The sequence below is a fragment of the Cupriavidus oxalaticus genome (genome assembly GCF_038900635.1).
GTDB classification, from domain to species: domain Bacteria; phylum Pseudomonadota; class Gammaproteobacteria; order Burkholderiales; family Burkholderiaceae; genus Cupriavidus; species Cupriavidus oxalaticus_B.
The window spans coordinates 57,672-114,234 of the sequence record NZ_JAYMRX010000019.1 but is presented as its reverse complement, the minus strand read 5'-3'; the positions used below and the strand labels follow the sequence as shown (position 1 = coordinate 114,234).

The following is a 56,563-nucleotide window of genomic DNA, read 5'->3' as shown; positions in this document are numbered from 1 at the left end:
GCGGGCTGGAAGCGGCACGCAACGAGGCCGCGCAGCTGCAGGCGCTGGCCGCGAATTTCCGGGGCGCGCTGGCGGGCGTCGACGATCAGGTCGCGCGCGCGCTGGTGACGCTGGCGCTGGACGTGGCACGCCAGCTGGTGCGCACCACGGTGGCCGGGGATCCCTCGGTGCTGCTGCCCGCCGTGCGCGAGCTGCTGGCCAGCGAGCCCGCGCTGCAGGGCTCGCCCAGCGTGCTGCTGCATCCCGACGACGTGGCGCTGGTCGAGACGCACCTGCAAGGCGAACTCGAAGCCGCGGGCTGGACCGTGCGTCCGGATCCGACGGTGGCGCGCGGCGGCTGCATCGCCAGCGCCGCCAGCGGCGAGCGCGACGCCACGCTGGCCACGCGCTGGACGCGCGTGGTCAAGGCGCTGGGCCGCGACGATCCGTGGGAGCCGCCGCATGACTGAGGCCGCCGCTCAAGCCGTGGCACAATCCGTCGCACCAGCCGCGCCGGCTGGCGCAGCGGGGCAGCATGCGCAACGCTGGATCGGCGCGCTCGAAACGGCATCGGCCGGTATTGCCGGACTCGACAGCAAACGCAGCTGCGGCCGCCTGACGCGCGCCGCGGGCCTCGTGCTCGAAGCCGTGGGCCTGCGCCTGCCGGTGGGCAGCGACTGCCTGATCGAGCTGCCTGCCGGGCAGTTCAGCGCCGACAGCAACGCACCCCGCACCGCCGAAGCGGAAGTGGTGGGCTTCGGCGCCGACCGCCTCTACCTGATGCCGCAATCCGACGTGGTCGGCCTGCTGCCGGGCGCGCGCGTCTATCCGCTGGAGCCGTCGCCGCAGCCGGCCGGCACCACCGCGCCGCGCGAGCCGGGCTCCAAGCGCCTGCCGGTAGGCGCGGGCCTGCTTGGCCGCGTGCTCGATGCCGCGGGACGTCCGCTCGATGGCCTCGGCCCGCTGACCGCGGCGATTGAAGTGCCGCTGGCCGGCGAGCAGATCAACCCGCTGATGCGCGCTCCGATCGAAACCGTGCTCGATACCGGCGTGCGTGCCATCAACGGCATGCTGACGGTGGGGCGCGGCCAGCGCATGGGCCTGTTCGCGGGCTCGGGCGTGGGCAAGAGCGTGCTGCTGGGCATGATGGCGCGCTACACCAGCGCCGACGTGATCGTGGTCGGCCTGATCGGCGAGCGCGGCCGCGAAGTGAAAGAGTTTATCGAGAACATCCTGGGCCCGGAGGGCCGCCGTCGCTCCGTGGTGGTGGCGGCGCCGGCCGATTGCTCGCCGCTGCTGCGCATGCAGGGCGCCGCCTATGCGACCCGGCTGGCCGAGTATTTCCGCGACCAGGGCCAGCATGTGCTGCTGATCATGGATTCGCTGACGCGCTACGCCATGGCGCAGCGCGAGATCGCGCTGGCGATCGGCGAACCGCCCGCGACCAAGGGCTATCCGCCATCGGTCTTCGCCAAGCTGCCGACGCTGGTCGAGCGCACCGGCAACGGCCCCGAGGGGGGCGGCTCGATCACCGCGTTCTACACCGTGCTGACCGAGGGCGACGACCAGCAGGACCCGATCGCAGATTCGGCGCGCGCGATCCTGGACGGCCATATCGTGCTGTCGCGCAGCCTGGCCGAGTCGGGGCACTACCCCGCCATCGATGTCGAGGCATCCATCAGCCGCGCCATGACCGCGCTGATCCCGAACGAGCAGTTCGCCTCGGTGCGCCGCTTCAAGCAGTTGATGTCGCGCTACCAGCGCAACCGCGACCTGATCAGCGTAGGCGCCTACGTGCCCGGCAACGATCCCGAGCTGGATCTCGCCATCCGCCTGCATCCGCGCATGGAAGCCTTCCTGCAGCAGGACATCCATCTGCGCGCCGGCTACGACGACGCCATCTCCCAGCTGCACAGCCTCTTCGACAGGAGTGAACATGGCCAAGCCTTCACCGCTTAATACCCTGGCGGACCTCGCCCAGAACGATACCGACGCCGCCGCGCGCGAACTCGGCCGGCTGCAGGGCTTGCGCACGCAGGCGGAGCAGCAGCTGAACCAGCTGACGCAATACCGCCAGGAGTACCGCGCCCGCATGCAGACCGTGGCGGCGGAGGGCATGACATCGAGCCGCTGGCAGGACTTCTCGCGCTTCCTCGACTCGCTCGACCACGCCATCCGCCAGCAGACCGCGGCGCTGGCCAAGGCCGAAGCCGACCTGCTGGCCGGGCGCAACCGCTGGCAGCACCAGAAGCGCCGCCTGAATTCCTTCGACACGCTGATCGCGCGTGCCGAGGCCAGGGAAGACCAGATCGCCGCGCGCCGCGAGCAGCGCGCCAATGACGAATACGCGGCCCGGCTGGCACGCACCACCGCCAGCCGGCTCGGCTAAGCCCGGACCGCAACCGGACATCCGCAGCAGGACGACATGATCGATATCAGCCAGATTGTCAGCACCACCGCCAATGCCGCCAGGGCGGCTGCCAGCACGGCCGACGCCGCCCGGCGCGCCGGCTCCGATACCGGCGGCTTCGGCGACGCGCTGACGCGCGCGCGGGAAAGCAGCCCGCAGCAAACCCCGGCAAGCAAGCCCCGGGACGCAGGTGCTGCGCAGGACCAGTCCGCGAACCAGAAGCAGGCAGCACCGGAGCCGGCGCGCGCCGACACCGGCAAGCCGCAGGCGGCGCCAGCGGACAAGCCGGCCGCCGCCGACAAGGTCAGGGAAGACGATGACAGCACCGTGGCAGCCGACGCCACGGCCGCAGCAGCCGCCGCGGCACTGGCGTTGCTGCTGCCGGCAACGGCCCCTGCGGCGGCAGCAACCGCCGCGGCCGGCACTGCCGCCGCAGCGGTCGGCTCAGCCGCCGACGCAGGCCGAAGCGCTGCCCTGCAAGCCGCGCTGGCCGCCGCCGCGCAGCCGGCGGCTGCCGACGCAGCCAGCACCCCGGCACCGGCGCTGCGCGGCGACGCCGCATTGCCCGCCACGCTGCAGGTCGTAGCCGCAGAAGTCGCGCCGGCCCAGCCTTCTGTCGCCGACACGCTCGCCACCATCGCCTCGCAACGTGCCGCGATGCAGGCCAGTACGCCGGCCGCCACCGACGCCAGGTCCGCCGCTGCCCTCGCGCAATCCGTGCCGGCCGCCGGCATGCCCGCGCAGCAGGGCCACGCCGGCGGGCAGTCCGACAGCGGCATCGGCCAGCATCGCGCCGATCCGCTTGCCGCCGCCAATGGCACCGGCGACGGGCGCCCGGCCACTGCATCGTTCGCCGCCGCGCAAGCCGCGGCACGCGCCACCGAGGCCACCACCCAGGCCACCACCGCGGCCAGCACCGACGACACGCCAGCCCTGGCCGCCACGCTCGCCAGCCAGCACACGGCACAGGCCCCGGCGGCTGCCGCGGCCGCGGCCGCTCGCCCGATGGTCGCCCCCGCGCTGTACGACAGCCAGTGGCCGCAGGCGCTCGGCCAGCAGATGATCCGCCTCAGCACGCAAGGCTCGCAGAGCGCCGAGCTGCAACTGAACCCGCCCGACCTCGGCCCGCTGAAGGTCGTGCTCAACGTGGTCAACGACCAGGCCCAGGCCCAGTTCGTCTCGCCCCACCAGGCGGTACGCGCCGCGGTGGAAGCAGCGCTGCCGCACCTGCGCACCGCGCTGTCAGAGAACGGTATCCAGCTGGGACAGACGTCGGTCGGCGCGGATGGTTTTGCCAACCAGGCCGGCAACGGGCAGCAACAACAGCAGGCATCGGGCAACGGACGCGGGCAACCGGCCTTCGGCACGGGGACGCTGGCTGGCACCGAGACCGCCGCATCGGCGGAACCGGTGGTCCGGCCTGCGCGAGTGCTGGCGCGCGGGGAGATCGATACGTTCGCCTGATCCGGGCAATCCGCACTTCCGCTGACAAAAAGGGCCGCCGTTTCAGGCGGCATTTTTGTTGATGGACAAGGGCGGTCGAGGGAGTCAAGCGGCCACCATATTAGGGTTCATCGCCGATTAGCCGGGGGCCTTGGTGGGGGCGTTTTGCCGGCCTCGACGCTACATTTTTCCGCCTGCTTTCTCCCCTCGCCCGCTTGCGGGAGAGGGGCCGGGGGAGAGGGCCGGAGCATCAACGAAGTGCAGCACTTCACTTCGTGGACATGCCGGCCCTCTCCCCAACCCTCTCCCGCAAGCGGGAGAGGGAGCGCGCATCAGCACGTTCGTGCCACGGCAGTGCCGAAAGCACAGTTCGTCACCGTTCCCCAAATCGGCGAAGCCCCGTATTTGACGCATTGCCGCTAGACTGGAACTGACGGTCGCCTGACGCGTCCGGTCCAAGCCATGACCTTCGACCTCTTCGACAACCTCGACGGCCCTGCCCCGGCCAACCCCGTGCCCGAGCCCCTGGCCGACGGCGCGGTGGTGCTGCGCGGCCTGGCGCGGGCGGATGCCGGGGCCCTGCTTGCCGACGTGCAGGCGGTCATTGCCGCCGCCCCGCTGCGCCACATGGTGACGCCCGGCGGCCTCACGATGTCGGTGGCGATGACGAACTGCGGCGATGCGGGCTGGGTCTCGGATGCCCGCGGCTACCGCTATGACCGCACCGATCCGCTGAGCGGCCAGCCATGGCCGGCGATGCCGCCGCGACTGCGCGCGCTGGCGGCTGAAGCGGCGGCGCAAGCCGGCTTTGCCGGCTTCGCGCCCGATGCCTGCCTGGTCAACCGCTATGTGCCCGGCACACGCCTGTCGCTGCACCAGGACCGCGATGAACGCGATTTCGGCGCGCCGATCGTATCGGTCTCGCTGGGCTTGCCAGCGGTGTTCCTGTTCGGCGGCATGCGCCGCGCGGAGCGGCCGCAGCGCGTGCGGCTGGCGCATGGCGACGTGGTGGTGTGGGGCGGTCCGTCGCGGCTGGCCTTTCACGGCGTGGCACCGCTGGCAGACGGCGACCATCCGCTGCTCGGACGCGCCCGCGTCAACCTGACTTTCCGCAAGGCGCTGTAGCGGGGGCCTGGCGCGGCTGGTTTTGCACTTTGTGCGGGATTTTCTACAGTCAAGGGACTGCAGGAAACACCAACGCGCAAAGGATCCCACCATGCATCTCGAAGGCTCCTGCCATTGCGGCGCCGTCCATTTCTCGCTCGAGTCGGACTCGCCCTGCCCGTACATGCACTGCCATTGCTCGATCTGCCGCAAGACCGCCGGCGGCGGCGGCTATGCCATCAATATCGGCGGCGATGCCGCCACGCTGCAGGTGCGCGGGCGCAAGAACCTGGGCATCTACCACGCGGTGATGCGCGAGCCGGGCAAGCGCGCGCGGCGTTCGCCCGCACAGCGGCATTTCTGCGTGAAGTGCGGCAGCGCGCTGTGGCTGTGGGATCCGCGCTGGCCGGAGCTGGTGTATCCGCATGCATCGGCCATCGACACGCCGTTGCCGCGCCCGCCCGAGGTAGTGGAAGCCTCGCTGGAATCCGCCGCGCCCTGGGTCGATGTGCCCAAGGGCAAAGGCCATGTGCACTGCGACACCTGGCCGGAGGAGTCGCTGGCCGACTGGCACAAGCGCCACGGCCTGTCCTCGCGCTGACGGCGCGCATCCCCCGAGCGTCTGGCGCGGCGTCGCCGCCTGTCAGCGGCCTCAGGCCGGCAGGAAGCCTTCCACCGTCAGGTAGCGTTCGCCGGTGTCGTAGTTGAAGCCCAGCACGCGCGCATTGGCCGGCAGCTCCGGCAGCTTCTGCGCGATCGCGGCCAGCGTCGCTCCGGACGAGATGCCGACCAGGATGCCTTCCTCGCGCGCGCAGCGGCGGGCCATCTCGCGCGCGGGTTCGGCATCGACCTGGATCACGCCGTCGAGCAGCGCGGTATCGAGGTTACCGGGGATAAAGCCCGCGCCGATGCCCTGGATCGGGTGCGGTGCCGGCGCGCCGCCGGAGATCACCGGCGAGGCCACCGGCTCGACGCCGAAGACCTTGAGCTGCGGCCACTTGTCCTTCAGCACCCGGGCGCAGCCGGTCAGGTGGCCGCCGGTGCCGACGCCGGTGATCAGCACATCGAGCCCTTCGGGGAAGTCGTTCAGGATCTCCTGCGCGGTGGTGCGCATGTGCACATCGACGTTGGCGGGGTTGTCGAACTGCTGCGGCATCCAGGCGCCGGGGGTGGCGGCGACCAGTTCCTCGGCACGCGCGATCGCGCCCTTCATGCCCTTCTCGCGCGGGGTCAGGTCGAAGCTGGCGCCATAGGCCAGCATCAGCCGGCGGCGCTCGATCGACATGCTGTCCGGCATCACCAGCACCAGCTTGTAGCCCTTGACCGCGGCCACCATTGCCAGGCCGATGCCGGTGTTGCCGGAGGTCGGCTCGATGATGGTGCCGCCCGGCTTGAGCACGCCGCGGCGCTCGGCGTCCTCGACCATCGACAGCGCGATGCGGTCCTTGATCGAGGCGCCCGGATTGCTGCGCTCGGACTTGATCCAGACTTCGTGCCCGCTGCCGAACAGGCGGTTGATGCGGATATGCGGGGTATTGCCGATCGTCTGCAGGATGTTCTGGACCTTCATCGTGTTCTCCGTGGCGGGCGCGGCGCGGCAACGCCCTGGCAGGCAGCCGGCGCCGCTGGATCGAAATGAATGACGATTTTAGTGCAAAGCACCCGCGGGCCCTGTCGCGTATGATGTCGCCCGCAGCGCATCCGGCTTTCCGCTTTCGCGCTTCCGGCTTTCCGCTCCGCCGCATTCACGTCCCGCATTGCCCCTGCCCTGCCTTAGCCTGCCCCTCCGATGCCTGACCATTCCCTGCTGTCCTCGCTCCTGATCTTTGGCCTTGGCGGTGTGCTCGGCGCGGTGGGTGGGCTGTTCGGCATCGGCGGCGGGCTGATCGCGATCCCGGCACTGGGCCTGATCTACGGCATGGGCCAGCAACTGGCGCAAGGCACCGCGCTGGTGATGATCGCACCCAATGTGCTGATCGGCTTCTGGCAATACCGCAAGCGTGCCGACATCGCCCTGCGCACAGCGCTGGTGCTGGGCTTGTCGGCGGTGCTGGCCACCTGGCTGTCGGCACGCGCGGCCACCGCAATGGACGCGCAGCTGCTGCGGCGCATTTTCGCGGTCTTCATGATCGGGCTGGCACTGTACTTCCTGTGGCGGCTGCTGCCGGGGCGCGCGGCCACGGTGCAGCAGGCGCGGGTGTCGCCGCGCTGGATGCCGCTGGTCGGCGTGGTCGGTGGCGCCTTTTCCGGTTTTTTCAGCGTGGGCGGCGGCGTGGTGGCGGCGCCGGCGCTGGTGGGGCTGTTCGGGCTACGCCAGGCCGCGGCGCAGGGACTCGCGCTTGCCCTGGTGACGCCCGGCGCGGTGGTGGCGCTGGGCACGTATGCCCACGCCGGGCATGTCGACTGGGGCAGCGGCATTCCGCTGTCGCTGGGCGGCATGCTGACGATCTCATGGGGCGTGGCGCTGGCGCACCGGCTGCCCGAGCGGCGCCTGCGCGCCCTGTTTGCCGTGTGCCTGATCGCCACGGCCATCGTGATGCTGGTGCGCGGCTGACAGCACCGCGCAATCCGGCTATTTGCGGAACACCAGGCTGAAGTTGTTCGCCGGCATCGGCACCGGCTCGTCGCAGCGCAATCCCTGCGCGGCGCCCAGCGCAACCACGTCTTCCATGTCGCGCACGCCCCAGTCGGCGTCCGCGGCGCGCAGCTGTGTGTCGAAGGCGGCATTGCTCGGCGCGGTATGCGCGCCGCCGCGGCGATAGGGACCATACAGGTAGAGCACGCCGCCCGGCTTCAGCAGCTTGCCGGCGCCTGCGAACAGCGCCTCGGCCGCGGCCCACGGCGAGATATGGAGCATGTTGATGCAGACCACCGCATCGGCGGCATCGATGCCCCACGGCTGGCGGCACACGTCAAGATCCAGCGGCGCGCGCACATTGGCCAGTCCCGCATGCGCGGTCCATGCTGCGATCGATTCGCGCGCGGCACGGTCTGGATCGCTTGGCTGCCAGGTCAGACCGGGCAACGCCGCGGCAAAGTGCACCGCGTGCTGGCCAGTGCCGCTGGCGATTTCCAGGACCGTGCCGCTGGCGGGCAGCACATTGCGCAGCACCGCGAGGATGGGCTCGCGATTGCGCTCAGTGGCGGGCGCCATGCGGCGTGCGTCGGGGTCGTGGGTCTGGTCGGTCATGGCGGCTGGCTCGTTTGCCGGCTCGTTTGCCGGATGAACGGCTAGCGTAGCAGAGTCTGCGCGGACCGGGATGCAATGGCGGCGGCGAATCGCCGCCGCCTTCAATCCACAGCGACCGCTTGCCGTCAGGCCTTCGACAGCTTCACGCCTGTCGGATCACCGGTCAGGTACCCCACCGCCGCGCCGAAGCGGTCCTTGTAGTTGGCGCGCACCAGCGGATCGAGCGCAGGCTTGACCTTGTCGTGCAGCGGCGATTCCCAGTCGCCCACGTGCTGGAAGTTGCTCATCACGTAGGTCCAGCCGTTGATCTCGTCCACCGCATGCAGCCCGGTCGACTCGGCGCCGGCCGGGCACGACAGCACGCGGCTGAGCACCTTGGTGTCGACGTTGTAGGCCCACAGGAAGTTGTTGACGTGGGTGTTGCTGTCCTCGCCGACGAACAGCGTGCGCAGCTTCTCCGAGAACTTGAGGTTGTCGGGGGTGGCAACCTTGTCCGGGTTGGCGAAGTTGCCGAGCGCATCCTGCTGCTTCATCTTGCCGCCGCCAAGGTCTTCGCTGACCAGCGCCGGCACCGCGGCCATGTCGACCGGCACCCATTCGCTGTTGATGGCGTTGCCGCTCTTGTCGGCCTGGCCGCCTTTCAGGTTCAGCTCATAGACGGCGCCGGAGTACGGACCTTCGACCTGGATGTCGCCCTGGTTGGCGGCGTTGCCGGTGAGCATGCTCGACTCGATGCGCGACATCGCCGAGTAGGCCTTCTTGTCCTTGATGTTGACCGTGGTGCCTTCCATCTTGGTGAAGCCCAGGCTGCCGCCGACCAGCGCGGCGTAGCGGTGGGTTTCCAGGTAGGCCGCGGCCTTTTCCATGCCCGGCACCAGCTTGATCCAGTTGGCCTTGCCGTTGTAGATGATGCGGGTGTAGCTGCTGTCGTTCGGGTTGACGGTCTGCACGTCCATGATGTCGGCCAGCTTGATGCCGCCATCGACCAGCGCGCGGATCTCGGCACTGGTGGCGCTGCCCAGCTTGATCCACGACAGCGTGGCGCTGCCCGGGCCGGCGCCCGAGGTCTGCTGCCACTTGCCCACGTACAGCGAGCCGCTGGAGAGGTCGCGCGCCTTGTCGGCGATAAACATGAACAGGCCGCCGTTGGTGGCATCGTCGCCCATCAGCACGGTGCGCTCGTCGGGCATGACCTGCACCAGTTCGTGCGAGATGCGGCCCAGGCAGTAGTGCTTCTTGATGGTGCCGGTGCCGTCGGGGTTGACCGTCACTTCGGGCAGGTGGCCGTAGTTGTAGGCATTGGCCCGGGCGGGGTCACCGTACAGGTTCTGGCTATAGCCCTGCAGTTGCGTGACGGCGTTGGCGTCCTTCAGGTCGGTTTCGTACTCTTCGCTCGACAGGTGGGTGTTCCACGGCGACAGGCTCGCGCCGCAGGTGATCCACAGGCCATTGACGCCGGAGGTATCGACGTTGTGGTACTTCACCGGGGTCAGCTTGCCGGTGGCGGGATCCTGGTCCAGCGTCACCACGGCGATCGGCGACGGCAGCAGGCCGTACATGCTGGTGTTGTTCTGGTTGCGCGAGGTGTACTCGAACTGCACCACCGCGAACACGGTGTTGCCTTTGACGCCGGGCACGGTCGGGTTGGCCAGCGTCAGCAGCGAGCTGCCGTCCGGTGCGTCGGAGAAGAACTGGCGTTCCTTGCCGGCCACGGAGCTGTCCAGGATCGGCTGGTTGTTGATGTTGTAGTAGCCGCCGGCGACGATGGTGCCGCCCTTGCCGTCCGGCAGCGTGTCGCCGGTAACGAAGAACGGCTGGTAAGCCAGCTTGTAGGTGGTGCTGCTGCCGTCGCTGAAGGACACCTTGAGGCTCGAGCCCACGGTGGTGGTCGCCATTGCGGCGGGATCCGCCAGCGTGGGCGCGCTCATGGGGATGAACTCGGCCGTGGTGAAGGTGGCGCCAGGCGCCGGGGCGGGTGCAGGTGCCGCCACGGCATCGTCGCTGCCGCCGCAGCCGGCCAGCAGGCCGGTGGAAGCCAGGCCAAACGGAAGCATCGGCGCGCCCGCCAGCAGTTTCAGGGCCTTGCGGCGGCCAGCATCAGGTCGTTGTTGCATGGTTTTATCCGGGGAAAGGGATGGATCTGGTTTTTTGACTGCTTGATCGCGCCGGCCACGCGGGCGGGCCGGGCACCTGTTGGCACAGGCGGGCGGCGGGCGGCATTGCGCCCGACGCCGCAGATCGTAGGGCGCATTTGTGACAGTAAGTTGACGATGCGACACTTCGCACGGTGGCGCTGCCGGAGGTGGCTGATCCGCTGCGGTACACTTCCCGCTTCTGTCCGCGACCGCACCGCACAGTTTTTTCCAGCTTTTCCGCCCTTCCCGCTTGCCGACCTACACGCTTGCCCACCCCGTCCAGGCCGAAATCGAAATCCGCAAGAGCCGTTTCCTGGCCCTGGCCTTGCCGGTGGCCGACCGCGACGCGGCCATGGCCGCGCTGCAGGCGCTGCGCGCGGAACACCCCACCGCTACCCATGTGTGCTGGGCGCTGCTCGCCGGCGGCGCGTCGGGCATGTCTGACGACGGCGAACCTTCCGGCACAGCCGGCCGGCCGATCCTGGAAGTGCTGCGCCACCACGACCTCGACGGCGTGCTGGCCGCGGTGGTGCGCTACTACGGCGGCGTCAAGCTGGGCGCCGGCGGGTTGGTGCGCGCTTACACCGATGCCATCGCCGCCGCGCTGAAGTCGGCCGAACGCATCGAGCGCATCGCCTACGCCACGCTGACGATATCGATCGACTATGCCGACGAGCCACGCGTGCGCCGCTGGATCGAGCAGGCCGCCCGGCACGGCTGCACGCTGGCCGATACCGCCTACGGCGCGCTGGCCACGCTGGTGCTGCGCCTTCCTGCCGCGCAAGTGGACGCGGCACGCGATGCCTTGCGCGACGCCACCCACGGACGCGCCCAGTTTCCGCAGGCACAGGACGAATCCCATGGATGAACGCCAGGCGTCCGTCGTGGCTGACACCGACGGCGAATTCACCGCGCGGGTGCTGCCGGGTGGCCAGGCTTTTGCCGCCCCGGCTGCACTGAGCCTGCTCGAAGCCGCCTTGCTGGACGGCGTGTCGCTGCCCAACTCCTGCCGCAACGGCACCTGCCGCGCCTGTGCCAGCCGGCTGCATGCCGGATCGATCCGCTACCGGATCGAGTGGCCTGGGCTGAGCCTGGATGAGAAAGAGGAAGGGCTGATCCTGCCGTGCGTGGCTTGCGCGGTCAGCGATGTGGTAATCGAGCCGGTGTCGCTGGGGTGACGCGCCCCGACGCGCCTCACGCCCCGACCGCCAGAAAAAACCGCAACGCCAGCTTCAACCCATCCGGCCCCGCCGGATCCGAGAATGCATGCCCCCCTGCCCCGCCACTCCACGCGTGGCCCAGCCCTTCGACCCGCACCAGCCGCAGGTAGGGCGCCTTGCCCTCGGTCCAGTCGAACACGTCGACCGCACGCCGCATGCCGCGCTGGACGCGCCGCGCCGGCACAACAGCGAGCGGGTGCGCGCCTTCGGGCTGCAAGTGCATCCACAGCGCCGCCGCCGCGGTGGCATTGCTGAAATCGACCATGGCGTCGGCATCGCCATGCATCAGCAACAGCGGCGGCGGGCGCCGGCCGGCAAGGCCAAGGCGCAGCGCGTGGACGGCCTGCGCGTCGGGACCGCGCTGGCCGCGCATCGCGCGTGTTGCCTGCGCCGCGTTGGTGGCGCTCCACGGCACTGCACCGGAATGCGAACCGACCGCCGCGAAGCGCACGGGATAGCGCAGGCCGAGCGTCAATGCCATCGCCCCGCCCGCTGACAGGCCGAGCACACTGACGCGATTCGCCGCAACCGGATGCATGCGGCATGCCTGCTCGATCAGCGCCATCAGCAGGCCGGCTTCCACTGCGCCCTGCCCGGCGGGCTTGAACCAGTTCCAGCAGCGCTGCGCGTTCGCCTGCGAACTCTGCTCGGGCAGCAGCACCACCCAGCCCGCCTCGCGCGCCACGGCGGCGGCGCGCGTGACCGCGGCGAAGCTGGCGGTGTCCTGCCCGCAGCCGTGCAGCAACACCAGCATCGGTGCGCGGCGCCGGCCATTGGCGCCCGCCGGCACGAAGATGCGATAGCGCCGCGGCGCGAGCGGCCCGGCGCCCCAGCTGCCCTCCTCCCAGCGCCCGCTGCCGCGGCTGCGCGGCGGCTCGGCCGGCGATACCACGCCGGACAGCGCGCGCTTCGTGGCCGCGGTGATTGCAGCGGATTGCTTCACCGCGTTGCGCACGAAGGCCTCGGTCATCGGCTTGGTGATGTTGCGGTTGAGCTCGCGCTGTATGCGGCGGGCATTGCGCGTGGCGGTCTTGTTCAGCGTGGACCAGAGCTTTGCACCGGTAGAGCGGGGCATGCGGCGTCCTGTCGGCGTGGGTAACCCGTGCATCATATGCCGAGCAGCGTGCATGGCATGGCGCACAGCTTCGGCATTGCATGCAACGCGATCGCGATCACTGCCTACAATGCAAGGGTCGTGTCGCGCCGAGGCACGGACAGGAGGCGAGCATGATCGATGCAACGAGCCAGTTCAGGCCCTTGGATCCGGGCCGCATTAACCTGATGGATCCGCTTGAAGTGCAGTACTGGTGCCGCGAGCTTCACTGCAGCGAGCAGGATCTCGAAGCGGCCGTCGATGCCGCCGGCGACCATATCGCCGCGGTACGGGACCAGCTGGAGTCAAGCCAGCCGGGCACCCCGCCCCACTGAAGCCGCAGGCACGGCCGGAGCATGCCGGCCGTGCCTGTCATGACTTCGCCTGCCGGTCCGGGGCCGCGCCGTCGATCAGCCGGCGCAGGCGCGGATCGTGCGCCTCGAATACCCCGACCCGTCCCATTGCTGGCAGTGCGCCAGCGTCAGCCGCATACCCGGAATAAGCGCAGTGCAGACCGGAATTCAGTAATGCTGTGTTCGCGTGGGGCGCGTTTTGCTGCATGATTTTGGGCCCGGGTCAGGCCTGGCAGCAGACCGGCCAACGCGGGAGTTCCGAGACCATGGGGGTCAACCTACACAAGGACGCATCGACATGACCATCAAGCTGCAGGCCATCGCCATCTGCGCAGCCCTGCTCGCCCCTGCTGCCTGGGCCGGCAACGACACCCACTGGAGCTACGCCGGACCGACCGGCGCCAGCCATTGGGGCGAGCTCGACGCCGGCTACAAGACCTGCGCGCTGGGCAAGCACCAGTCGCCCATCGATATCCGCACCGCCAAGGCCGTGAGCGCGGACCTGAAGCCGATCGGCTTTGGCTACACCGCGACGCAGGCATCCGTGGTCAACACCGGCCATACCATCCAGGTCAACCTGCCTGCGGGCGGGCAGGCGGAGTTCGACGGCGCGGCGTACAAGCTGCTGCAGTTCCACTTCCATGCGCCGAGCGAGGAGAAGATCAACGGCAAGGCCTATCCGCTGGTGGCGCACCTGGTGCACCAGAACGCGGAAGGCAAGCTGGCGGTGGTGGCAGTGCTGTTCAAGACCGGGCGCGAGAATGCGGCGCTGCAGCCGGTCTTTGCCAACCTGCCGGCCAAGGCCGGCGAATCGCGCGAGCTGCGTGCGCCGATTGACGTGGCGGCGCTGCTGCCTGCGCAGCAGTCGTACTGGGCGTTCACCGGCTCGCTGACCACGCCGCCTTGCAGCGAGGATGTGAAGTGGCAGGTATTAAAGACCCCGGTGGAGATTTCGGCGGCGCAGCTGGCTGCGTTCCGCAAGCTCTACCGGATGAACGCGCGGCCGGTGCAGCCGCTGAATGGGCGGGTGGTGCAGGCGGGACGGTGAGGGCCGTGCGCGTACCCATGCCCGTTGCCTGACCGCTTGTGTGTTCCCTCTCCCGCAAGCGGGAGAGGGGAGAAAACAGGCGGTATGGGAGGCGGGGACGGTGAGGGCCGTGCGCGCACCCATGCCCTTTGCCTGACCGCTTGTGTGCTCCCTCTCCCGCTTGCGGGAGAGGGCCGGGGTGAGGGCGGGGGCGTCGACGAAGTCAAGCATAGGCATAGCGACCGCCTGCCCTCACCCCCTGCCCCTCTCCCGCAAGCGGGAGAGGGGAGCAAACCGACGGCATGGGAATGGGGAACGGCCTGCGGTCAGGAAAATCCGCGCATCGCCAACTCGCCGCCCAGCACCAGCAGCCCGCAGAAAAACAGCTTGCGGAAGCGCTCCGCACTGATGCGATGCCTGAGCCATTGCCCGATGAACATGCCGCCAAGCGCGGGCACCAGCGCCAGCAATGAAGCGCCAAGCACGGGCGTATGCAGCAGCGATCCGCCCAGCGCCAGGCTGACCGCCAGCGCAATGGTCGATAACGTGAAGGACAGCCCCAGCGCCTGCACCAGGTTTTCCTTTTCGAGCCCCAGCCCTTGCAGGTAAGGCACGGCGGGAATCACGAACACGCCGGTCACCGCGGTGATCGCGCCGGTCGCCAGGCCGACCACTGGGCCGAGCCAGGCCTCTGCCGCCGGCGGCACGTGCAACCTGACCGCTGCCAGTCCGACCACCGCATACAGGACCAGCGCCACGCCAAGCGCCGAGGTGGCGTGGGTCGTCATCCCCGCCGGCACCAGCGCCGCGCACAGCCACGTGCCGGCGCAGATCGCCGCCAGCATCGGCCATAGCCGAAGGACCAGCTGGCCGAAGCGCGGACCGCTGAACAGCTGCACCACGTTGGTCACCATCGACGGCGCCACCAGCAGTGCCGCGGCCTGCGCCGGCGGCATCACCAGCCCGAGCAGACCCACCGCGACGGTGGGCAGGCCCAGGCCCACCACGCCTTTGACAAAGCCGGCCAGCAGGAAGATCAGGCCGATAAAGGCAGCCTGCGTGCCGATTGCTTCCATCGTCATCGCAACTCCCTCAGCCGGGCTTGTGGTCGTGCACCGCGCGGCTGTCGGCGGGGGCTTCGTCGCGCTCGTGCATGCCGTAGTCGCGCAGCACTTGCGCCACGCGCAACCGGTAGTCGGCGAACACGCCGCCGCGGCCCGCGGCCTGTGCCTCGCGGTGCGCCACGGTATTGCGCCAGGCCAGTACGGCGGCCTCGTCGCGGAAGAACGACAACGACAGTACCTTGCCCGGGTTGACCAGGCTCTGGAATCGTTCGACCGAGATAAAGCCGTCGATGCTTTCCAGTTCGCTACGCAGCCTTGCGGCGATATCGAGGTAGGTATCGCGGCGGCCCGGCGCGGGCTCGACTTCGAAGATGATGGCGATCATGGGGGCTTCTCCGTGGATAGTGGTCTCAGCAGAAATGCGGGATGCGCGCGTTCAGCGAGGGACGATAGCGGAACGCGCGCGCCAGTGCGGCCGGATCGGCGCCGCGTGCCAGCGCCGCCCGGACCGTGGCGCCGGCGAGCGCCAGCGCCAGCCGGTCGCCGGGGCACGCGTGGCGGCCGTGGCCGAAGGTCCATGGGCGCTTGCCATCCGCCATGCCAGTGCAGGAAGCCGCGGCGAGCAGCACCAGTACCGCGTCCCCAGCCTTGACGTCGTGGCCGCACAGGCGTGCATCGGCAGCGAGGAAGCGGCGCGTATTCTGCACCGGCGGATCCGACACCGCCACCTGCGCGGCCAGTTCTTCCGGCGCGGCACCGGCCGGCACCGTGCCACGGCCGAGATGCAGCAGTGTATTGCCTGCCAGCGCGGCGGTGGCTTCGCAGGCCTGCACCAGCAAGCCGATGATGTTGGCCGACACCGCTTGCGCATCGATGCCCGCGGCATGCGCGGCCTGGCGCAGCGACGGCAACGCGCCTGCCGCCGGTACTGCATCGGCGAGCCAGCTGCCGAGCCATTGCGCGGCGTCGGCGCCGGCGTGCACGGCGTTCGCATCGGCCAGCGGCGACTGCGCCGCGGCAAACGCTGCGACATGGCCGGCGACGGCCACGGCCATGTCGCGATCCTCGGCGACCGGCAGGCCGAGCATGTCGGCCAGCGTCACTACCGGCAGCGTGAACAGGAAGCCATTGACGCGCCCGGCGGACATTGCCGTGTTGCCGTCCAGCAGTGCCGCCAGCGCTGCCGCACGGTGCGCGGCTGCGGACGGATCGATGGCGGCCAGCAGCGGCATCAGCAACCCTTTCAGCGGCGCGTGCGCGGCACCGTCGTTCATGCGGATCAGCCGGCCGAACAGATCGCCGGCAGGTGTGCCTGCCAGTGCCGGCGGCACCGGCTGCGCGGGCGGGCGTACGCGGCACTCGGCATGGGACAGCACCGCTGCGACTTCGTGCGCGCCGGCCGCGACCCACAGGCCGAGCCGCTGGTCGCGGAAGAACGGCCGCTGCGTCGCCAGCTCGCGGTAGTAGGGGTAGGGATCGGGGTGCGTGACGGCGCTGAGCGGGTCGATCGCATCATCCGCATCGGATACGGTGGCAGGCAGCATGGCGGCACATGGGGACTGGATATGCCGCCAGTTTGCCGCGTGCGCGGGGGCGGACGCTTCACGGCAACGTGAAAGATGGATTGCCGGGCGGCGGTCCAGCGCCACCGGGTTCCCGCTTCCGCGCGGACCCGGTGACTTCCACCTCTTACGGGCGTTGCGTCAGGATTTCGACGTCACCAGTTCACCGCCATCCTGCACCGCCTCCGCCACCGGCTCATCATTCCTGTGCGCCAGCCGGTACAGCACCGGCAACACCAGCAAGGTCAGCGCCGTCGACGAAAGGATGCCGCCGATCACCACCGTGGCCAGCGGACGCTGCACTTCCGCGCCCGTGCCGGTGGCCAGCGCCATCGGCACGAAGCCCAGCGAAGCCACCAGCGCGGTCATCAGCACGGGCCGCAGCCGCGTCAGCGCGCCGTCGCGGATCGCCTGGTCAAGCCCCACGCCTTCTTCGCGCAGGGAGCGGATGAACGACAGCATCACCAGCCCGTTCAGCACCGCCACGCCGCACAGCGCGATAAAGCCCACCGCCGCCGAGATCGACAGCGGGATGCCGCGCAGCCACAGCGCGAGGATGCCGCCGGTCAGCGCGAACGGGATGCCGGTGAAGACCAGCAGCCCGTCCTTGACATTGCCGAACATGGCGAACAGCAGCACGAACACCAGGCCCAATGCCAGCGGCACTACCACGCGCAGCCTTGCGGTAGCGGACTGGAGCTGCTCGAAGGTGCCGCCCCAGCTGGTCCAGTAGCCGGCGGGGATGCGCACGCGCTCGCGAATGGCGGCCTCCGCCTCGGGCACGAAACTGCCGATATCGCGACCGCGCACGTTGGCGCTGACCACGATGCGGCGCTTGCCGTTCTCGCGCGAGACCTGGTTGGGGCCAGGCGCGATCTCCACGGTGGCGACTTCACTGAGCGGGATATAGCTGGTGCGCGCGCCGGCCGCGGTGTCCCTGGGCAGCGCCACCGGCAGGCGCCGCAGCGCTTCCACGTCCTCGCGCACGGCATCGGGCAGGCGCACGACGATGTCGAAGCGCCGGTCGCCGCTGAAGAAGGTGCCCGACACCTTGCCGCCGATGCCGATCGCCACGGCCTCCTGGATATCGCTCAGGTTGAGGCCGTAGCGCGCGGCCTTGTCGCGGTCGATATTGACGCTGAGCATCGGCAGCCCGGTGGTCTGCTCGACCTTGACTTCGGCCGCGCCAGCAATGCCCTGCAGCACGGCGGCGATGCGCCGCGCGGTGTCTTCCAGCACGGCGTTGTCGTCACCGAACACCTTGACCGCGACGTCGGAGCGCACGCCCGAGATCAGCTCGTTGAAGCGCAGCTGGATCGGCTGCGAGAACTCGTAGTTGTTGCCGGGCAGCTTGCCAACCTCCTCGCGGATCGCGGCAATCAGCTCGTCGCGGGTGCGGCGCGGCGCGGGCCATTCGGACTGCGGCTTGAGCATGATGTAGCCGTCCGAGATGTTCGGCGGCATCGGGTCGGAGGCGATCTCGGCGGTGCCGGTGCGCGCGAACACACGTTCGATCTCCGGGAATTTCGCCTTCAGCGTGGTCTCGACCTGCTGCTGCATCGCCACCGACTGCGTCAGGCTGGTGCCGGGAATGCGCAGCGCCTGGATGGCGAGGTCGCCCTCGTTGAGGCTGGGCACGAACTCGCTGCCCAGGCGCGTGGCGATCGCCAGGGACAGCGCCACCGCCACGCCGGCCAGCGCCAGCACCACCGGCGTCGCCGAGAGCGAGCGGTCCAGCAGCACGGCATAGCGGCGCCGCGCCCAGGCCATCAAGCGGTTCTCGCGCTCGGACACGCGATTGCCGATGGCCAGCGCCACCGCCGCGGGCACGAAGGTGACCGACAGCACCATCGCGCCCAGCAGCGCCAGCACCACGGTGATCGCCATCGGGTGGAACATCTTGCCCTCGACGCCGGTCAGCGCAAAGATCGGCAGATACACCACCATGATGATGAGCTGGCCGTACAGCAGCGGCCGGCGTGCCTCGCGCGCGGCGGCGAAGACCTCGTGCAGGCGTTCGGTGCGCGTCAGCGCGCGGCCATGGCGTTGCTGCGCATGCGCCAGGCGCCGCACGCAGTTCTCGACGATCACCACCGCGCCATCGACGATGATGCCGAAGTCCAGCGCGCCCAGGCTCATCAGGTTGGCGCTGGTGCGGGTGTGGACCATGCCGGTGAAGGTGAACAGCATCGACAGCGGGATCACCAGCGCGGTGATCAGCGCCGCGCGCAGGTTGCCGAGGAACAGGAACAGGATGGCGATCACCAGCACCGCGCCTTCCAGCAGGTTTTTCTTCACTGTGGCGATGGCCTTGTCGACCAGCGTGGTGCGGTCGTACACGGTGATCGCCTTCACGCCGGCGGGCAGCGTGCGGTTGATCTCCGCCATCTTGCGGTCGACGGCTTGCGATACCGTGCGGCTGTTCTCGCCGATCAGCATGAAGACCGTGCCCAGCACCACCTCGCGGCCATCCTCGGTGGCGGCGCCGGTGCGCAGCTCGCCGCCGGTCTGCACGCTGGCCAGGTCGCGCACGCGGATCGGCTGGCCTTGCGCGGTGCCGACGATGACATCGCGGATATCGTCGAGCGAGCGCACCTGGCCCGGCACGCGCACCAGGTATTGCTCGCCGCGCCGCTCGATATAGCCAGCGCCGACGTTGTCGTTGTTCTTCTCCAGCGCGGTCACCACGTCAGCGAGCGACAGGCCGTACGACGCCATCCGTTCAAGGCTGGGCGCCACCACGTAGGCGCGCGCATGGCCGCCGATGGCATTGACCTCGGTCACGCCAGGCACATTTCGCAGCTGCGGGCGGATCACCCAGTCCTGGATCTCGCGCAGGTCGGACAGCGTGTAGGACGTGCCGTCGGGCTTGCGCGCGTTGGGCTCGGCTTCCACGGTCCACAGGTAGATTTCGCCAAGGCCGGTAGAGATCGGGCCCATCGCCGGCGTGATGCCGGTGGGAAGCTTGTCGCGCGCTTCCTGGATGCGCTGATTGACCAGCTGCCGCGCGAAATGGATATCGGTGCCTTCGCGGAAGATCACCGTGACCTGAGACAGCCCGTAGCGCGACAGCGAGCGGGTCTGCTCCAGGCCAGGCAGGCCCGCCATCACGGTCTCGACCGGATAGGTGATGCGCTGCTCGGTCTCCAGCGGCGAATAGCCGGGCGCGGCGGTGTTGATCTGCACCTGGACATTGGTGATGTCAGGCACGGCGTCGATCGGCAGCCGGGTGTAGTTGTACAGGCCCAGCGCGGCCATGCCCAGCACGGCCAGCAGCACCAGCCAGCGCTGCTCGATGGCAAAGCGGATCAGGCGTTCGAACATGGCGCCTCCCGCTCAGTGCTCATGCCCGGCGCTGGCCTTGCCCAGCTCGGACTTGAGGATAAAGCTGTTGGCCGCGGCGTAGCGCGCGCCGGCCTGCAGGCCTTCGGTGATCTCGACCAGCCTGCCGCCGCTGCGGCCGGTCCTGACCGGCTGCATGGCAAACCCGCCCGGCACCGCGACGAACACGGCGCTGCGGCCATCGACCTGCTGCACGGCATCGGCTTCCACCGTGACCGGCACCTGCGTCGCGGCACCGAGCACGCTGACGGTGACGAACAGCCCGGGCCGCCACGCCATGCCCGGGTTGGCCAGCGTCACGCGTGCCTTGGCCGTGCGGGTCTGCTCGCCGAGCAGCGCGCCCACGTAGGAGACCTTGCCCTCGGCCTGCGTCTCGGAGGCCGTGGATCGGATCCTGACGGTCTCGCCCACGCGCACCTGGTCGAGGTCGCGCGCCGAGACCACGAACTCGGCCCATACCGAACTCAGGTCCGAGATGGTGAAGACGCTGGCATCTTCCTTGACGGCCTCGCCCAGCGACAGGTGCTTCTCCACGATGATGCCGTCGAACGGCGCGCGCAGCGTGAACTGGTTCAGGCTGCCTCCTTTGCCATCCTTGCCGGCGCTCTCCGACGCGCCGATCGCAACCAGCTTCTGCCGGGCGTTCTGCACGGCAATCTGCGCCTCTTCCAGCGCGGTGCGGGCCTGCTGGTAGTCCTGCTCGGCGGAGATCTTTTCCTGCCACAGCGTCTTCTCGCGCGCGTAGGTGGCGCGGGCCAGCGCCTCGCGCCGCTGCGCCGCGAGCAGTTCGCTGCGCTGCTCGGCGAGCGCCGTGCTGGCGATCACGGCCAGCACCTGGCCTTTGGCGACCTGCTCGCCCAGGTTGGCGGGCACCGCCTGCGCCACGCCCGCGACGCGCGGCACAACGTGCGCGGTGCGGTCGTCGTTGAAGCGGATTTCGCCGGGGAAGTCGACGCTGCCACGCAGTGGCGCGGGACCTGCCGTGGCGATGCCGATGCCGGCCTGCTGCACCTGCTCCGGCGTCAGCCTGATGACGTGGGGCTGGTCGGCGGCCTGCGCGGGCGCAGCGGCGGCAGCGGGGGCGCTGGCCGGCGGACTTGCCGGCGAACTTGCCGGCTGGTCGTGCGCGTGGCCGTCGCCATGGTCGGCATGCTCGCCCTTTTCGGCGTGCTCGCCATGCTCATGCCCGGCTTCGCCTGACCCGCCGCCCTTGCCCGTGAACAGGATCGCGGCGCCGCCCAGCAGCCCCGCGACCAGGATGGCCGCCACCGCGGCCCGTTGTTGCTTGCTCATTGCCATGCCTGAAGCCTTCCGTATCAGTGTCCGAGGATGCGGTCGATGCTGGCGGCCGCGTCATAGGTGCGGGCCAGCACGTCCAGGTAGCGGATGCGCGCCTGAAACAGGGTGCGCTGGGCATCCAGCACATCGAGGAAATTGAATTTGCCGGCCTCGAACCCGCGCGAAGCGGCGGCATAGGCCTGCTCCGCCGCGGGCAGCACCGAGCCCTGCAGCGTCTGCGCCGCGGCGCGCGACACCGACAACTGCGTCGACGCCTGCTGCAGTTCATTGGCCAGCCGGATGCGGTTGGCGGCATGCACATCCTGCGCGCGGTCGGCCCGGCGCAGCGCCGCGTACAGGTTGCCCTGGTTGCGGTCGAACAGCGGCAGCGGTATCGCCACGCCCAGCACGGCCATGTTGCGGTTGGCCTCGTTGTCGCGCTTGGCGCCGAGGCTGACGGTGACGTCGGGGTACTGGCGGCTGCGCGCCACCGCCACTTCGGCGCGGCTGCGTTCGGCGGAAAGCCGGCTGGCGGCCAGCAGCGGCGAATCCTCCAGCGCGCTCTCCAGCGCGGCGGGCGCGGGGCGCGACGGCAGCGCGTCGAGGTCGCCCTGCGCCTGCGCGAAGCGCGGCGCGGCGTTGCCCCACAGCGCGGCCAGCGACTGGCGCGCCGACTGCAGCGCGCCGGTGGCCTCGGCCAGCTCCAGCTCGGCGTTGGCCTGCTCGACCTGCGCGCGCGTCGCTTCCAGCGGCGCGACCTTGCCGGCGGCGACACGGCGCGATGCGGCCTGCGCCGCGCGGCTGGCGATGCCGACCGAGCCCTCGGCCAGCTTGACGCGCTCCTGCGCCACCAGCACGCCGAAGAAGCGCGCGATCACCGCGGCGCGCAGTTCGGCGCGCACGCCGCCCAGCTCGGCCTGCGCCAGTTCGCGGCCACGCTCGGCCACGCCGATGCGGGCGGCGCGCTTGCCGCCCAGCTCGATCGGCACGTTGAACTGGCCGGTGGTCGAGCGCGTGGCGCGGCGCGTGTCTTCCATCGACACCGCCAGCTCGGGATTGGGAATCACGCGCGCCTGCGTCAGGTCGCCCTCGGTGGCGTCCAGCTCTTTGCCGGCGGCGGACAGCGCGAAGCTGCCGGCTTCGGCCAGCGCCAGCGCGGCGTCCAGCGTCAGCGTGCCGGATGGCTCGGCTACGCCCGCACTGGCGGCATAAGGCGAGGGTTGGATGGCGGATGGTGGCGTCTGGGCGACGCCGGCAAGCGGGCTGGTCAGGACGGCCGCCAGCCCCAGCGGCAGCAAAAGTCTTCGCATCGAATTGCACCAGGAAAGAAACCGGGAATTCGGCGAGACGCCTGAGTTCAGCGAATCAGGAAGAAGTCAGGGAAGCGGATAGCGTCGTCTCGCCGGCTAAGCGAGACGGGGCCACTGCGGGCGGTCGGGGGCCCTGGCGCTGTGGGAGGAGAAACCGGGTTGGGGCGGGGCCTGCGCCAGTGCAACGCGCTGGCTGGCCTGTACGCGTGGCCCGTCGGCGCGTGCGAACGGCACCGAGGCGATATGGCAGACGCCGCAGTCGGGATCTGCAACGCCCAGCTTGTCGACATCGGCGTCGGCCTTGGTTGCATGCTGGCCGCCATCGGCTTTCTGCTGGTGCTGGTGCTGGTGCTCGTGATGCCCCAGGTGCGCCTTGGCAGCCGTTGCCACCTCATGCCGGCAATACGCGGCCGCTCCCGCCCAGGCGAACTGGAGCGGCAGGATCAGCGCGAGGACGATGAGGAGCAGGCGTTGCATGTCGGGAATGGCAGCGAGCCGCAAGTTTAACCGAGGCTGGCCGGGGTTCACGCGACGCGCCGATTACATTTGCGTCATGACGTAACGGCGGACGTAGCGGCGGAAAGCCAGCCAAGGCTATTTCAATTAATTTGAACAAGTTGTCCATACCCATCCCCGTTTGCGCGCGATCAAGACTCCTATAGTTCGTTACATGAACGGCACGCACACAAAGCAAGACGTTCTGCCAAATTCAACGAATAATACTGGAGAAAACTCATGACCCAGACCGCCCGCTTCGCTTCCGCACTGTTCCTGTCGCTGGCCGCCCTCGGCGCCGCGCACGCCGCTACCGCCGCCGAACGGCTGCCCGGCGACAAGTATGGATACGAGTTCCGCTCGCACGACGTCTTCACCGACGGTGCGCGCACCCTGGCCGCCGCCACCCTGCCTGGCGACAAGTACGGTTATGAGTTCCGCTCGCACGATGCCTTCACCGATGGCGCCCGCGCCGGCAAGCCCGACCTGTATGTGGACGGCGCCCGCACGGTGGCCGGACTGGACCGCGGCGGCGTGTCGGCAGCCCCGGCGCGCAGCTTCGACCCGTACAGCGAAGGCAGCCGCGTGGGTGGTTTCGATCCGTATGGCGAAGGCGCGCGTGCGTAATTGCCGTGGGTTTGCTCCCCTCTCCCGCCTGCGGGAGAGGGGCCGGGGGTGAGGGCGGGCGCTGGCATACCGACGCGCTTCGCTCCGTTGATGCTCCGGCCCTCACCCCCACCCCTCTCCCGCGAGCGGGAGAGGGGAGCCTTTGCCAGGGCCGTCAGCTTACGTTCAGCGCATCCAGGCGCGACCCCTGGCTACGGACAGAGGTCTCAATCCTCACGCCCCATTCGCCGCATCGCCTCCCGCATGGTCCGCATCTGCGCGCTGAACACGGTGCAGGCTTCGCAAATCGCCAGGTGGCCGCGCACGCGCACCCGTTCCACCCACGACAAAGGCTGGTCCAGCCCCTTCATGGTCAGGTGGTGAACTTCCTTGCAGTCCGGCAGCAGGCGGCGGGCGGGGCGGTCGGGCATGGTCGTTGCCAAGGGTTAAGTGGACGAGATCGTTCGCAGGGGCCGATCAGCCCTTGCCGGCAGCGCCGCGCTTTCCGAACCAGTGCAGTTCCAGGCACGCGCGCAGCCGCATGCGGGCCCGGTACAGCATGGCCCATGCATTGGTCGCGCTGATCTGCAAGACCTGACAGATTTCTTCGGTATCGAGCTCCAGCCACTCGCGCATCATGAACAGCCGGCCCAGCCGCGGCGGCAGCCGGTCGACGCATAGCTGCAGGATCTCGAAGAACTCGCGGCGCTCGAAGGCGCGCTCGGGATCGCCCCAGTCGGAAGGCGGATCCTGGTAGTGGCCGTTGCGCGTGAACAGCGCGTCCAGCGCCTCCTGCTCCGACTGCGCCTCGCCGTCCTCCGGCGCCACCAGTGCCAATCGCACCTCTCGCCGGCCGCTGCGCAGGCTGTCGATCAGCTTGTGCTTGAGGATGCCGACGAGGTAGGTGCGCAGCGAGGACTGGCCGGCGAAGCGCTCCGGGTGCTCCAGCGCGGCCAGCAGCGTTTCCGAGACCGCGTCTTCCGCCAGCACCTCATCGCGCAGCTGCAGGCGCGCAAAGCGCAGCAGGTAGGGCCGTACAGCCTGCAGTTCGGCAGGATCGAGGCTCATGGGGGCGCGTCATCGGCGTTGGGAGATGCGCCATGATACCGCCGGCGCACGCTTCAGCGCGCGCGCTTCAGTTCAGTCCCCGGAATTGCCCGCACAGCCTGAACACGTCTTCACTCAGCGGCACCTCCCGCGCGCGGGCATAGCGCGTGGCCAGCTTGAGCAGCTCCTTGATATCGCGCCCGCTGGCCTTGGGATAGGCCCGCAGCAGCGCCTCGACCAGCCCGTCGCCCAGCTCCGCGCCGAACTGCGCCGCCTGCAGCCGCCACAGGCGCCGCGCGTCCTCCTTGCCCGGCGTTTCGTAGTGGATGGTGGCGATGCAGCGCGACAGGATGGCATCGTCGACATCGCCGATGCGGTTGGTGGTCATGAACAGCAGGCCGTTGAAGTACTCCAGCGTGCGCAGGAACTCGGCGACGATGGCGTTGTGCTCGAGGTCGTTGTCGCGGCAGCGGATATAGACGTCGGCTTCGTCCAGCAGCAGGATCGCGTTCCAGCGCATGGCGCGCTGCAGGATGCCGCCCATGCTCGCACCGACCGACGCCGCCGTGGTACCGAGCTGTCCCGAATGGACCCGGTACAGCGGCTTGCCGACGACTTCGGCGTAGACCTCGGCGGTCAGGGTCTTGCCCAGCCCCGGCGCGCCCTGGCACAGGATGGTGGTGCCGCCCGACTTGCCGGGCACGAAGTCCGGCACCAGCACGTCCATGTGCGAGGTCAGGATGTCGATCAGGTCGCGATGGTGGTCCGGCAGCACCAGCTTGTCGCGCAGCTCGGGCTGGTAGCGGTACTCGGACAGGTGCTGCACATGCACCCAGAGATTACGGTGCCACTCCAGGTGGAAGAGATGCAAGTAGCCATGCAGCGGCACCGACTCGAAGCCCGTTTCCACACCGGCCTCGCGCCAGAATGACGCATCGCAGCTCATCTCGAAACGGCGCGCGAGCCGCTCCTCGTCATTGACGCAGCGGGCCATTGCGCCGTCGGGCACGAGCGTCAGTTCGGCCGCGCCCTTGGCGTCGAGCGACCACGCCGGTCCGCTGGCGACAAACTGCGCCCCGAAGCGGCGCTGGTAGCGCACGAAGCGCCGCGCGTGGTGCTCGTACTCCTGCCGGAACTCGGCGCACTCCTTGTAGAAGCCGAATTCGGCGAGCAGTTCGGGAATGGTGCGGTTGGCAATGTCGTCGTGCGTGATCACCATCGATGTGGTCATGCCCGCACGGCGCTTGTGGTGGTCGGTCAGCTCCGAGTTGGCGGACTGCATGGTGTTGGCGAGCAGGTCCACCACCACGTAGGCCATGCCCTGCTCCGGCGCGACGTAGCGCATGCGCCGTACCAGCCAGGGCAGCAGCACGCCGTCGCGGTTGCGCTGGTACAGCCAGCCGTCGATGGCATCGCGCGACAGGTACGCCACCAGCCCGCCGATCAGCTGGTCCAGCCCCGGGATGACGCGCGCCTGCGGCGCATTGTGGATGTTGTCGAGCGCCAGCATCTGGAACATCAGCGCGCGCTGGTCCTGGCTCTTGCTTAGCGTATAGAGCGAGTTCAGCGCCTGCGCGTCGAACAGCCTGCTCGACACCATCATGTCGCCATGGCACACGCCATGCTCCTGCAACTGCCGGGCGAGCGGCGTGCCCGTGCCGATCATGGCCAGCAGCGGGTGGATCAGCGCTTCCGGAATCTCGAAATCCATCGAACAAACTCCCGTTGGCCGTGCGCCCCGCGCGGGACGTCCCGGCGACGATTCACTGCAGGAAGAACGCGATGGCCCGCTGCACCACCGGTGGATGGATCACATGCAGGCCATCGAATTCCACGTACTCGACCGCATAGCCTGCGGCCCTGAGCCTGGCCGCGTTGGTGCGGCCACTGGTGGCGATGGGCAGCTGCTCGTCGTCGCGTCCGTGCGCGACGAATACCTTCGGCGCGCCTTCCTGCATGAACACCGACATGAAGCCGCCGGAAAACGCCAGCACGTGGCTGGCGACGTCGCCATTGGTGATGCCGATCGACAGCGCATAGCTGGCGCCGTCGGAAAAACCCGCGAAGCCCACGCGTTCGCGGTCGATGCGGTAGCGCGATGCCACCGCCGCAAGCGCCCGGTGCAGGCGTTCCAGGTCGGGGCCGTTGCCGCCGATCACTATGTCCCAGGTCGGGTAGAGCGACTGCGGCGCCAGCACCAGGAAGCCGTGCCGCTGCGCATGGGGCTCCAGGTGCGGCAGGACCTTCTCGGCATAGCCGCCGGCGCCGTGGAACATCACCACCAGGGGCACCGGCGTGCTGGCATCCAGGCCTTCGGGGACGAACAGCACCGCATCGCGCTCGGCGGCAATGCCCAGTCCGTGGCGGCCCGGTGGCAGCGGCGCAGTGGCCGGGCCGGACCGGTCGGCACGGTGCGCCGGATCGTCGAAGTTAAAAGACAGGCGGCCGAACAGGGAAGGATCGAGCATGGCGGGGATCCGAAGGTCAGGCGGAACGTCTGGCAGCGGGACAGAAGGCTGAGTCGCCAGCTGATATTTTGTATATTACATACAAACGCCGCCTCACGCTACCCAACTCACCCCAGTGCGTAGAAGCCGGAAGTTGAGCGTCGCGCAGTCCTCCGAGATCTCCCAGCGCCCGGCCAGGGCCGGCTTGCACTTGATTTCGTTGCCATGCTCGATCAGACCGTCGAACACATGGTTGGTGAGTCGTGAAAATTAACTGAGCCGTGGCGCCGCTCCGCCCAAGCGCCGACGCTGCCCGAAGTGAGCATTCGAGCGTTCAGCGAGCGCGCAAAGCAAGGCGGTCTTCTGGCTCCTCCAATTCGTCGCTTAATGGATTCTTTATAGGCCGCCAAAGAATCGCTGAATTTACCTTCAGTCGGCAGGCGGATATCTTTGCGCGAAAGGTATGGTCTTGCCGGTGGCCCAGCAGGGCACGGAGACGCTGATCCCTCCTGGAGACATCAAGCACGCCGGCCAAGGCGACGAGTCCGATCAGGAATGGCTCTCCCTTCAGCGCTGCAGGATGACCATGAGCAGCGGCATCAGCACCCGTCGGCAATCCTTCTCAGACATTAGAAAAGCGGAGACCCTCCAAACCCTGGTTACCGGGATTGGCGGAAGAAGAAATGACGATGAGACTACGATGACTACACCCACCCATATTGGACGTCGCCAGTTCCTCAAGATTCTTGGCGCAGGGTCTGTTGCCGCCTCGGCCTCGGCCTTGGGCATGGGTACAGTTTGGGCGCAGGCCCCGGCCGGTGTGCGCCCCTACAAGCTGCTGCGTGCGAAGGAGACGCGCAACAATTGCACCTATTGCTCGGTCGGGTGCGGCCTCTTGATGTATTCCCTTGGCGACGGCGCCAAGAACGCAAAACCCCGCATCTTCCACATCGAGGGGGATCCCGATCACCCGGTTAGCCGTGGGTCGCTCTGCCCCAAAGGCGCAGGGCTGCTGGACATCGTTCATTCAAAAAACCGGCTGCTGTATCCCGAATACCGTGCGCCCGGCGCGAAGGAATGGGTACGTATCAGCTGGGACGATGCGACGAAGCGGATCGCCCGGCTGCTGAAGGACGACCGCGACAAAAACTTCATCGCGCGCAACGAGAAGGGCCAGCTGGTGAACCGTTGGCTGAGTTCAGGCATGCTCGCCTCGTCGGCGGCCTCCAACGAAACGGGGGTTCTCGACTTCAAGTTCGCCCGCTCGCTGGGCATGCTGGGTCTGGACTGCCAGGCGCGGCTGTGCCACGGGCCAACGGTATCGGCACTGGGCCCGTCGTTCGGGCGCGGCGCGATGACCAACCACTGGGTGGACATCAAGAACTCCAATGTCGTCATGATCATGGGCGGCAACCCGGCCGAGGCGCACCCGGTCGGTTTCAAGTGGGTCATCGAGGCCAAGATCAAGAACAAGGCCAAGGTCATCGTCATCGATCCGCGCTTCAACCGCACTGCCGCGGTGGCCGACATCTTCTCGCCAATCCGGGCGGGATCGGACGCGGCCTTCCTGATGGGCCTGGTCAACTGGCTGCTGCGGCACGACAAGATCCAGCACGATTACGTGCGCGCGTACACCAACGCGTCACTGATCGTGCGGGAAGATTTCGGTTTTGAAGAGGGGCTGTTCTCAGGCTTCGATCCCGAGAAGAAAAGCTACGACAAGTCCTCCTGGACCTATGAACGCGACGGTGCAGGCAACGCGAAGCGCGATCCCTCGATGCGCCATCCCCGCTGCGTGCTGAGCCTGCTCAAGCAGCACGTGTCGCGCTACACGCCCGAGAAGGTTGAGGAAATCACTGGCGTGAAGCAGGCGGACTTCCTGCGGATCGCCGAGATCGTGGGCGCGTGCTCGGCCAGGGACAAGACCCTGACCTGGCTGTATGCGCTGGGCTGGACGCATCACACCGGCGGCGCGCAGATCATCCGCGGCGCGGCCATGATCCAGCTGCTGCTGGGCAATGTCGGCATGGCGGGCGGCGGCGTGAATGCGCTGCGAGGCCACTCCAACATCCAGGGCTATACCGACCTGGGCCTGCTGTCGGTACGGCTGCCGGGCTATATGGACCTGCCCACGGACAGGCAGCAGACGCTCAAGCAGTACCTGGCCGATGCCACGCCTGCCGCCCTGTTGCCCGACCAGGTGAACTACTGGAAGAACCTGCCGAAGTTCTTCGTCTCGTTGCAGAAGAATCTGTTCGGCAAGCATGCCACGGCGGAGAACGACTGGGCCTACGACCTGCTGCCGAAATGGGACCGCAGCTACGACATGCTGGCGTACTTCGACCTGATGTACGAGGGCAAGGTCAACGGCTATGTCGTCCAGGGCTTCAATCCGCTGGCGGCGATGCCTGACAAGAACAAGTCCTCTGCCGCCCTGTCGAAACTGAAGTTCCTGGTGGTCATCGACCCGCTGGTGACCGAGACCTCGAACTTCTGGCGCAACGAGGGCAAGTTCAACGACGTCAAGACCGAGGAGATCTTGACCGAGGTCTTCCGGCTGCCGTCGAGCTGCTTTGCTGAAGAGGACGGCACCGTGGTGAACTCCGGCCGCTGGCTGCAATGGCACTATGCGGGCCAGCAGCCGCCGGGCGAGGCGCGGCATGATCCGGCCATCCTCGGCGGCATCATGATGGAGCTGCGCCGGCTGTACGAAACCGAAGGCGGCGCCTGCCCCGAACAGGTGCTGCACATGACCTGGGACGCCGAGGCCTATCACGATCCTTACAGCCCGCATCCCGAGGAAATGGCCAAGGAGGCCAACGGCTACGCGCTGGCGGATGTCTTCGACCAGAGCGGGAAGAAGATCCTGCGCAAGGGCCAGTTGCTGGATTCCTTCGCGCAACTGCGTGACGACGGCACGACTTCGAGCTACTGCTGGATCTTCACCGGCTCCTGGACCGAGGCCGGCAACCAGATGGCCCGGCGCGACAACACCGACACCGGGCTCGGCAATACCCCCGGCTGGGCCTGGTCCTGGCCCGCCAACCGCCGCATCCTCTACAACCGCGCCTCGATGGACGAGATGGGGAACCCCTGGGACCCCAAACGCCGGATCCTGCATTGGAATGGCCAGCAATGGGCGGGCGCTGACGTGCCGGACTTTCCGCTCAACGCGGCGCCCGGCACATCCGTGGGGCCTTTCATCATGCTGCCCGAAGGTGTGGGCCGCCTGTTCTCTGCCGGCGGCATGATCGACGGCCCCTTCCCCGAGCACTACGAGCCGGTGGAGAGCCCGATCGCAAACAATCCGCTGCACGCCAGGGTCACCCACAACCCGACCGCGCGCATCTTCCAGAACGATCTGCAGCGGCTGGGCAACCGCACCGAGTTCCCGTATGTCGCGACGACGTATTCGGTGACCGAACTGTTCCGCCACTGGACCAAGCACTCGCACCTGAACGCCATGCTGCAGCCCGAGCAGTTTGTCGAGATCGGCGAAAAGCTGGCCGCGGACAAGGGCATCGGCCACGGCGACACGGTGCGGATCACCACCCGGCGCGGCTACATCACGGCCAAGGCCGTGGTGACCAAGCGCATGCGCACGCTGCAGGTAGCAGGACAGACCGTCGAGCAGGTCGGCATCCCTTGTCACTGGGGCTTCGAGGGCGCGACGCGCAAGGGCTATCTCGCCAACACGCTGGCGCCAGGCGTTGGCGACGCCAATTCGCAAACCCCGGAATTCAAGGCATTCCTCGTCAACATTGAAAAGATGGCCGGAGCCCAGGCATGAACTCGCAGAACATCATCCGCCGCTCGGCCTCGTCCGACCTGACGCCGGCGCCCCGCATCCGCGACCACCAGATGGAAGTGGCCAAGCTGATCGACGTCTCGATCTGCATCGGCTGCAAGGCGTGCCAGGTCGCCTGCAATGAATGGAACGACCTGCGCGGCGACGTGCAGGAGAACGTCGGCGTCTACGACAATCCGCGCGACCTGTCGCCCGACACCTGGACCCTGATGCGCTTCACCGAGCATGAAGACCAGGCCGGCAAGCTGGAATGGCTGATCCGCAAGGATGGCTGCATGCATTGCGAGGATCCCGGCTGCCTGAAAGCCTGTCCCGCGCCCGGCGCCATCGTGCAGTATGCGAACGGCATCGTCGACTTCCAGTCCGACCTCTGCATCGGCTGCGGCTATTGCGTCGCGGGCTGTCCCTTCGACGTGCCGCGCATTTCCAAGAAGGACGACAAGGCCTACAAATGCACGCTGTGCTCGGATCGCGTCGCGGTCGGGCAGGAGCCTGCCTGCGTCAAGAGCTGCCCCACCGGCGCCATCGCCTTTGGCTCGAAGGCGGAGATGCAGTCCCTCGGCGCCGAGCGCGTGGCCGAGCTGAACGAGCGCGGCTACGCCAAGGCCGGCGTGTATGACCCGGCGGGGGTCGGCGGCACCCACGTGATGTACGTGCTGCAGCATGCCGACGACCCGAAGCGCTACGCGGGCCTGCCGAAGGATCCTGAGATCAGCGCGCTCGTCGCCGGCTGGAAGGATGGCCTGAAGCCCGCCGCCGCGGTAGTCGGCGCGGCGGCGGTCGTGGGCATGGCCGCGCATTTCATGGCAGTCGGGCCGAATACCACCGACACCGGCCACGATGGCGGCGCGACTGACTCTGCAACTGACGGCACGGCAAGCGGAGACGGGAAATGACGACCAACAACGACAGGATCTTGCGCACCGGGTTCGCCGAGCGGCTGTGCCACTGGGCGGTCGTACTGTGCTTCTTCCTTGCAGCGGTGTCGGGCATATCATGGTTCTTCCCGACGGTGAGCTGGATGAGCGGCCTGCTTGGCACGCCGCAGATGGCGCGGCTGCTGCACCCGTTCCTCGGCATCGCGGTGTTCGCGGGGCTTTGCTACATGTTCGCGCGCTTCGTGGGCTACAACATGCCGGCGCGCACTGACGCGATCTGGTTTCGCCGCATCCGGGAAGTACTGATGAACAAGCATGATGGCGAACCGCTGCAGATCGGCAAATACAACGCCGGCCAGAAGGTGTTGTTCTGGCTCATCATGGCTTCCATACTGGTCCTGATGATTTCCGGGCTGATCATGTGGCGCGCGTACTTCGCCGAGTATTTCCCGATTCCCGTGCTCCGCCTGGCGATCCTGACCCATGCCGTGGCGGGGATCGGGCTGATCCTGCTGATCGTAGGCCACATCTATCTGGCACTCTGGGTGCGCGGCTCAATCACGGGCATGGTGACGGGGTACGTCTCGCGCGCCTGGGCCAGGCAACACCATGACCGGTGGCATGGCGAACTGGAAGCGAAGGACGCGCAGGCGGCAAGCGCAAGAGGGCGTGGCGCATGAGCCAGCATCCGAACCGCGCGGGGGCGCTGCCACCGGACCAGGCATCCCGGCATTTCACCCCGCTGATCCAGCCAGACCTCGCCGAACTTTACAGCCGCCGCGCCGCCCGCCTGCGCGTGCTGGCCGAAGGCCACGACCATGACGGCTATCTGCATTGGGCTGCCCGCGTGACCGAGGTGCAGGCATCCCTGCTGCCCGTGGCCGGCGAATGTGGGCCGGTGAAAGCCAGGGCGATACCGCATGCGGGGCAATTGCAGGCCCTGCTGGACCGGCTCATCGAGCGGCTTGGGCAGGACGTTCCCGCGCCGGTCGCACCGCACCTCGCGGCACTGCGCGGCACTGCCGCGGAAGCACGCCTTGCGGCCGCCCGGGCCCTGGCCGAGGGCCGCTTTAACGCCGTGCCGGCGGCCATCGCGCCCCTGCTCTGGGCTGCGCTGTCGCTGCAATGCGCCACCGCCGCGCGCGCGGCGCCGGTGCATGGCAGCGGCACCGCCGAGCCGCCGACCTGTCCGGTCTGCGGCACAGCGCCCGTGGCAAGCCTGATCCTGACCGGCGAGCGCCAGGGCATGCGCTACCTGCATTGCGCGCTCTGCGAGAGCGCGTGGCACATGGTGCGGGCCAGATGCTCCAACTGTGGCTCCGCCGCGGACCTTGACTACCTCAGCTTCGACACCGCCGAAGCCACGGTGCGGGCCGAAAGTTGTGGTGTGTGCCACGGTTACCTGAAAGTCGTCTCGCTGGAACGGGATCCGCGCGCCGAAGCAGTGGCCGATGACCTGGCCACGCTGGCCCTGGACGGTGCCGTGACCGCGGAAGGCTTTCAACGTACCGGGTTCAATCCGTTCGCCTTGCCGGGATGAAACGGTGCCCGCATTAAGACCCGTATCGGTTGCCCCCCAAAACACACTGCCGCGCCATGAGGCAATGCAGCGCGAGAGAAGCCGGGCAGTTCGTATACTCTTACGTGTGGAATTCTCCCCCGTTTGCGCGCAAACGGATTGGCCTGAACAACACATAGATTCCGATGCCCACCAGTCTCCCCGAATCCCAGGCTGTTTCAAATGCGGTCACCCGCAGCGCGATATTCCTCGTAGCGACGCTCGTCGATGGCGACGACCACGCCGAAACCGTGCGCGCATGGTGTGCCGACGTTGCCGCGCTGGTACGCGCCGTCGGCCATCGCGTGCCGGACGGCAACCTGTCCTGTGTCTGCGGCTTCGGTTCGCAGGCATGGGACCGGCTCTTCGGCGCGCCCCGTCCCGCCGCGCTGCATCCGTTCCGCGAGTTCGGCGCCGGTGAGCGCGTGGCCCCGGCAACGCCGGGCGATCTGCTGTTGCACATCCGCGCCGAAGCGATGGACCTTTGCTTCGAGCTTGCCACGCAACTGCTCGGCAAGCTGGGGGACGCGGTCCGCGTAGTCGACGAAGTGCACGGCTTTCGCAACTTCGATATGCGCGCGATGGTCGGTTTTGTCGATGGCACCGAGAATCCGACCGGCCGCGAAGCCGTCGGCTTCACAGTGATCGGAGAGGAAGACGCAAGGTTCGCGGGCGGCAGCTACGTCATCTTGCAGAAATACTTGCACGACATGGCCGGATGGAACGCCCTGCCGGTCGAGACACAAGAGCTGATCATCGGGCGCAAGAAGCTGACGGACATTGAACTGGACGCCAGTGCCAAGCCGTCGAACTCGCACAGTTCGCTGACCACGCTCGACGAAAACGGGAAGGAAGTGAAGATCCTGCGTAACAACATGGTGTTTGGCCGCCCCGGTGCGGGGGAGTTCGGCACCTACTTCATCGCTTACGCCCGTTCGCCGGCACCGATCGAACAGATGCTCGAGAACATGTTCGTGGGCCGGCCGCCCGGCAACTACGACCGGCTGCTCGACTTCAGCCGGGCCGTCACCGGCGGCCTGTTCTTCGTCCCGTCGGCCGACCTGCTCGAAGCGCTGGCGGAGCGCTGCGGGCCCGCCGATGGCGCTTCCCGCGCATCAGCGTGAACTTCAGCCTGACGCTTGGCATGACGTTCCAGACTTCCGACGTCACCATCACCGGCGCCCATATGCGCAAGGTGGTGCTGTGCTGGGCCACTGCGTTGCCGCATTCCTCTTCAACATGGGGATCCTGGCTTTCACGGTGAACGCGCTGGGCGGCTTGTAACGGAAGACGGCGGCTTGCTCCGTTTGCCGGGGAGTTCGCCGGGCGGCCGCGCTCCATCGCGCAATCGCGGCCGCACATGGCGTGATTACCCGCCCAGTTCCTGGAAGGCGTGGCCGTTGGCCTCCAGCCCGTTCAGGGCATCGCGTGGCACCTCCGTCGCGGAGACGGTTCCTTCCAGCTGCCATTGCTTTGCATCCGCAAGGTCAGGAAGCCCGGCGCCCTTGCGCACATAGAGTCCCAACGTCGGTTTCTGCAGATTGATGTAAAAGTCGAACTCCTGCATGGTCGAACCTCCTGCATAAAGCTGCCTGGACTATTGTCTGCACGTCCGCCTGCCGTGCTCATGCCGTGGCGTCACCGGCAACATCGGCAGCATCGGCGCCGTCCGTCTTGCTGGGCGAAGCAGCCTTGGCGCTGGCCCTGCCGGCCTTGGGCTTGCGCGCCGCGGCGAGCTTCCTGAACGTCGCCGCGCCGCTGTCCTTGTCATAGCCCACCTCGACACGGTCGCCGGGTGCCAGCTTGTCGCCCAGGATCTCCCTGGCCAGCGTGGTCTCGACTTGCTGGCGGATCTGGCGCCGCAGCTCGCGCGCACCGAACTCCGGCTGGTAGCCCACCTCCACCAGATGATCGACCAGCGCCGCATCGAATGTGACCGTGATGTCTTGCGCGGCGGCGGTGCGGGCCACGCGCTCGAGCTGGATCTGCACGATGGCGCGGATGTTCTCGCGCGAGAGCGCATGGAACACGATGATGTCGTCGATCCGATTAAGGAACTCCGGGCGGAAATGCCCTTTCAGCACTTTCATCAGCGCCTCGCGCAAGGCCTTGTCATCCATGCGCGTTGCCTCGGGCTTGCCAAGGTTCTCCATGATGATCGGCGCGCCCAGGTTGCTGGTGGCAATGATGACCGTGTTGCTGAAATCGACCACGCGGCCCTTGCCGTCGGTCAGGCGGCCGTCGTCGAATACCTGCAGCAGCACGTTGTACACGTCGGGGTGCGCCTTTTCGATCTCGTCCAGCAGGATCACGCTGTAGGGCTTGCGCCGGACCCGCTCGGTGAGCTGCCCGCCTTCCTCGTAGCCGACATAGCCCGGCGGCGCGCCGATCAGCCGTGCCACCGCGTGGCGCTCCATGTATTCGGACATGTCGATGCGGATGATGGCCTGCTCGTCGCCGAACACCGATTCCGCCAGCGCCTTGGCCAGTTCGGTCTTGCCCACGCCAGTGGGGCCGAGGAAAAGAAAGTTCGCGATCGGCCGGTTGGCCTGGCCCAGTCCCGCGCGCGACAGGCGCACCGCGTCGCTCACCGCGACCACCGCGTCATCCTGCCCCACCACGCGCTCGCGCAGCCGCGCCTCCATCTGCAGCAGCTTCTGGCGCTCCTCTTGGGTGAGGTCGGTCACCGGGATGCCGGTCAGGCGCGACACCACCTCGGCAATCGCCGCGACCGTGACTTCGAGCGTTTCCGAGCCGGTCTTGCGCTGCCAGGCCTCGGTCTGCTCATCGAGCTGCTTTTGCTTGCCGGTGATACGGTCCTCGAAGGCCTTGGCCTCGTCGAAGCGCTTGCGCGACGCGGCATAGTCCTGCTCGCGCTTGAGCTGGGCAATCTCCGCCTCCAGTTCCTGGATCTCGGCGGGGCGCGAGGTCGAGCCGATGCGCACGCGCGCCGCGGCCTGGTCGATCAGGTCGATGGCCTTGTCCGGCAGGAAGCGCGACGTGATGTAGCGGTCCGACATTTCCGCCGCGGCGACAAAGGCGTCGTCGGCAAAGGTGACCTGGTGATGCGCCTCGAGCTTGTCGCGCAGGCCGCGCAGGATGACGATGGTCTGCTCCACGGTGGGCTCCGGCACCAGCACCGGCTGGAAGCGCCGTTCCAGCGCCGCGTCTTTCTCGATGTACTTCTGGTACTCGTTCAGCGTGGTCGCGCCGATCAGGCTCAGTTCGCCGCGCGCCAGCGCGGGCTTGAGCACGTTGGCAATGTCGAGGCCGCCCTCGCCACCGCCCTGCCCCGCGCCGACGATGGTGTGCAGCTCGTCGATAAACAGGATCAGTTCTTCATTTTTGGCGGTGACCTCATCGATCAGCTGCTTGGCACGTTCTTCGAACTCGCCGCGGTATTTCGCGCCCGCCACCAAAGCATTGAGGTTGACCTCGACCAGGCGCTTGCCGCGCAGCACTTCCGGCACGTCGCCGTTGACGATGCGCTGCGCCAGTCCTTCCACGATCGCGGTCTTGCCCACGCCGGGCTCGCCGATCAGGACCGGATTGTTCTTCTTGCGCCGCGCCAGCACCTCGATCGTGTTCTCGATCTCCTGCGCGCGGCCCAGCACCGGATCGAGCTTGCCCTGCCGCGCGATCGCGGTCAGGTCGCGGCCGAACTTGTCCAGCGTGGGCGTGCCGGTCGGCGTGTCGACGCGGCCGTCCTCCGCGCCCTTGCCCACCACCTTCACCACCTTCTGGCGCAGCGCCTCGGGCGTGACGCCATACTTCTTCAGCAGCGTCCCGGCGATGCTGTCGGGCACCGAAGCGAGCCCGATCAGCAGGTGCTCCGGGCCAACGTAGGAATGCCCCAGGTCGCGGGACGCCTGGAACGCATACTGGAACGCCTTCTTCAGGCGCGGCGAGATTGTCATTCGCTCGATCGCCGCGTCCGGCGCGGCGCTGCCGGCCTTCGCATGCGCGTCGATATAGCCCCGCAGGTCCTGCGGCGAAAGCTTGAGCTCCTTGAGCAGCGCAACGCAGACGTCGGTATCGGACAGCACATAAAGCAGGTGCTCGGTGTCGAGTTCATTGCGCCGCAACTCATGGGCCTTTTCCGCCGCGCGCTGCAGCAACGCCAGCGTCTGTTCGCTGAAGGCGTCGGTCACGTCGACGGATTCGCGCGGCACTTCGGCCGCGAACCCACCCTGCCCGTCATCGTCGGCCCCATCCCCGAGGCCGCCGAAGAAGCGGGACAAGCCGCCCCCGCCGAGCAGCGAATCGAACGGATTGAGCATGTCCTGGTGGCGCAGCAGCTGCCGGTAGTCGTAGTCGCAGATCGACATGGACTTGCGTTGGCCGTCCTGCACCACGGTGACGCGCGCCACGGCGGGACGCGCATTGCAGATTTCGCATAGGGTCGGCATGATGGACTTTCCTCCACAGGTAGGTCGCGTTCAGCGTCAACGGAAGGCCGTGGCACGCCGCCGGTACGGCTTGCAACGGCGCCTGGAATCAAAGGAAGACGGATGGCCCGCCCTTACGTCACCGCCGAGCGCACCACGCGCACCGGCACGGACTTGTAGGAAGGCGTGCCGCTGTCCTCGTCGATATAGTCGAGCGGCACCAGCCTGTTGGCCTCCGGGTAGTAGGCGGCGACCGAGCCCGGCGCGATCTCGTATTCGATCGCCGTCAGTTTGTCGACACGCAGCTGCCGGCCCGCCGCGATGGTCTCGATATCAACCAGGTCGCCATGTTCCAGGCCGCGCGCAGCCAGGTCGGCCGCGTTCATGAACAGCACATCGCGGCGCCCGAACACACCCCGGTAGCGGTCATCCATGGCATAGATGGTGGTGTTGTACTGGTCGTGGCTGCGGATCGTCACCAGCCGCAGCACATCGTCGGCATGGACCTCCTTGTCTTCGTGGAGCCCCTTGAACACGTAGAACTCCGCCTTGCCCGACGGCGTTTCCCATTTGCGTTCGGTGGGCGGCAACGGCATGCGGAACCCGCCGGGCACCCGCACGCGCGTGTTGAAGTCCCCGAAGCCCAGCACCGTTTTTTCGATCAGGTCGCGGATCCTGTCGTAGTCGGCAACCAGCTCCAGCCATGGCACTTTGCTGTCCGGCAGGGTTGCGGTGGCAATGCCCGCAACGATGGCGGGCTCGGAGCGCAGCAACGCGGAGGCCGGCGCCAGCTTGCCGGCCGAGGCATGCACCATCGACATCGAGTCCTCCACCGTCACCGATTGCGGCCCGGTTTCCTGCACATCCAGTTCCGTGCGCCCAAGGCAGGGCAGCAGGTAGGTCTCCCTGGCCACCAGCAGGTGCGTGCGGTTGAGCTTGGTGCCGACATGGACGCTCAGGTCGAGCTTGCCCATGGCGGGGAAACACTGGTCCGGGTCGGGCAATGCGACCGCGAAGTTTCCCCCCAGGCAGAACAGCGCCCTGGCGTTGCCATCGATCATCGCCTGCATCGCCCTGACGGCGTCGTGCCCGTGCGCGGCTGGCGGGCTGAAGCCGAAGGTGTCGGCAAGCCGCTGCAGGAAATCCGCCGAGGGCTTCTCGGTAATGCCGACGGTCCGGTTCCCCTGCACATTGGAGTGGCCGCGCAACGGACAGATGCCGGCACCGGGCTTGCCAAAGTTGCCGCGCAGCATCAGCAGGTCGCACAACAGGCGGACATTGGCCGTGCCTTCGTTGTGCTGCGTCACGCCCATGCCATAGGTGACGATGGTGGCGTTCGACTTTGCATACGCCGCCGCGACCAGTTCCAGGTCAGCACGCGCGAGGCCGCTGGTCTTCTCGATATCCGCCCATGCGGTCGCCTCCAGGTCCTCCGCCAGCGCTTCGAAGCCCTCGGTGTGGACGGCAATGAAGTCATGGTCCAGCACGTTGCCCTGGCTGGCTTCCAGCTCAAGCAGCGCTTTCATGATCCCCTTGATGGCGGCGGCATCGCCTCCGGCCCGCACCAGGAAGTACGACGACGCGATCCGGGTGGAGCCGTAGGTCGCCATCTCCAGCATGTTCTGCGGGTCCGCGAAGCGCTCGAGCGCGCGTTCGCGCAGCGGGTTGAACACCAGGATCGGCACTTTGCGCCGCGATGCCTCGTGCAGCGTCCCCATCATGCGGGGATGGTTGGTGCCCGGGTTGTGCCCGATCGAGAGGATCAGCTCGCACTGGTCAAAGTCGTCCAGCGACACGGTACCCTTGCCGATGCCGATCGAGCGCGGCAGGCCGACGCTGGTCGGCTCGTGGCACATGTTGGAGCAATCGGGGAAGTTGTTGGAGCCGTACTCGCGCGCGAACAGCTGGTACAGGTATGCGGCCTCGTTGGAAGCGCGGCCGGACGTATAGAACTCGACCTGGTCCGGCGAAAGCCCGCGCAGGATTTCGCCGATGCGGGCGAACGCCGCTTCCCACTCAACCGCGCGGAACGTATCGGTGGCGCGGTCGTAGACCATGGGATGGGTCAGGCGGCCGAAGTCTTCGAGCTCGTAGTCGGTCCGGTTCAGCAACGACGACACCGTGTTGGCCGCGAAGAACTCGGGCAGCACGCGCTTGTTCGTGGCCTCCCAGGTCACGGCCTTGGCGCCGTTCTCGCAGAACTGGAAGGTGGAGCGGTGCTCCTTGTCGGGCCACGCGCAGCCGGGGCAGTCGAAGCCGTCGGGCTGGTTGGTGCGCAGCAGCGTGATCGGGGCCTTGACGGTATCCATCTGCGTGCGGATCGCCGTGGCGGTGGCCCTCAGCGCTCCCCAGCCTCCGGCGGGGCCGTCGTATTTGCGGATGCCGGGTACGTCGCGTAGCTTGGCCATGATGGCTCCTTGTGCCGCGCCTGGCTTTAGGGCGGCGTTGCAGTGGATCATGCGCATTGCCGTTACTGCTTGCTGCCGGTGTACTCCCCTCTCCCGCTTTCGGGAGAGGGGCAGGGGGTGAGGGCTGGCCCCGGCATACCGACACGCGCTGCTTCGTTGACGCTCCGGCCCTCACCCCTACCCCTCTCCCGCGCGCGGGAGAGGGGAGCGTATGCATGGGGTGGCGCTGCGAGAATCGCTAACGGTAAAGCCCCGCCATCCTCTCCATCCCTACCGGCTTGATCCGCGCCGCCTGCCCGGCGCAGCCGAAGGCCTCGAAGCGCAGCTTCACCACGCCCTTCGCGCCCTTCTTGGCGGCGAGCAGTGCCTTGCGCGGATCGAACTCGCTGCGGTCCTCGGACAGCGACTTGCGGATGGCGCCGGTCATGGCCAGGCGGATGTCAGTGTCGATGTTCACCTTGCGCACGCCGTTCCTGATGCCGCGCAGGATCTCCTCGACCGGCACGCCGTAGGTCTCCTTGATGTCGCCGCCGTACTGGCGGATGATTTCCAGCCATTCCTGCGGCACCGAGCTGGAGCCGTGCATCACCAGGTGGGTATCGGGAATCTGCTCATGGATCTCGCGGATGCGGTCCATCGCCAGGATGTCGCCGGTGGGCTGGCGCGAGAACTTGTAGGCGCCGTGGCTGGTGCCGATGGCGATGGCCAGCGCGTCCACGCCGGTGCGGGCGACGAAGTCGCGCGCCTGCGCCGGATCGGTCAGCATCATGTCGTGCGACAGCGTGCCCGCCGCGCCCACGCCGTCCTCTTCGCCGGCCAGGCCGGTCTCGAGCGAGCCCAGGCAGCCCAGTTCGCCCTCCACCGACACGCCCACGGCATGCGCCATCTCGCACACGCGCCGCGTGACGTCGACGTTGTAGTCGTAGTCGGCGGGCGTCTTCATGTCCTCGCGCAGCGAGCCGTCCATCATCACGCTGGTAAAGCCGGAGCGGATCGAAGCCTGGCACACCGCCGGGCTGGAGCCGTGGTCCTGGTGCAGCACGATGGGAATGTCCGGATGGGTCTCGGCGGCGGCCAGCACCATATGCCGGAGGTAGGCCTCGCCCGCATACTTGCGGGCACCGGCCGAGGCTTGCAGGATCACGGGGCTGTTGGTTTCCTCCGCCGCCTCCATGATCGCGTGGATCTGTTCCAGGTTGTTGACGTTGAAAGCCGGCACGCCGTAGCCGAACTCTCCCGCGTGGTCCAGTAGCTGGCGCAGGGATATGAGTGCCATGATGAGTCTCCTTTGCTTGTTGCGGATGCGGTGGGCGGATTCGTCGCAGTCAGGTGGCGGCGCGCTGTGCCAGCACGGCCAGTGCGGGCAGCGCCTTGCCTTCCAGGAATTCCAGGAATGCGCCGCCGCCGGTGGAGATGTAACCCACGCGGTCGGCGATGCCGTACTTGGCGATGGCGGCCAGCGTGTCACCGCCGCCGGCGATCGAGAACGCCCTGGATTCGGCGATGGCCTGCGCCAGCACCCTGGTGCCGTTGCCGAACTGGTCGAATTCGAACACGCCCACCGGGCCGTTCCAGACAATGGTGCCGGCGGCCGTCAGCTGCTCGGCCAGCAGGGCGGCGGTCTTGGGACCGATGTCCAGAATCATGTCGTCATCGGCCACGTCCTTGACGTCCTTGACGGTCGCCGCGGCGGTCGCGCTGAATTCCTTGGCACAGATCACGTCGACGGGAATGGGCACCGAGGCGCCGCGCCTGGCCATGATGTCGATGATGGCCCTGGCGTCGCCGACCAGGTCGGCTTCGGCCAGCGACTTGCCGATCTTCAGGCCGGCCGCCAGCATGAAGGTGTTGGCGATGCCGCCGCCGACGATCAGGTGGTCGACCTTGTCGGCCAGCGACTTCAGGATGGTCAGCTTGGTCGATACCTTGGAACCGGCCACGATCGCCACCAGCGGACGCGCCGGCTGGCCCAGGGCCTTGCCCAGCGCATCGATCTCGGCGGCCAGCAGCGGGCCGGCGCAGGCGACCGGCGCGTACCTGGCGATGCCATGGGTGGTGGCCTCGGCGCGGTGCGCGGTGCCGAAGGCGTCGTTCACATAGACATCGCACAAGCGGGCCATTTTCTGGGCCAGTTCGTCGCTGTTCTTCTTCTCGCCCTGGTTCATGCGGCAGTTTTCCAGCAGCACCACCTGGCCGGGCGGCACCTGGAAGCCGCCTTCGATCCAGCCGGACAGCAGCGGCACCTGGCGGCTCAGCAGTTCCGACAGGCGGCGTCCCACCGGCGCCAGGCTGTAGCGCGGGTCGGGCTGCCCTTCCTCGGGCCGGCCCAGATGCGAAGTGACCATCACCGCGGCGCCCGCCTGCAGGCAGGCCGCAATGGCCGGCACGGAAGCGCGGATACGGGTGTCGTCGGTGATCTGCCCGGCGGCGTCCTGCGGGACGTTGAGATCGGCGCGGATGAAGACCCGCTTGCCAGCCAGCCCGCCTGTGGCGAGCAGCGCGGCCAGCGTGTGCGGCGCCGTGGATTGTGGTAGCGCGTGCGCGGCATGGGATTCGCTCATCATGGCCTCCTGCTAGCGGGCACTGGCCAACGCCACCGCGGTATCCAGCATGCGGTTGGAGAAGCCCCATTCGTTGTCATACCAGGCCGAGACCTTGACCAGGGTGCCATTGACCTTGGTCAGGGTGGCGTCGAAGGTGGACGAAGCGGGGTTGTGATTGAAATCCACCGAGACCAGCGGCGCCGCGTTGTAGTCCAGGATGCCATTGAGTTCGCCCTGCGCCGCGGCCTTCAGGATGCCGTTCACTTCCTCGACGGTGGTGGGCCGCGCGGCGACGAAGGACAGGTCCACCAGCGACACGTTGATGGTCGGCACGCGCACCGCAAAGCCATCGAGCCGGCCGTCCAGTTCCGGCAGCACCAGCCCCACCGCGGCGGCGGCGCCGGTCTTGGTCGGGATCATCGACATGGTTGCCGAACGCGCACGGCGCAGATCTTCGTGGTAGACGTCGGTCAGCACCTGGTCATTGGTGTAGGCATGCACCGTGGTCATCAGGCCGTTCACCACGCCCAGCTTTTCATGCAGCGGCTTGACCAGCGGCGCCAGGCAGTTGGTGGTGCACGAGGCATTGGAGATGACCGTGTCCGTCGCCTTCAGCACGTGGTGGTTCACGCCATAGACGATGGTGGCGTCGACGTCCTTGCCGCCCGGCGCGGAGATGATCACCTTCTTCGCGCCGCCCTTCAGGTGGGCCGAGGCCTTTTCCTTGCTGGTAAAGAGGCCGGTGCACTCCATCACCACGTCCACGCCCAGCTCGCCCCACGGCAATTCCGCCGGATTGCGCTGGGCCAGCACGCGGATCCGGTCGCCGTTGACGCGGAAGGCATCGCCGTCGACCGAGACCTCCCCGGGGAAGCGCCCGTGGACGGTGTCGTACTGGGTCAGGTGGGCGTTGGTCGCGGCGTTGCCGAGGTCGTTGATGGCGACGATCTCGATATCGTGCCGCTTGCCGCCTTCATAGTGGGCGCGCAGCACATTGCGGCCGATGCGGCCATAGCCATTGATGGCAACCTTGATAGTCATGCTGTCTCCATGTTGTTGTCTTGATGTCCTTTCTGCCGGGCAGGATCGCGCACCGGCGCAAGCTCAGGCGGCCGGCGCCAGCCGTGCCGGCGCCAGCAGCGCCGGCAATGCCTCCAGCGAATCGATCAGCGCATCCGCGCCCAGCGCCGCCGGCCCGCCGGGCCCTGCGTAGCCGTAGCGCACCAGGCAGACCGGCATGCCGGCCGCGCGTGCCGCCTGCACGTCCACCGGTGAATCCCCCACCAGCACGCCCTGCGCGGGATCGACGTCGAGCAGCCGGCAGGCATGGCGCAGCGGTTCGGGGTCCGGCTTCATCTGCGCAATCGAATCGCCGGCGACCAGCACTTCCAGATGGGCGGCCAGGCCGGTCATGGCCAGCAGCGGCACCGCCAGCGCGCGCGGCTTGTTGGTCACGCAGGCAAGGCGGTAGCCCTCGCGCCTGAGCGCCGCGAGGCCGGCCTCCACGCCGGGGAACACAGTGCCGAGGCGGCCGTTGGTGTCGGCATAGTGGCGGTGGAACAGCGCCACCGCTGCGTCGGCGTCCACCCGCGTGGCCAGATTCGCGGTCTCGAGCACGCGCCGCACGAGGTTGGGCACGCCGCGGCCGATAAATCCGGCCACGGTTTCGAACGGCAGCGGCGGGCTGCCGAGATCGGCCAGCATGCGGCTGGCGGCGCCGACGATGTCCGGCGCGCTGTCGACCAGTGTTCCGTCGAGGTCGATCAGTACCGCGGCGCAGGGCATGGTATTGGTGGAATTGGCAGCCATCACGCGTCCTCCAGCACGGCCAGCGCGGCCGCCGCGACATGGGCCGGGGTCAGGCCGAAGTGCTGGTACAGCGCCTCGGCGGGTGCCGACTCGCCAAAGGTGTCGAGGCCCAGCGCAACGCCGCGCTCGCCCACCACGCCGCGCCAGAACCAGGTGCCGCCCGCCTCCACGCTGACGCGCGGCAGGTCCGGCGGCAGCACCGTGTCGCGGTACGCCGCGTCCTGTGCGTAGAAGAGTTCGATGCAGGGCATCGACACCACGCGCGCGGCGATGCCGGCATCGGCCAGCTGCGCAGCCGCGCGCATGGCGATTTCCACCTCGGAGCCGGTAGCGACCAGCACCACGCGCGGCGCCGCCGCATCGCGAAGCACGTAGCCGCCGCGCGCAATCGCGTCGCGCTGGGCCGCATCGCGCTCGAACGGCGTCAGCGCCTGGCGCGACAGCACCAGGCAGGTGGGGCCGTCCTCGCGCCGCAGCGCGGCCAGCCACGCGTATGCGGTTTCGGCGCCATCGCACGGGCGCCAGACCCGGTTGTTCGGGATCAGCCGCAGGCTGGCGGCATGCTCCACCGGCTGATGCGTGGGCCCGTCCTCGCCCAGGCCGATGGAATCGTGGGTCAGCACGTGGACCACACGCAGGCGCATCAGCGCCGCCATGCGGATGGCGTTGCGCGAGTAGTCCGAGAAGGTCATGAAGGTGCCGCCGTAGGGAATCAGCCCGCCGTGCAGCGCAATGCCATTCATGACCGCCGCCATGCCGAACTCGCGCACGCCGTAGCTCACGTAGTTGCCGTGGCCGGCATGATTGATCCAGACCGAAGCCTTGACGTTGGTCAGGTTGGAACCGGTGAGGTCGGCCGAGCCGCCCAGCAGCTCGGGCAAGGCTGGCGTCAGCGCCTCCAGGCACAGCTGCGAGGCCTTGCGCGTGGCGATCTTGCCTTGCAGCGGCGAAGGTGCGTCCGGTTGCGCCTCCAGCTGCGCGAGCAGTGCCGCGTCGAAGCCGTTCGGCAGGCAGCCCTGGACACGGCGCAGGAACTCCTCGGCCAGGTCGGGGTGCGCGGCGCAATAGCCGGCGAAGCGCGCCTCCCATTCGGCTTCGCGCGCGGCGCCTTGGGCGCGCGCATCCCAGGCATCGGCAACGTCGGCCGGCACCGTGAACGGTGCGGCTTCCCAGCCCAGGGTCGCGCGCATCGCGGCAATTTCGGCCTCGCCCAGCGGGGCGCCGTGCACATCGTGGCCGCCGGCCTTGGCCGGCGCGCCCTGGCCGATGACGGTGCGGCAGCAGATCAGCGTGGGCCGGTCGCGCTCGGCTTTCGCCGCATGCAGCGCGGCGTCGATGGCCCGTGGGTCATGTCCGTCGACGCCCGCGATCACATGCCAGCCGTAGGCGGCAAAGCGCTGCGGGGTGTCATCGGCAAACCACCCGGCGACGTCCCCGTCGATGGAGATGCCGTTATCGTCGTACAGGCAGATCAGCTTGCCCAGCCGGAGCGTGCCCGCCAGCGAGGAGGCCTCGTGACTGAGCCCTTCCATCAGGCAGCCGTCGCCAAGGAACACATAGGTGTGGTGGTCGACGATGTCGAAGCCCGGCCGGTTGAAGGTGGCGGCCAGCAGCTTCTCCGCCAGCGCCATGCCGACAGCATTGGCCAGGCCCTGGCCCAGCGGCCCGGTGGTGGTTTCCACGCCCGGCGTCACGCCGGTCTCCGGATGGCCCGGCGTCGCCGCATGCAGCTGGCGGAACTGGCGCAGCTGCGCCATCGGCAAATCGTAGCCGGTCAGGTGCAGCAGCGCGTACTGCAGCATGGAGGCATGGCCGTTGGACAGCACGAAGCGGTCGCGGTCCGGCCAGGCCGGGTTGGCGGGGTTGTGGCGCAGGTGGCGGCGCCACAAGACCTCGGCCATCTCGGCCATGCCCATGGGTGCGCCGGGGTGGCCGGATTTGGCCTGTTCCACGGCGTCGGCGGCCAGGAAGCGCAGTGCGTTGGCGCAGCGCGATGCGGAATCGATGCGTTCGGGGGCGTTCATCAGTGGTGTCCTCGCAAACGGCAATGGGTCACAGCGCGGCGCGCTTGCTGCGCTCCATCATGCGCAGCACAAAGGGCGTGAAGATCAGCTGCATGGCCAGTTCCATCTTGCCGCCGGGCACCACGATGGTGTTGGCGCGCGACATGAACGAGTCGTGGATCATGCTCAGCAGGTACTGGAAGTCGATCCCCTTCGGGTTGGCAAAGCGGATCACCACCATGCTTTCGTCGGGCGCGGGAATCTCGCGCGCGATAAAGGGGTTGGAGGTGTCCACGCACGGCACCCGCTGGAAGTTCACATGCGTGCGCGAGAACTGCGGGCAGATGTAGTTCACGTAGTCCGGCATGCGGCGCAGGATGGTGTCGGTCACGGCCTCGGTCGAATAGCCGCGCTGCTTCTTGTCGCGCCACAGCTTCTGGATCCACTCCAGGTTGATGACGGGCACCACGCCGATCAGCAGGTTGGGATACCGCGCGATATTGACCTCGTCGGTAACCACGCCGCCGTGCAAACCCTCGTAGAACAGCAGGTCGGTATCGGCCGGCAACGGCTCCCACTGGGTGAAGGTGCCGGGCTCCTGCCCGAACGGCGCTGCTTCCTCCGGGCTGTGCAGGTAGTGCCGGTGCATCCCCGTGCCGGTTTCCGAATAGGAGCGGAACAGCCCTTCCAGCTCGCCGAAGAGATTGTTTTCCTCGCCGAAGTGGCTGAAGTTCATGTTGCCGGTGCGCTCGGCCTCGGCCATCTTGACCTTCATCTCGGCGCGGTCGTAGCGGTGGAAGCTGTCGCCTTCGATCACCACCGACTTCACGCCCTCGCGGCGGAAGATGTTTTCGAAGGTACGGGTCACCGAGGTGGTGCCGGCACCGGAAGAGCCAGTGATGGCGATGATGGGATATCGTTCTGACATGGCCAGGTACCTCAGGCAGACGCGCGGAACAGGCTGCGCTCGTTGAACAGGGGATTGGGAAGATCCGGGTCGGTCTGCTCGGTGTGGTAGCGCTCGATCCGCTCCACTTCATTGCGCGAGCCGAAGATCACGCCGATGCGCTGGTGCAGCGCGCCGGGCGCCACCGACATCAGCGGCTGCCGGCCGGTGCTGGCGCGGCCGCCGGCCTGCTCCATCAGGAAGGCGATCGGGTTGGCTTCATAGAGCAGGCGCAGGCGCCCCGGCCTGGCCGGGTCCTTGCTGTCGCGCGGGTACATGAAGACGCCGCCGCGCATCAGGATGCGGTGCGCCTCGGCCACCATCGAGGCGATCCAGCGCATGTTGAAATCCTTGCCGCGCGGACCGGTCTGCCCGGCCAGGCACTCGGACACGTATTGCCTGACGGGCGCCTCCCAGAAGCGGCTGTTGGAGGCATTGATGGCGAACTCCCGGGTATCGGCGGGCACGCGCAGATCGGGATGCGTGAGGAAGAATTCCCCCAGGTTCGGATCCAGTGTGAAGCCATTGACCCCGTTGCCGACCGTCAGCACCAGCATGGTGGTGGGGCCGTAGAGCGCGTAGCCCGCCGCGACCTGCGCGGTGCCGGGCTGCAGGAAGGCCTGCTCGGTGACGTCGGCCGTGCCCTCGGGCGCGCGCAGCACCGAGAAGATGCTGCCGACCGAGACATTGACGTCGATGTTGGAGGAGCCGTCGAGCGGATCGAACACCAGCAGGTATTTGCCGCGCGGGTAATGCGGGGGGATCTGGAACGGTGCCTCCATTTCCTCCGAGGCCATGCCGGCCAGGTACCCGCCCCACTCGTTGACGCGCAGGAAGGTGTCATTGCTGAGCACGTCCAGCTTCTGCTGGACCTCGCCCTGCACGTTGACGGCCGCTTCGGCTGCGCCCTGGCCGCCGGCCTTGCCGTGCAGGCCTCCCAGCGCGCCGAATGCCACGGCGCGCGCAATCTCCTTGCAGGCCATGGCGACATTGAGGATCAGGCCGTTGAAGCCGCCGCTGGCGTCCGGATAGCGGCGGCGCTCTTCGATCAGGAACTGCGTCAGGGTCATCCTTTGCACTTCAGGCATGACAGGTCTCCTCTTGATTGGCTATGTGTTCTTGTGGGGTGCCGGATGTTGGCTACGTGACGATGTCGGCTACGTGACGATGGCGGCCTCGCGCAGGCGGCGCAGGATGCCGCGGTAGCCGCCGTCGGCATCCGGCGCGCCGAACACGGCGCTGCCGGCGACGAAGGTGTCGGCACCCGCGCGCGCGATCGCGGCAATGTTGTCGGCCTTGACGCCGCCATCGACCTCCAGCCAGACTTCCCGCCCGCCGGCCTCTTGCTGCCGGTCGATGCGCGCGCGCACCTGGCGCACCTTGTCGAGCACGCCGGGGATGAAGGCCTGGCCACCGAAGCCCGGGTTCACGCTCATCAGCAGCACCAGGTCGAGCTGGTCCAGCGTATGGTCCAGCCAGCCCGGCGACGTGGCCGGGTTGAGCACCAGCCCGGCCTTGCAGCCGTGGTCGCGGATCAGGCCGATGGTGCGGTCCACATGGCGGCTCGCCTCCGGATGGAAGCTGATGATTCCTGCGCCGGCCCTGGCGAACAGCGGGATCAGCGCGTCCACCGGCTCCACCATCAGGTGCACGTCGATGGGAACGGAGACCAGCGGCCGGATCGCCTCGCACACCATCGGGCCGATGGTCAGGTTGGGCACGTAGTGGTTGTCCATCACGTCGAAGTGGATCAGGTCCGCGCCGCCGGCCTCGACCGCGCACACCTCTTCGCCCAGCCGCGCGAAATCGGCCGACAGGATGGATGGGGCCAGGCGGATGGCGCGCTGGCCGATTGTTTGTGGGAGCGTGGCGGGCATCTCAGGCAGCCTCGAACAGGGTGCCGCGGTGCCAGGCGTGCAACGCGGCCAGGTCGGCCCAGCGGTGATCCGCGCCCGGAAGCTGCGCGATCGGCTGCTCCGGGTCGCCCAGGTGCGGCAGCACCAGCAGCGCGCCGTCGAAACGGTCCTGACCGGTGTAGGCTGTGGGCGTGATTAGCGTGGCAATGCCGGCCGCCTGCGCGGCACGCAGCCCGTTTTCCGAATCCTCGATCGCCAGGCACTCGCCCGCTTCCAGGCCGAGCCGCTCCAGCACGGCCAGGTAGACGTCCGGTGCCGGCTTCTTGACCGCGGTAGTGCCAGCGTCGCAGATCGCAGCGAAGCGCTCGCGCCAGTCCGCGCCCAGCGGCGTGCGCAACAGCACGTCCAGATTGGCCGGCGTGGTGGTGGTGGCGATGGCGATGGGCACGCCGGCGCGACCAGCCTCGTCGATGAGCCGGGCAATGCCGGGACGCAGCGGCAACTGGCCGCTGCCGACAAGCTCGGCATAGTGGCGGGTCTTGATCGCATGCACCGCGTCGATGGTTTCCCTGAGCTTGCAGCCGCGCGCTTCTTCCGGGTCAACCATGCGCCAGTAATGCATCAGCCGTTCCTTGCCGCCGGCCACCCTGAGCAGGCGCGTGTAGAGCGCCTCATCCCAGCACCAGTCGAGGCCGACTTCGGCAAAGGCGGCATTGAAGGCCTGCAAGTGCGCGGTCTCGGTATCGGCAAGCGTGCCGTCGACATCGAAGATCAGAGCTTTCATGGTTACTCCGCGGCCGTAGCTTGCGCAAACACGCGGCTGGCAAGCAGGTCCCCGGCCGTGATGATGGTCAGGGCACGGTCGTCCACCGCCGTGCCAGGGTTGTCCAGCAGGCGCGAGGCGTGGCGCAGCCGCGCGCGGTCCAGCGCATTGCGCACGCTGCGGGCGTTGGCGAAATGCGGTTGCGCCATGCGCCGGGCCAGATAGTCGGCAAATACGGCCCGGCTCTCGTCGTCGAACTGGTACTGCATTTCGTCCAGCATCAGGTCGGCGATCCGGCGCAGCTCATCCAGCTGGTAGTCGGGGAAATCGATATGGTGGGCAACGCGCGACGACATGCCGGGGTTGGACTCGAAGAAGCGGTCCATGCGGTCCTTGTAGCCGGCCAGGATCACCACCAGGTCTTCGCGGTTGTTCTCCATCACCTGCAGCAGGATCTCGATGGCCTCCTGGCCGTAGTCGCGCTCGTTCTCCGGACGGTAGAGGTAGTAGGCCTCGTCGATGAAGAGCACGCCGCCCATGGCCTTCTTCAGGATTTCCTTGGTCTTGGGCGCGGTATGGCCGATGTACTGGCCGACCAGGTCGTCGCGGGTCACCGCCACCAGGTGGCCGCGCCGCACGTAGCCCAGCTGGTGCAGGATCTGCGCCATGCGCATGGCCACGGTGGTCTTGCCGGTGCCGGGATTGCCGGTAAAACACATGTGCAGGCTGGGCGCTCCCGCGCTGAAGCCGCGCGCGGCGCGCAGCTTGTCCACCAGCAGCAAGGCGGCGATATCCCGGATACGCGCTTTCACCGGCTTCAGCCCGATCAGCTCACGGTCGAGCTGGGCCAGCAGCTCCGCAATGCCCGAGCTGGCCAGCGATTCGGCAAGAGATCCGGGCACGGCTGCGGGCACGGCGGCAGGCGGCTGCAGCGGCGCGGTGGTTTCGGGTGCGGACATGACGGGCTCCCTGGGATGCAATCGATCAATCGGTACGCTGAACATCAAGGCGCAGCTTCCCCCCGGGGCGTGGCCATCAGGCCGCGCCGCCGTGGGATGGCAGCGTCAGGAAATCGCCGGTGGGCAGCGCCGTGGCGGCGCTGCGCGGCGGATCAGCCGGTGCCGCTCAGTAGCGGCTGCTCAGTAGCGACTACCTTCAGGCCGTGCCTGCACCGCGTAGCTCTCGATCGAGTAGCGCAGCGTGCGGCCCGGCTCTTCCTGCCGCACCAGGCGGAAGCCCGGTTCGTCAGCGGGACGATTGACGATGAACGACATCACCACCGATTCCACCGTATGGGTCGAGTCAAAGGCCGTGACACGGATGTAGTGGTTGGGGAAGGTATTGCGCGCGTTGTTGATCTCCAGCAGGATGCCGGCGGCATCGCGCAGGTCGAACATCGGCAGCCCGAACATCTCCCAGTAGGTATTGCGCGGATGCGGGTCGTCGGTGTACTCGATGCCGACCGCCCAGCCCTGGTTCAGGCAGTATTCGAGCTGTCTGGTGATCTGCTCGTCGGTAAGCTCGGGCAGGAAGGAAAAGGTGCCTTGAGTAATGCGCATGATGTCCTCTCGTTCTGTGGGTTCGCAGGGGTGGCTTCCAGCCAGGGTCAGGCCACCGATGCGGTGGGCACGAAGTCCGAGGTATCGGTCGGCGTGTAGTTGAAGGTGATGTCCCCCCAGGTGTCCAGCGCGGCGCGCAGCGGGCCGCACCAGCGCGCGGCGTCACGCAGGATCTCGGGGCCTTCGTTGAGGATGTCGCGCCCTTCGTTGCGCGCCAGCACCATCGCTTCCAGCGCCACGCGGTTGGCGGTGGCGCCGGCCTGGATCCCTTGCGGGTGGCCGATGGTGCCGCCGCCGAACTGCAGCACCACGTCGTCGCCGAACAGGCTGATCAGCTGGTGCATCTGGCCGGCGTGGATGCCGCCCGAGGCCACCGGCATGACCTTGCGCAGCGAAGCCCAGTCCTGGTCGAAGAACAGCCCGCGGGTCAGGTCGGTATGGGTGTAGGCGTCGCGGCAGACGTTGTAGTAGCCCTGCACGGTCAGCGGATCGCCCTCCAGCTTGCCCACCGCGGTGCCGGTGTGCATATGGTCAACGCCTGCCAGGCGCAGCCATTTGGCGATCACGCGGAAGGACACGCCGTGGTTCTTCTGGCGCGTGTAGGTGCCGTGGCCCGCGCGGTGCAGGTGCAGGATCATGTCGTTCTGGCGGCACCAGTTGCTCATCGACTGGATGCAGGTCCAGCCCACGATCAGGTCGACCATGATGATGACCGAGCCCAGCGACTTGGCGAACTCCGCGCGCCGGTACATCTCTTCCATGGTGCCGGCGGTCACGTTGAGGTAGCTGCCCTTGACCTCGCCGGTGGCGGCCGAGGCCTTGTTGACCGCGTCCATCACAAACAGGAAGCGGTCGCGCCAGTGCATGAAGGGCTGCGAGTTGATGTTCTCGTCGTCCTTCATGAAGTCCAGGCCGCCCTTCAGGCCCTCATACACCACGCGGCCGTAGTTGCGGCCCGACAGGCCGAGCTTGGGCTTGGTAGTGGCGCCCAGCAGCGGACGGCCGAACTTGTCCAGGCGCTCGCGCTCGACGATGATGCCGGTGGACGGGCCGGCGAAGGTCTTCACATAGGCCACCGGGAAGCGCATGTCTTCCAGCCGCGCGGCCTTGATCGGCTTGAAGCTGAACACGTTGCCGATGATCGAAGCGGTCAGGTTGGCGATCGAGCCTTCCTCGAACAGCGACAGGTCGTAGGCCACATAGCAGAAGAACTGCTCCGGGTTGTTCGGCACCGGATCGACCCGGTAGGCCTTGGCGCGGTACATGTCGCAGGCGGTCAGGCGGTCGGTCCACACCACCGTCCAGGTGGCGGTGGAGGACTCGCCGGCCACCGCGGCGGCGGCCTCGACCGGGTCCACGCCGTCCTGCGGCGTGATGCGGAACAGCGCCAGCAGGTCGGTGTCCTTGGGCTCGTAGTCCGCGTCCCAATACCCCATTTCCTTGTACTTCATGACGCCGGCGTCATAGCGCTTGCGCGGCTTGGCTTGGACCGGTTCGGGTGCGTTCATGCTTGTCTCCTTGCGTGGTTGAGCGTTGTGGCAGCTGCGTTGATGCAAAGATATAAGCCCACCTCTATAAGGTAAATTCAGATATTCTTAGTGGCCGCATAAGCAATCCCTTAAGTGCGAGCCAGACCGCACATCCGGACCGCACATCCGGGGATACCAAAACGCCGCCCCCCTACCCATGTCCTTCCTGCGCGCCCTGACCCTTCGCCAGCTGCAGATCTTTGTCACCGTGGCTAGGCACGCCAGCTTCGTCCGCGCGGCCGAAGAGCTGCACCTGACCCAGCCAGCCGTCTCGATGCAGGTGAAGCAACTGGAATCCGTGGTGGGGCTGGCGCTGTTCGAGCGCGTCGGCCGGCAACTCACGCTGACCGAACCGGGCGACCGCCTGCTGCACCATGCGCTGCGCATCCTGGGCGAGGTCAAGGACGCCGAGGAAGGGCTGCAGGCGGTCAAGGACGTGGACCGCGGCTCGATCACGATCGGCCTGATCAGCACGGCGAAATACTTCGCGCCCAAGCTGCTGGCCGGCTTCACGGCCCTGCACCCGGGCGTGGACCTGCGCATCGCCGAAGGCAACCGTGAAACCCTGCTGCAGCTGCTGCAGGACAATGCCATCGACCTCGCGCTGATGGGCCGCCCGCCGCGCGAGCTGGACGCCGTATCGGAACCCATCGCGGCGCATCCGCACGTGCTGGTGGCCTCGCCGCGGCATCCGCTGCACGATGCCGCGCAATTCGACCTGCAGGAACTGCGGCACGAGACCTTCCTGCTGCGCGAACCCGGCTCAGGCACCCGCACCGTGGCCGAGTACATGTTCCGCGACCACCTGTTCACGCCGGCCAAGGTGATCACCCTGGGCAGCAACGAGACCATCAAGCAGGCGGTGATGGCGGGCATGGGCATCAGCCTGCTGTCGCTGCACACCATGTCGCTGGAGTTGCGCACCGGCGAGATCGCGCTGCTGGATGTCACCGGCACGCCGATCGAGCGCATCTGGCACGTCGCGCATATGGCGAGCAAGCGGCTGTCTCCCGCGGGCGAGAGCTGCCGCGCCTATCTGCTGGAGCACACGGCGGAGTTCCTGGGGAAGGAATATGCGGGGCTGCTGCCTGGGCGGCGCGTGGCGTGATGAACCGGGTGGGTTAATCGGGATTTGCAGTCGATCGGCGGATGTCGATCAAGCTGAGGGCGCTAATCACTTCTTTCGGGTCGCGCCACACCGTCATTCAAACGGCTGCTTCACTCGAAAACCGGTCACCTGCGTTTCATGCGCGCTCGTTGAATTGCCGGCCTTCGGCGCTCCGGATTTCCTGCTTCTGAGTCCTCGTTGTAAGGAGCGCCGTGCGGAAATAGTGCTAGCATCGCCTAAGCGAAAGCCACTTCGAAGTGGTCTGACCAGTGAGACAATGCCATGCAGGAAGACAACCTGGGATACGCGTCGCAGATCGCGGATGTGGTCGCCGAACGCATAGAAAGCCTGATCGTCGACGGCGTCCTGAAGCCGGGGCAGCCGCTGCCTTCCGAGCGACGCCTGACCGCCAAACTGGGCGTGTCGCGGTCCGCCGTGCGGGAGGGGCTGCAGGTGTTGCGGACGCGCGGAATCATCGAAACCGCGCACGGACGCGGATCGTTCGTCGCTGCGCTTACCTCGCAACCGGCGCTCACGCCGATGATGCATCTCCTCGGCTCACAGCCGAGAACCCTATATGACATCTTCGAAGTACGCGAGATGCTCGAGGCCGAATCGGCGCGTCTTGCCGCGCTTCGGGGCACGCAGGCGGATTTCGCACTGATTACCCGCCGCTACGAGGAGATGCTCGCCGCGAACGAAAACGAAGTCGGCGAGTCGACGCGCGCGCGGCTTGACTATGCCTTCCATCTCGCTATCTGCGAGGCATCGCACAACCCGGTGCTCGTGCATACGCTGAGTTCGCTCACCGATTTGTTGCTGAGTTCGGTCTTCGCTTCCGTCAACAACCTCTACCATCGCGAGGCGGAAAAGCGTGTGATCGACAGGCAGCACGCCCGTCTCTACAAGGCCGTAATCGGCAAACAGCCGGAGCAGGCACGCAAGGCTGCCGGTACGCATATCGCCACCACTATCGCCAGCTTGAGAGAAATCGAGGCGGAGGAGCAGCGTCTGGTGCGGGCGACGCTGCGGCTCAAGGGATGGGCATGACGCGGGCGGGAACACGAGCGTGCGTTCATCCTGGCACCCGCGCCGGCATTGATTTGCGAGGGAAATCGCGCCTGGCACGACCAAAATAACTGGTCTGACCAGTTCCATAACGTCTCGACAGTCTCGTACTGGCGCGGAACAATGCGCGCTAGCAAAACTCAGTTGCGGTGACAAGCCGCACACGAATCAGGAGACTCCCGATGACCCCGCACGACCCGACACGCGCGCCCGTCCGGCACGCTACCAGCAGATCCCGTACCCACGCTCCAGTTGCAACGACCGTATTCGAGAATGCGACTTATGCGAAAGTGACTTGGCGTCTGCTGCCGTTTCTTTTCCTCTGCTATGTCGCAGCCTATCTGGATCGCGTCAACGTTGGATTCGCAAAGCTGCAAATGCTCAGCGACCTGAAGTTCAGCGAGTCGGTGTACGGGCTTGGTGCGGGGATTTTCTTCATCGGCTATTTTGTTTTCGAGGTGCCGAGCAACATCCTGCTGCATCGCGTTGGGGCGCGCGTGTGGATCAGCCGCATCATGGTTACATGGGCGCTAGTGTCGGCGGCGTCGCTGTTCGTGAAGACGCCGGCCATGTTCTATGCGCTGCGTTTTCTCCTCGGCGTCGCGGAGGCAGGGTTCTTTCCGGGTATCGTGCTGTATCTGACGTACTGGTACCCGTCGGCGCGCCGTGGCCGCATGAACGCGCTTTTCATGATCGGCATTCCGGTTGCGGGCGTGCTCGGCGGCCCGCTGTCAGGCTGGATCATGCAGGCGTTCAACGGCGTGCAGGGTCTGTCTAACTGGCAATGGCTATTCCTGCTTGAAGCGCTTCCGTCTCTGGTGCTGGGCATCGTCACGCTGTTCGTGCTGCCGAACGGCATCCGCGCTGCAGCGTGGCTCGACGAGCGGCAAAAGCAACTTCTCGAGAACAACATCGCACGCGACGGATATGCGGACGCGGAGTCGTCGCTGCGCAGCATCGTGTCGAATGGGCGTGTCTGGCGGCTCGCGGCGATCTACTTCTGCTGCATGATGGGTCTCTACGGCGTGAGCTTCTACTTGCCTACGCTCATCAAGGCGGCGGGCGTCAAGGACGCACTGGATGTCGGCTTGCTTACCGCGGTGCCTTATGCGGTCGCGATCGTGTCAATGATTCTGGTCGCGCGCAGTTCCGACCGTCGCAATGAGCGCCGCTGGCATCTCGCGATTGCGGGCGTTGCCGCCGCAGCGGGCTTTTACGCAAGCACGCTCAATTC

Annotated in this window: 51 protein-coding genes (2 of these 51 only partly in view); 21 read left to right on the top strand and 30 right to left on the bottom strand. The window is 67.6% G+C overall.

The window, feature by feature from the left end:
• From fliH to VSR71_RS25400, 6 genes are all read left to right on the top strand, one after another.
• Positions 1-449 carry the 3' portion of a flagellar assembly protein FliH gene (gene fliH / locus VSR71_RS25425; protein WP_342916546.1) on the top strand. Its footprint begins 382 nt before the window's first position, so the window shows 449 of its 831 coding nt (coding positions 383-831); the start codon falls outside the window, past its left edge; its stop codon occupies positions 447-449.
• On the top strand, positions 442-1,938 hold the full coding sequence (gene fliI, locus VSR71_RS25420; protein WP_342916545.1) for a flagellar protein export ATPase FliI: 1,497 nt from the start codon (positions 442-444) through the stop codon (positions 1,936-1,938). The genes fliH and fliI overlap by 8 nt, the downstream gene beginning before the upstream one ends.
• Positions 1,916-2,368, top strand: coding sequence for a flagellar export protein FliJ (gene fliJ / locus VSR71_RS25415; RefSeq protein WP_342916544.1), 453 nt, complete (start codon positions 1,916-1,918; stop codon positions 2,366-2,368). Before fliI ends, fliJ begins: the two co-directional genes overlap by 23 nt.
• A 36-nt stretch (positions 2,369-2,404) precedes the next feature.
• Positions 2,405-3,853, top strand: coding sequence for a flagellar hook-length control protein FliK (locus tag VSR71_RS25410; RefSeq protein WP_342916543.1), 1,449 nt, complete (start codon positions 2,405-2,407; stop codon positions 3,851-3,853).
• 441 nt (positions 3,854-4,294) lie between these two features.
• Positions 4,295-4,957 (top strand): DNA oxidative demethylase AlkB, encoded by a 663-nt coding sequence (gene alkB, locus VSR71_RS25405; RefSeq protein ID WP_342916542.1) that lies wholly within the window; start codon positions 4,295-4,297, stop codon positions 4,955-4,957.
• 91 nt (positions 4,958-5,048) lie between these two features.
• Positions 5,049-5,537 (top strand): GFA family protein, encoded by a 489-nt coding sequence (locus tag VSR71_RS25400; RefSeq protein ID WP_209756117.1) that lies wholly within the window; start codon positions 5,049-5,051, stop codon positions 5,535-5,537.
• A 51-nt stretch (positions 5,538-5,588) separates the two neighbouring features.
• On the opposite strand, the gene cysK is transcribed toward VSR71_RS25400, so the two are convergent.
• Positions 5,589-6,506 (bottom strand): cysteine synthase A, encoded by a 918-nt coding sequence (cysK, locus tag VSR71_RS25395; protein ID WP_342916541.1) that lies wholly within the window; start codon positions 6,504-6,506, stop codon positions 5,589-5,591.
• A 219-nt stretch (positions 6,507-6,725) separates the two neighbouring features.
• Here cysK and VSR71_RS25390 point away from each other — a divergent pair, with 219 nt between their 5' ends.
• Entirely contained in the window at positions 6,726-7,490 is a 765-nt protein-coding gene (locus VSR71_RS25390; RefSeq protein ID WP_342916540.1) for a sulfite exporter TauE/SafE family protein, read from the top strand.
• 18 nt (positions 7,491-7,508) lie between these two features.
• Here the strand turns inward: VSR71_RS25390 and VSR71_RS25385 are convergent, their stop codons facing one another.
• Together VSR71_RS25385 and VSR71_RS25380 are read right to left on the bottom strand one after the other, a co-directional pair.
• Positions 7,509-8,126 carry a DUF938 domain-containing protein gene (locus VSR71_RS25385; RefSeq protein ID WP_342916539.1) on the bottom strand — a complete coding sequence of 206 codons (618 nt, stop codon included), beginning with the start codon at positions 8,124-8,126 and terminating at the stop codon, positions 7,509-7,511.
• 125 nt (positions 8,127-8,251) lie between these two features.
• Complete coding sequence (locus VSR71_RS25380) at positions 8,252-10,240, bottom strand: PhoX family protein (protein ID WP_342916538.1); 1,989 nt, start codon at positions 10,238-10,240, stop codon at positions 8,252-8,254.
• Positions 10,241-10,511: 271 nt separating this feature from the next.
• On the opposite strand from VSR71_RS25380, the gene VSR71_RS25375 reads away from it, so the two are divergent.
• Positions 10,512-11,129 (top strand): YigZ family protein, encoded by a 618-nt coding sequence (locus VSR71_RS25375; protein WP_342916537.1) that lies wholly within the window; start codon positions 10,512-10,514, stop codon positions 11,127-11,129.
• Positions 11,122-11,439 (top strand): 2Fe-2S iron-sulfur cluster-binding protein, encoded by a 318-nt coding sequence (locus tag VSR71_RS25370; protein ID WP_342916536.1) that lies wholly within the window; start codon positions 11,122-11,124, stop codon positions 11,437-11,439. The genes VSR71_RS25375 and VSR71_RS25370 overlap by 8 nt, the downstream gene beginning before the upstream one ends.
• 16 nt (positions 11,440-11,455) lie before the next feature.
• Here VSR71_RS25370 and VSR71_RS25365 read toward each other — a convergent pair whose 3' ends face one another.
• A complete protein-coding gene (locus VSR71_RS25365; RefSeq protein WP_342916535.1) occupies positions 11,456-12,556 on the bottom strand; it encodes an extracellular catalytic domain type 1 short-chain-length polyhydroxyalkanoate depolymerase in 1,101 nt (366 codons plus the stop codon).
• A gap of 152 nt (positions 12,557-12,708) precedes the next feature.
• Between VSR71_RS25365 and VSR71_RS25360 the strand changes: the two genes are divergently transcribed.
• Positions 12,709-12,909 carry a DUF3606 domain-containing protein gene (locus VSR71_RS25360; protein WP_342916534.1) on the top strand — a complete coding sequence of 67 codons (201 nt, stop codon included), beginning with the start codon at positions 12,709-12,711 and terminating at the stop codon, positions 12,907-12,909.
• A 316-nt stretch (positions 12,910-13,225) separates the two neighbouring features.
• Positions 13,226-13,975 carry a carbonic anhydrase family protein gene (locus VSR71_RS25355; protein ID WP_342916533.1) on the top strand — a complete coding sequence of 250 codons (750 nt, stop codon included), beginning with the start codon at positions 13,226-13,228 and terminating at the stop codon, positions 13,973-13,975.
• 305 nt (positions 13,976-14,280) lie between these two features.
• Here VSR71_RS25355 and VSR71_RS25350 read toward each other — a convergent pair whose 3' ends face one another.
• The 7 genes from VSR71_RS25350 to czcI form a co-directional block, all read right to left on the bottom strand.
• A complete protein-coding gene (locus VSR71_RS25350) occupies positions 14,281-15,036 on the bottom strand; it encodes a sulfite exporter TauE/SafE family protein (RefSeq protein ID WP_342916532.1) in 756 nt (251 codons plus the stop codon).
• Between the two features lie 10 nt (positions 15,037-15,046).
• A complete protein-coding gene (locus tag VSR71_RS25345; RefSeq protein ID WP_342916531.1) occupies positions 15,047-15,403 on the bottom strand; it encodes an antibiotic biosynthesis monooxygenase in 357 nt (118 codons plus the stop codon).
• A 25-nt stretch (positions 15,404-15,428) separates the two neighbouring features.
• A complete protein-coding gene (locus tag VSR71_RS25340; RefSeq protein ID WP_342916530.1) occupies positions 15,429-16,562 on the bottom strand; it encodes a cytochrome P450 in 1,134 nt (377 codons plus the stop codon).
• 159 nt (positions 16,563-16,721) lie between these two features.
• Complete coding sequence (locus tag VSR71_RS25335; RefSeq protein WP_342916529.1) at positions 16,722-19,904, bottom strand: CusA/CzcA family heavy metal efflux RND transporter; 3,183 nt, start codon at positions 19,902-19,904, stop codon at positions 16,722-16,724.
• Between the two features lie 12 nt (positions 19,905-19,916).
• Positions 19,917-21,221 carry an efflux RND transporter periplasmic adaptor subunit gene (locus VSR71_RS25330; protein WP_342916528.1) on the bottom strand — a complete coding sequence of 435 codons (1,305 nt, stop codon included), beginning with the start codon at positions 21,219-21,221 and terminating at the stop codon, positions 19,917-19,919.
• A gap of 17 nt (positions 21,222-21,238) precedes the next feature.
• Positions 21,239-22,510: a TolC family protein gene (locus VSR71_RS25325; RefSeq protein ID WP_342916527.1), complete on the bottom strand. Its 1,272-nt coding sequence runs from the start codon at positions 22,508-22,510 to the stop codon at positions 21,239-21,241.
• Positions 22,511-22,606: 96 nt separating this feature from the next.
• The gene (gene czcI, locus VSR71_RS25320; protein WP_342916526.1) at positions 22,607-22,987 is read right to left on the bottom strand and encodes a cation efflux protein, CzcI family; all 381 of its coding nucleotides are present in this window, start codon (positions 22,985-22,987) and stop codon (positions 22,607-22,609) included.
• A 258-nt stretch (positions 22,988-23,245) separates the two neighbouring features.
• Here czcI and VSR71_RS25315 point away from each other — a divergent pair, with 258 nt between their 5' ends.
• Complete coding sequence (locus VSR71_RS25315) at positions 23,246-23,632, top strand: hypothetical protein (protein ID WP_342916525.1); 387 nt, start codon at positions 23,246-23,248, stop codon at positions 23,630-23,632.
• 206 nt (positions 23,633-23,838) lie between these two features.
• Here the strand turns inward: VSR71_RS25315 and VSR71_RS25310 are convergent, their stop codons facing one another.
• The 4 genes from VSR71_RS25310 to VSR71_RS25295 form a co-directional block, all read right to left on the bottom strand.
• On the bottom strand, positions 23,839-24,042 hold the full coding sequence (locus VSR71_RS25310) for a zf-HC2 domain-containing protein (RefSeq protein WP_342916524.1): 204 nt from the start codon (positions 24,040-24,042) through the stop codon (positions 23,839-23,841).
• 46 nt (positions 24,043-24,088) lie between these two features.
• A complete protein-coding gene (locus tag VSR71_RS25305) occupies positions 24,089-24,679 on the bottom strand; it encodes a sigma-70 family RNA polymerase sigma factor (RefSeq protein ID WP_342916523.1) in 591 nt (196 codons plus the stop codon).
• Positions 24,680-24,746: 67 nt separating this feature from the next.
• Positions 24,747-26,369 (bottom strand): ATP-binding protein, encoded by a 1,623-nt coding sequence (locus VSR71_RS25300; RefSeq protein ID WP_342916522.1) that lies wholly within the window; start codon positions 26,367-26,369, stop codon positions 24,747-24,749.
• A 52-nt stretch (positions 26,370-26,421) separates the two neighbouring features.
• Positions 26,422-27,126 (bottom strand): esterase, encoded by a 705-nt coding sequence (locus VSR71_RS25295; RefSeq protein WP_342916521.1) that lies wholly within the window; start codon positions 27,124-27,126, stop codon positions 26,422-26,424.
• Between the two features lie 679 nt (positions 27,127-27,805).
• On the opposite strand from VSR71_RS25295, the gene fdnG reads away from it, so the two are divergent.
• From fdnG to VSR71_RS25265, 6 genes are all read left to right on the top strand, one after another.
• Positions 27,806-30,895 carry a formate dehydrogenase-N subunit alpha gene (fdnG, locus tag VSR71_RS25290; protein ID WP_342916583.1) on the top strand — a complete coding sequence of 1,030 codons (3,090 nt, stop codon included), beginning with the start codon at positions 27,806-27,808 and terminating at the stop codon, positions 30,893-30,895.
• Positions 30,892-31,809, top strand: a complete 918-nt coding sequence (fdxH, locus tag VSR71_RS25285; RefSeq protein ID WP_342916520.1) for a formate dehydrogenase subunit beta — start codon at positions 30,892-30,894, stop codon at positions 31,807-31,809. Before fdnG ends, fdxH begins: the two co-directional genes overlap by 4 nt.
• Positions 31,806-32,471 (top strand): formate dehydrogenase subunit gamma, encoded by a 666-nt coding sequence (locus VSR71_RS25280; protein ID WP_342916519.1) that lies wholly within the window; start codon positions 31,806-31,808, stop codon positions 32,469-32,471. The genes fdxH and VSR71_RS25280 overlap by 4 nt, the downstream gene beginning before the upstream one ends.
• The gene (gene fdhE, locus VSR71_RS25275; protein ID WP_342916518.1) at positions 32,468-33,331 is read left to right on the top strand and encodes a formate dehydrogenase accessory protein FdhE; all 864 of its coding nucleotides are present in this window, start codon (positions 32,468-32,470) and stop codon (positions 33,329-33,331) included. The genes VSR71_RS25280 and fdhE overlap by 4 nt, the downstream gene beginning before the upstream one ends.
• 164 nt (positions 33,332-33,495) lie before the next feature.
• Positions 33,496-34,473, top strand: coding sequence for a Dyp-type peroxidase (locus VSR71_RS25270; RefSeq protein WP_342916517.1), 978 nt, complete (start codon positions 33,496-33,498; stop codon positions 34,471-34,473).
• On the top strand, positions 34,470-34,613 hold the full coding sequence (locus VSR71_RS25265; RefSeq protein WP_342916516.1) for a DUF1345 domain-containing protein: 144 nt from the start codon (positions 34,470-34,472) through the stop codon (positions 34,611-34,613). Before VSR71_RS25270 ends, VSR71_RS25265 begins: the two co-directional genes overlap by 4 nt.
• 105 nt (positions 34,614-34,718) lie before the next feature.
• Here VSR71_RS25265 and VSR71_RS25260 read toward each other — a convergent pair whose 3' ends face one another.
• The 15 genes from VSR71_RS25260 to VSR71_RS25190 all read right to left on the bottom strand — a co-directional run bounded on the left by VSR71_RS25260 (position 34,719) and on the right by VSR71_RS25190 (position 53,132).
• Entirely contained in the window at positions 34,719-34,916 is a 198-nt protein-coding gene (locus VSR71_RS25260) for a hypothetical protein (RefSeq protein ID WP_342916515.1), read from the bottom strand.
• Positions 34,917-34,974: 58 nt separating this feature from the next.
• A complete protein-coding gene (locus tag VSR71_RS25255; RefSeq protein ID WP_342916514.1) occupies positions 34,975-37,758 on the bottom strand; it encodes an ATP-dependent Clp protease ATP-binding subunit in 2,784 nt (927 codons plus the stop codon).
• Positions 37,759-37,871: 113 nt separating this feature from the next.
• Positions 37,872-40,145 carry an FdhF/YdeP family oxidoreductase gene (locus VSR71_RS25250; protein WP_342916513.1) on the bottom strand — a complete coding sequence of 758 codons (2,274 nt, stop codon included), beginning with the start codon at positions 40,143-40,145 and terminating at the stop codon, positions 37,872-37,874.
• Positions 40,146-40,383: 238 nt separating this feature from the next.
• Positions 40,384-41,421, bottom strand: coding sequence for a class II fructose-bisphosphate aldolase (gene fba, locus VSR71_RS25245; protein ID WP_342916512.1), 1,038 nt, complete (start codon positions 41,419-41,421; stop codon positions 40,384-40,386).
• Positions 41,422-41,470: 49 nt separating this feature from the next.
• Positions 41,471-42,709, bottom strand: a complete 1,239-nt coding sequence (locus VSR71_RS25240; protein WP_342916511.1) for a phosphoglycerate kinase — start codon at positions 42,707-42,709, stop codon at positions 41,471-41,473.
• A gap of 9 nt (positions 42,710-42,718) precedes the next feature.
• Positions 42,719-43,729 (bottom strand): type I glyceraldehyde-3-phosphate dehydrogenase, encoded by a 1,011-nt coding sequence (gap, locus tag VSR71_RS25235; protein ID WP_342916510.1) that lies wholly within the window; start codon positions 43,727-43,729, stop codon positions 42,719-42,721.
• Between the two features lie 63 nt (positions 43,730-43,792).
• Complete coding sequence (gene gph / locus VSR71_RS25230) at positions 43,793-44,497, bottom strand: phosphoglycolate phosphatase (RefSeq protein ID WP_342916509.1); 705 nt, start codon at positions 44,495-44,497, stop codon at positions 43,793-43,795.
• Entirely contained in the window at positions 44,497-46,521 is a 2,025-nt protein-coding gene (gene tkt, locus VSR71_RS25225; RefSeq protein WP_342916508.1) for a transketolase, read from the bottom strand. The genes gph and tkt overlap by 1 nt, the downstream gene beginning before the upstream one ends.
• 28 nt (positions 46,522-46,549) lie before the next feature.
• Positions 46,550-47,428, bottom strand: a complete 879-nt coding sequence (locus tag VSR71_RS25220; protein ID WP_342916507.1) for a phosphoribulokinase — start codon at positions 47,426-47,428, stop codon at positions 46,550-46,552.
• Positions 47,429-47,439: 11 nt separating this feature from the next.
• Positions 47,440-48,534: a class 1 fructose-bisphosphatase gene (locus tag VSR71_RS25215; RefSeq protein ID WP_342916506.1), complete on the bottom strand. Its 1,095-nt coding sequence runs from the start codon at positions 48,532-48,534 to the stop codon at positions 47,440-47,442.
• 69 nt (positions 48,535-48,603) lie between these two features.
• Positions 48,604-49,323 carry a ribulose-phosphate 3-epimerase gene (rpe, locus tag VSR71_RS25210; protein ID WP_342916505.1) on the bottom strand — a complete coding sequence of 240 codons (720 nt, stop codon included), beginning with the start codon at positions 49,321-49,323 and terminating at the stop codon, positions 48,604-48,606.
• Position 49,324: 1 nt separating this feature from the next.
• Positions 49,325-50,086, bottom strand: a complete 762-nt coding sequence (locus VSR71_RS25205; RefSeq protein WP_342916504.1) for an HAD family hydrolase — start codon at positions 50,084-50,086, stop codon at positions 49,325-49,327.
• Positions 50,087-50,088: 2 nt separating this feature from the next.
• Positions 50,089-51,024, bottom strand: coding sequence for a CbbX protein (gene cbbX, locus VSR71_RS25200; RefSeq protein ID WP_342916503.1), 936 nt, complete (start codon positions 51,022-51,024; stop codon positions 50,089-50,091).
• 180 nt (positions 51,025-51,204) lie between these two features.
• Positions 51,205-51,624 carry a ribulose bisphosphate carboxylase small subunit gene (locus tag VSR71_RS25195; RefSeq protein ID WP_342916502.1) on the bottom strand — a complete coding sequence of 140 codons (420 nt, stop codon included), beginning with the start codon at positions 51,622-51,624 and terminating at the stop codon, positions 51,205-51,207.
• Positions 51,625-51,671: 47 nt separating this feature from the next.
• On the bottom strand, positions 51,672-53,132 hold the full coding sequence (locus tag VSR71_RS25190; RefSeq protein ID WP_111516948.1) for a form I ribulose bisphosphate carboxylase large subunit: 1,461 nt from the start codon (positions 53,130-53,132) through the stop codon (positions 51,672-51,674).
• A 178-nt stretch (positions 53,133-53,310) separates the two neighbouring features.
• On the opposite strand from VSR71_RS25190, the gene VSR71_RS25185 reads away from it, so the two are divergent.
• The 3 genes from VSR71_RS25185 to VSR71_RS25175 all read left to right on the top strand — a co-directional run.
• Positions 53,311-54,261 carry a LysR family transcriptional regulator gene (locus VSR71_RS25185; RefSeq protein ID WP_342916501.1) on the top strand — a complete coding sequence of 317 codons (951 nt, stop codon included), beginning with the start codon at positions 53,311-53,313 and terminating at the stop codon, positions 54,259-54,261.
• A 282-nt stretch (positions 54,262-54,543) separates the two neighbouring features.
• Positions 54,544-55,311 carry a transcriptional regulator GlcC gene (gene glcC, locus VSR71_RS25180; protein ID WP_342916500.1) on the top strand — a complete coding sequence of 256 codons (768 nt, stop codon included), beginning with the start codon at positions 54,544-54,546 and terminating at the stop codon, positions 55,309-55,311.
• A gap of 200 nt (positions 55,312-55,511) precedes the next feature.
• Positions 55,512-56,563: the 5' portion of an MFS transporter gene (locus VSR71_RS25175; protein WP_342916499.1), read on the top strand. The gene runs 325 nt beyond the window's last position; the window shows 1,052 of its 1,377 coding nt (coding positions 1-1,052); it begins with the start codon at positions 55,512-55,514; its stop codon lies beyond the right edge, outside the window.

Excerpts from the sequence above, each read along its gene's own strand:
- fliI (WP_342916545.1), top strand. The coding sequence starts at position 442 with ATGACTGAGGCCGCCGCTCAAGCCGTGGCACAATCCGTCGCACCAGCC.
- fliJ (WP_342916544.1), top strand. The coding sequence starts at position 1,916 with ATGGCCAAGCCTTCACCGCTTAATACCCTGGCGGACCTCGCCCAGAAC.
- VSR71_RS25410 (WP_342916543.1), top strand. The coding sequence starts at position 2,405 with ATGATCGATATCAGCCAGATTGTCAGCACCACCGCCAATGCCGCCAGG.
- alkB (WP_342916542.1), top strand. The coding sequence starts at position 4,295 with ATGACCTTCGACCTCTTCGACAACCTCGACGGCCCTGCCCCGGCCAAC.
- VSR71_RS25400 (WP_209756117.1), top strand. The coding sequence starts at position 5,049 with ATGCATCTCGAAGGCTCCTGCCATTGCGGCGCCGTCCATTTCTCGCTC.
- cysK (WP_342916541.1), bottom strand. The coding sequence starts at position 6,506 with ATGAAGGTCCAGAACATCCTGCAGACGATCGGCAATACCCCGCATATC.
- VSR71_RS25390 (WP_342916540.1), top strand. The coding sequence starts at position 6,726 with ATGCCTGACCATTCCCTGCTGTCCTCGCTCCTGATCTTTGGCCTTGGC.
- VSR71_RS25385 (WP_342916539.1), bottom strand. The coding sequence starts at position 8,126 with ATGACCGACCAGACCCACGACCCCGACGCACGCCGCATGGCGCCCGCC.
- VSR71_RS25380 (WP_342916538.1), bottom strand. The coding sequence starts at position 10,240 with ATGCAACAACGACCTGATGCTGGCCGCCGCAAGGCCCTGAAACTGCTG.
- VSR71_RS25370 (WP_342916536.1), top strand. The coding sequence starts at position 11,122 with ATGGATGAACGCCAGGCGTCCGTCGTGGCTGACACCGACGGCGAATTC.
- VSR71_RS25365 (WP_342916535.1), bottom strand. The coding sequence starts at position 12,556 with ATGCCCCGCTCTACCGGTGCAAAGCTCTGGTCCACGCTGAACAAGACC.
- VSR71_RS25360 (WP_342916534.1), top strand. The coding sequence starts at position 12,709 with ATGATCGATGCAACGAGCCAGTTCAGGCCCTTGGATCCGGGCCGCATT.
- VSR71_RS25355 (WP_342916533.1), top strand. The coding sequence starts at position 13,226 with ATGACCATCAAGCTGCAGGCCATCGCCATCTGCGCAGCCCTGCTCGCC.
- VSR71_RS25350 (WP_342916532.1), bottom strand. The coding sequence starts at position 15,036 with ATGACGATGGAAGCAATCGGCACGCAGGCTGCCTTTATCGGCCTGATC.
- VSR71_RS25345 (WP_342916531.1), bottom strand. The coding sequence starts at position 15,403 with ATGATCGCCATCATCTTCGAAGTCGAGCCCGCGCCGGGCCGCCGCGAT.
- VSR71_RS25340 (WP_342916530.1), bottom strand. The coding sequence starts at position 16,562 with ATGCTGCCTGCCACCGTATCCGATGCGGATGATGCGATCGACCCGCTC.
- VSR71_RS25335 (WP_342916529.1), bottom strand. The coding sequence starts at position 19,904 with ATGTTCGAACGCCTGATCCGCTTTGCCATCGAGCAGCGCTGGCTGGTG.
- VSR71_RS25330 (WP_342916528.1), bottom strand. The coding sequence starts at position 21,221 with ATGGCAATGAGCAAGCAACAACGGGCCGCGGTGGCGGCCATCCTGGTC.
- VSR71_RS25325 (WP_342916527.1), bottom strand. The coding sequence starts at position 22,510 with ATGCGAAGACTTTTGCTGCCGCTGGGGCTGGCGGCCGTCCTGACCAGC.
- czcI (WP_342916526.1), bottom strand. The coding sequence starts at position 22,987 with ATGCAACGCCTGCTCCTCATCGTCCTCGCGCTGATCCTGCCGCTCCAG.
- VSR71_RS25315 (WP_342916525.1), top strand. The coding sequence starts at position 23,246 with ATGACCCAGACCGCCCGCTTCGCTTCCGCACTGTTCCTGTCGCTGGCC.
- VSR71_RS25310 (WP_342916524.1), bottom strand. The coding sequence starts at position 24,042 with ATGCCCGACCGCCCCGCCCGCCGCCTGCTGCCGGACTGCAAGGAAGTT.
- VSR71_RS25305 (WP_342916523.1), bottom strand. The coding sequence starts at position 24,679 with ATGAGCCTCGATCCTGCCGAACTGCAGGCTGTACGGCCCTACCTGCTG.
- VSR71_RS25300 (WP_342916522.1), bottom strand. The coding sequence starts at position 26,369 with ATGGATTTCGAGATTCCGGAAGCGCTGATCCACCCGCTGCTGGCCATG.
- VSR71_RS25295 (WP_342916521.1), bottom strand. The coding sequence starts at position 27,126 with ATGCTCGATCCTTCCCTGTTCGGCCGCCTGTCTTTTAACTTCGACGAT.
- fdnG (WP_342916583.1), top strand. The coding sequence starts at position 27,806 with ATGACTACACCCACCCATATTGGACGTCGCCAGTTCCTCAAGATTCTT.
- fdxH (WP_342916520.1), top strand. The coding sequence starts at position 30,892 with ATGAACTCGCAGAACATCATCCGCCGCTCGGCCTCGTCCGACCTGACG.
- VSR71_RS25280 (WP_342916519.1), top strand. The coding sequence starts at position 31,806 with ATGACGACCAACAACGACAGGATCTTGCGCACCGGGTTCGCCGAGCGG.
- fdhE (WP_342916518.1), top strand. The coding sequence starts at position 32,468 with ATGAGCCAGCATCCGAACCGCGCGGGGGCGCTGCCACCGGACCAGGCA.
- VSR71_RS25270 (WP_342916517.1), top strand. The coding sequence starts at position 33,496 with ATGCCCACCAGTCTCCCCGAATCCCAGGCTGTTTCAAATGCGGTCACC.
- VSR71_RS25260 (WP_342916515.1), bottom strand. The coding sequence starts at position 34,916 with ATGCAGGAGTTCGACTTTTACATCAATCTGCAGAAACCGACGTTGGGA.
- VSR71_RS25255 (WP_342916514.1), bottom strand. The coding sequence starts at position 37,758 with ATGCCGACCCTATGCGAAATCTGCAATGCGCGTCCCGCCGTGGCGCGC.
- VSR71_RS25250 (WP_342916513.1), bottom strand. The coding sequence starts at position 40,145 with ATGGCCAAGCTACGCGACGTACCCGGCATCCGCAAATACGACGGCCCC.
- fba (WP_342916512.1), bottom strand. The coding sequence starts at position 41,421 with ATGGCACTCATATCCCTGCGCCAGCTACTGGACCACGCGGGAGAGTTC.
- VSR71_RS25240 (WP_342916511.1), bottom strand. The coding sequence starts at position 42,709 with ATGATGAGCGAATCCCATGCCGCGCACGCGCTACCACAATCCACGGCG.
- gap (WP_342916510.1), bottom strand. The coding sequence starts at position 43,729 with ATGACTATCAAGGTTGCCATCAATGGCTATGGCCGCATCGGCCGCAAT.
- gph (WP_342916509.1), bottom strand. The coding sequence starts at position 44,497 with ATGGCTGCCAATTCCACCAATACCATGCCCTGCGCCGCGGTACTGATC.
- tkt (WP_342916508.1), bottom strand. The coding sequence starts at position 46,521 with ATGAACGCCCCCGAACGCATCGATTCCGCATCGCGCTGCGCCAACGCA.
- VSR71_RS25220 (WP_342916507.1), bottom strand. The coding sequence starts at position 47,428 with ATGTCAGAACGATATCCCATCATCGCCATCACTGGCTCTTCCGGTGCC.
- VSR71_RS25215 (WP_342916506.1), bottom strand. The coding sequence starts at position 48,534 with ATGCCTGAAGTGCAAAGGATGACCCTGACGCAGTTCCTGATCGAAGAG.
- rpe (WP_342916505.1), bottom strand. The coding sequence starts at position 49,323 with ATGCCCGCCACGCTCCCACAAACAATCGGCCAGCGCGCCATCCGCCTG.
- VSR71_RS25205 (WP_342916504.1), bottom strand. The coding sequence starts at position 50,086 with ATGAAAGCTCTGATCTTCGATGTCGACGGCACGCTTGCCGATACCGAG.
- cbbX (WP_342916503.1), bottom strand. The coding sequence starts at position 51,024 with ATGTCCGCACCCGAAACCACCGCGCCGCTGCAGCCGCCTGCCGCCGTG.
- VSR71_RS25195 (WP_342916502.1), bottom strand. The coding sequence starts at position 51,624 with ATGCGCATTACTCAAGGCACCTTTTCCTTCCTGCCCGAGCTTACCGAC.
- VSR71_RS25190 (WP_111516948.1), bottom strand. The coding sequence starts at position 53,132 with ATGAACGCACCCGAACCGGTCCAAGCCAAGCCGCGCAAGCGCTATGAC.
- VSR71_RS25185 (WP_342916501.1), top strand. The coding sequence starts at position 53,311 with ATGTCCTTCCTGCGCGCCCTGACCCTTCGCCAGCTGCAGATCTTTGTC.
- glcC (WP_342916500.1), top strand. The coding sequence starts at position 54,544 with ATGCAGGAAGACAACCTGGGATACGCGTCGCAGATCGCGGATGTGGTC.